Annotated in this window: 45 protein-coding genes and 1 tRNA gene (2 of these 46 cut by a window edge); 20 read left to right on the forward strand and 26 right to left on the reverse strand. The window is 63.5% G+C overall.

All coding sequences use genetic code 11. The features are described 5' to 3' along the window. Together ACJRPG_RS11095 and ACJRPG_RS11100 are read right to left on the reverse strand one after the other, a co-directional pair. On the reverse strand, nt 1-625 hold the 5' portion of the coding sequence (locus ACJRPG_RS11095; protein WP_408000142.1) for a pyridoxal-dependent decarboxylase, exosortase A system-associated. Its footprint begins 611 nt before the window's first position; the window shows 625 of its 1,236 coding nt (coding positions 1-625); it begins with the start codon at nt 623-625; the stop codon falls past the left edge of the window. Continuing rightward, nucleotides 622-2,202, reverse strand: coding sequence for an acyl-CoA ligase (AMP-forming), exosortase A system-associated (locus ACJRPG_RS11100; RefSeq protein ID WP_408000143.1), 1,581 nt, complete (start codon nt 2,200-2,202; stop codon nt 622-624). Before ACJRPG_RS11100 ends, ACJRPG_RS11095 begins: the two co-directional genes overlap by 4 nt. A 200-nt stretch (nt 2,203-2,402) precedes the next feature. On the opposite strand from ACJRPG_RS11100, the gene ACJRPG_RS11105 reads away from it, so the two are divergent. From ACJRPG_RS11105 to ACJRPG_RS11120, 4 genes are read left to right on the forward strand one after another with little or no spacing between them, the layout of a single operon-like run. Beyond that, nucleotides 2,403-2,651 (forward strand): acyl carrier protein, encoded by a 249-nt coding sequence (locus tag ACJRPG_RS11105; protein WP_408000144.1) that lies wholly within the window; start codon nt 2,403-2,405, stop codon nt 2,649-2,651. Further along, nucleotides 2,648-3,457 carry a hydrolase 2, exosortase A system-associated gene (locus ACJRPG_RS11110; protein ID WP_408000145.1) on the forward strand — a complete coding sequence of 270 codons (810 nt, stop codon included), beginning with the start codon at nt 2,648-2,650 and terminating at the stop codon, nt 3,455-3,457. Before ACJRPG_RS11105 ends, ACJRPG_RS11110 begins: the two co-directional genes overlap by 4 nt. Continuing rightward, nucleotides 3,447-4,253 (forward strand): hydrolase 1, exosortase A system-associated, encoded by an 807-nt coding sequence (locus ACJRPG_RS11115; RefSeq protein ID WP_408000146.1) that lies wholly within the window; start codon nt 3,447-3,449, stop codon nt 4,251-4,253. Before ACJRPG_RS11110 ends, ACJRPG_RS11115 begins: the two co-directional genes overlap by 11 nt. Beyond that, complete coding sequence (locus tag ACJRPG_RS11120) at nt 4,235-5,524, forward strand: glycosyltransferase (protein WP_408000147.1); 1,290 nt, start codon at nt 4,235-4,237, stop codon at nt 5,522-5,524. The genes ACJRPG_RS11115 and ACJRPG_RS11120 overlap by 19 nt, the downstream gene beginning before the upstream one ends. Here ACJRPG_RS11120 and ACJRPG_RS11125 read toward each other — a convergent pair. The 4 genes from ACJRPG_RS11125 to ACJRPG_RS11140 all read right to left on the reverse strand — a co-directional run bounded on the left by ACJRPG_RS11125 (nt 5,448) and on the right by ACJRPG_RS11140 (nt 11,138). Beyond that, nucleotides 5,448-6,647 (reverse strand): VanZ family protein, encoded by a 1,200-nt coding sequence (locus ACJRPG_RS11125; protein ID WP_408000148.1) that lies wholly within the window; start codon nt 6,645-6,647, stop codon nt 5,448-5,450. The genes ACJRPG_RS11120 and ACJRPG_RS11125 overlap by 77 nt on opposite strands. Beyond that, nucleotides 6,625-7,656 (reverse strand): SDR family oxidoreductase, encoded by a 1,032-nt coding sequence (locus ACJRPG_RS11130; RefSeq protein ID WP_408000149.1) that lies wholly within the window; start codon nt 7,654-7,656, stop codon nt 6,625-6,627. Before ACJRPG_RS11130 ends, ACJRPG_RS11125 begins: the two co-directional genes overlap by 23 nt. Before the next feature lies 1 nt (nt 7,657). After that, nucleotides 7,658-8,947, reverse strand: coding sequence for a nucleotide sugar dehydrogenase (locus ACJRPG_RS11135; protein ID WP_408000150.1), 1,290 nt, complete (start codon nt 8,945-8,947; stop codon nt 7,658-7,660). 70 nt (nt 8,948-9,017) lie between these two features. Next, nucleotides 9,018-11,138, reverse strand: coding sequence for a hypothetical protein (locus tag ACJRPG_RS11140; RefSeq protein WP_408000151.1), 2,121 nt, complete (start codon nt 11,136-11,138; stop codon nt 9,018-9,020). A 459-nt stretch (nt 11,139-11,597) separates the two neighbouring features. Between ACJRPG_RS11140 and ACJRPG_RS11145 the strand changes: the two genes are divergently transcribed. Further along, complete coding sequence (locus tag ACJRPG_RS11145; RefSeq protein WP_408000152.1) at nt 11,598-14,630, forward strand: TonB-dependent receptor domain-containing protein; 3,033 nt, start codon at nt 11,598-11,600, stop codon at nt 14,628-14,630. A gap of 65 nt (nt 14,631-14,695) precedes the next feature. On the opposite strand, the gene ACJRPG_RS11150 is transcribed toward ACJRPG_RS11145, so the two are convergent. From ACJRPG_RS11150 to ACJRPG_RS11165, 4 genes are read right to left on the reverse strand one after another with little or no spacing between them, the layout of a single operon-like run. Beyond that, complete coding sequence (locus ACJRPG_RS11150) at nt 14,696-16,195, reverse strand: glycoside hydrolase family 28 protein (RefSeq protein ID WP_408000153.1); 1,500 nt, start codon at nt 16,193-16,195, stop codon at nt 14,696-14,698. Between the two features lie 17 nt (nt 16,196-16,212). Beyond that, nucleotides 16,213-17,832 carry a glycoside hydrolase family 43 protein gene (locus ACJRPG_RS11155; RefSeq protein ID WP_408000154.1) on the reverse strand — a complete coding sequence of 540 codons (1,620 nt, stop codon included), beginning with the start codon at nt 17,830-17,832 and terminating at the stop codon, nt 16,213-16,215. Nucleotides 17,833-17,844: 12 nt separating this feature from the next. Continuing rightward, complete coding sequence (rhaI, locus tag ACJRPG_RS11160; RefSeq protein WP_408000155.1) at nt 17,845-19,137, reverse strand: L-rhamnose catabolism isomerase; 1,293 nt, start codon at nt 19,135-19,137, stop codon at nt 17,845-17,847. A 31-nt stretch (nt 19,138-19,168) separates the two neighbouring features. Continuing rightward, nucleotides 19,169-21,268: a bifunctional rhamnulose-1-phosphate aldolase/short-chain dehydrogenase gene (locus ACJRPG_RS11165; protein WP_408000156.1), complete on the reverse strand. Its 2,100-nt coding sequence runs from the start codon at nt 21,266-21,268 to the stop codon at nt 19,169-19,171. Nucleotides 21,269-21,512: 244 nt separating this feature from the next. On the opposite strand from ACJRPG_RS11165, the gene ACJRPG_RS11170 reads away from it, so the two are divergent. From ACJRPG_RS11170 to ACJRPG_RS11195, 6 genes are read left to right on the forward strand one after another with little or no spacing between them, the layout of a single operon-like run. Then, complete coding sequence (locus ACJRPG_RS11170; protein ID WP_408000157.1) at nt 21,513-22,382, forward strand: DeoR/GlpR family DNA-binding transcription regulator; 870 nt, start codon at nt 21,513-21,515, stop codon at nt 22,380-22,382. After that, nucleotides 22,379-23,401, forward strand: a complete 1,023-nt coding sequence (gene rhaS, locus ACJRPG_RS11175) for a rhamnose ABC transporter substrate-binding protein (protein WP_408000158.1) — start codon at nt 22,379-22,381, stop codon at nt 23,399-23,401. Before ACJRPG_RS11170 ends, rhaS begins: the two co-directional genes overlap by 4 nt. A 14-nt stretch (nt 23,402-23,415) precedes the next feature. Then, the gene (locus tag ACJRPG_RS11180) at nt 23,416-24,951 is read left to right on the forward strand and encodes a sugar ABC transporter ATP-binding protein (protein WP_408000159.1); all 1,536 of its coding nucleotides are present in this window, start codon (nt 23,416-23,418) and stop codon (nt 24,949-24,951) included. Beyond that, nucleotides 24,951-25,946: an ABC transporter permease gene (locus tag ACJRPG_RS11185; protein ID WP_408000160.1), complete on the forward strand. Its 996-nt coding sequence runs from the start codon at nt 24,951-24,953 to the stop codon at nt 25,944-25,946. Before ACJRPG_RS11180 ends, ACJRPG_RS11185 begins: the two co-directional genes overlap by 1 nt. Continuing rightward, nucleotides 25,943-26,953 (forward strand): ABC transporter permease, encoded by a 1,011-nt coding sequence (locus ACJRPG_RS11190; protein ID WP_408000161.1) that lies wholly within the window; start codon nt 25,943-25,945, stop codon nt 26,951-26,953. The genes ACJRPG_RS11185 and ACJRPG_RS11190 overlap by 4 nt, the downstream gene beginning before the upstream one ends. After that, on the forward strand, nt 26,950-28,305 hold the full coding sequence (locus tag ACJRPG_RS11195) for an FGGY-family carbohydrate kinase (protein WP_408000162.1): 1,356 nt from the start codon (nt 26,950-26,952) through the stop codon (nt 28,303-28,305). Before ACJRPG_RS11190 ends, ACJRPG_RS11195 begins: the two co-directional genes overlap by 4 nt. On the opposite strand, the gene ACJRPG_RS11200 is transcribed toward ACJRPG_RS11195, so the two are convergent. Continuing rightward, nucleotides 28,302-29,327 carry a collagen-binding domain-containing protein gene (locus ACJRPG_RS11200; protein WP_408000163.1) on the reverse strand — a complete coding sequence of 342 codons (1,026 nt, stop codon included), beginning with the start codon at nt 29,325-29,327 and terminating at the stop codon, nt 28,302-28,304. The genes ACJRPG_RS11195 and ACJRPG_RS11200 overlap by 4 nt on opposite strands. 192 nt (nt 29,328-29,519) lie before the next feature. Here ACJRPG_RS11200 and ACJRPG_RS11205 point away from each other — a divergent pair, with 192 nt between their 5' ends. Together ACJRPG_RS11205 and ACJRPG_RS11210 are read left to right on the forward strand one after the other, a co-directional pair. After that, complete coding sequence (locus tag ACJRPG_RS11205; protein WP_408000164.1) at nt 29,520-30,548, forward strand: helix-turn-helix domain-containing protein; 1,029 nt, start codon at nt 29,520-29,522, stop codon at nt 30,546-30,548. 127 nt (nt 30,549-30,675) lie between these two features. Then, a complete protein-coding gene (locus ACJRPG_RS11210; protein WP_408000165.1) occupies nt 30,676-31,797 on the forward strand; it encodes a nuclear transport factor 2 family protein in 1,122 nt (373 codons plus the stop codon). A gap of 10 nt (nt 31,798-31,807) precedes the next feature. Here ACJRPG_RS11210 and ACJRPG_RS11215 read toward each other — a convergent pair whose 3' ends face one another. Next, nucleotides 31,808-32,329 carry a DUF3455 domain-containing protein gene (locus ACJRPG_RS11215; protein ID WP_408000166.1) on the reverse strand — a complete coding sequence of 174 codons (522 nt, stop codon included), beginning with the start codon at nt 32,327-32,329 and terminating at the stop codon, nt 31,808-31,810. A 196-nt stretch (nt 32,330-32,525) separates the two neighbouring features. Then, nucleotides 32,526-32,601 (reverse strand) — tRNA-Arg (locus ACJRPG_RS11220). Nucleotides 32,602-32,802: 201 nt separating this feature from the next. Between ACJRPG_RS11220 and ACJRPG_RS11225 the strand changes: the two genes are divergently transcribed. Then, nucleotides 32,803-33,366 (forward strand): c-type cytochrome, encoded by a 564-nt coding sequence (locus ACJRPG_RS11225; RefSeq protein ID WP_408000167.1) that lies wholly within the window; start codon nt 32,803-32,805, stop codon nt 33,364-33,366. A 180-nt stretch (nt 33,367-33,546) separates the two neighbouring features. On the opposite strand, the gene ACJRPG_RS11230 is transcribed toward ACJRPG_RS11225, so the two are convergent. From ACJRPG_RS11230 to ACJRPG_RS11240, 3 genes are all read right to left on the reverse strand, one after another. After that, entirely contained in the window at nt 33,547-35,571 is a 2,025-nt protein-coding gene (locus ACJRPG_RS11230; protein WP_408000498.1) for a M13 family metallopeptidase, read from the reverse strand. A gap of 111 nt (nt 35,572-35,682) precedes the next feature. Next, nucleotides 35,683-37,701: a M13 family metallopeptidase gene (locus tag ACJRPG_RS11235; protein ID WP_408000168.1), complete on the reverse strand. Its 2,019-nt coding sequence runs from the start codon at nt 37,699-37,701 to the stop codon at nt 35,683-35,685. 136 nt (nt 37,702-37,837) lie between these two features. Continuing rightward, entirely contained in the window at nt 37,838-38,404 is a 567-nt protein-coding gene (locus ACJRPG_RS11240; protein WP_408000169.1) for a hypothetical protein, read from the reverse strand. 296 nt (nt 38,405-38,700) lie between these two features. Between ACJRPG_RS11240 and ACJRPG_RS11245 the strand changes: the two genes are divergently transcribed. The 3 genes from ACJRPG_RS11245 (at nt 38,701) to ACJRPG_RS11255 (ending at nt 43,142) form a co-directional block, all read left to right on the forward strand. After that, complete coding sequence (locus tag ACJRPG_RS11245; protein WP_408000170.1) at nt 38,701-40,125, forward strand: S41 family peptidase; 1,425 nt, start codon at nt 38,701-38,703, stop codon at nt 40,123-40,125. A 108-nt stretch (nt 40,126-40,233) separates the two neighbouring features. Next, complete coding sequence (locus ACJRPG_RS11250) at nt 40,234-41,355, forward strand: beta-ketoacyl-ACP synthase III (protein ID WP_408000171.1); 1,122 nt, start codon at nt 40,234-40,236, stop codon at nt 41,353-41,355. An 80-nt stretch (nt 41,356-41,435) separates the two neighbouring features. Further along, nucleotides 41,436-43,142 (forward strand): cation:proton antiporter domain-containing protein, encoded by a 1,707-nt coding sequence (locus ACJRPG_RS11255; RefSeq protein ID WP_408000172.1) that lies wholly within the window; start codon nt 41,436-41,438, stop codon nt 43,140-43,142. A gap of 105 nt (nt 43,143-43,247) precedes the next feature. Here ACJRPG_RS11255 and ACJRPG_RS11260 read toward each other — a convergent pair whose 3' ends face one another. Then, nucleotides 43,248-45,275, reverse strand: coding sequence for an oxidoreductase (locus ACJRPG_RS11260; RefSeq protein WP_408000173.1), 2,028 nt, complete (start codon nt 45,273-45,275; stop codon nt 43,248-43,250). A gap of 90 nt (nt 45,276-45,365) precedes the next feature. Between ACJRPG_RS11260 and ACJRPG_RS11265 the strand changes: the two genes are divergently transcribed. Continuing rightward, entirely contained in the window at nt 45,366-45,965 is a 600-nt protein-coding gene (locus ACJRPG_RS11265) for an SRPBCC family protein (RefSeq protein ID WP_408000174.1), read from the forward strand. Here ACJRPG_RS11265 and ACJRPG_RS11270 read toward each other — a convergent pair whose 3' ends face one another. From ACJRPG_RS11270 to ACJRPG_RS11305, 8 genes are all read right to left on the reverse strand, one after another. Continuing rightward, nucleotides 45,966-46,418, reverse strand: a complete 453-nt coding sequence (locus tag ACJRPG_RS11270) for a hypothetical protein (protein ID WP_408000175.1) — start codon at nt 46,416-46,418, stop codon at nt 45,966-45,968. It abuts the gene before it with no gap. A gap of 5 nt (nt 46,419-46,423) precedes the next feature. Then, nucleotides 46,424-46,873: a DUF2721 domain-containing protein gene (locus ACJRPG_RS11275; RefSeq protein WP_408000176.1), complete on the reverse strand. Its 450-nt coding sequence runs from the start codon at nt 46,871-46,873 to the stop codon at nt 46,424-46,426. A gap of 56 nt (nt 46,874-46,929) precedes the next feature. Continuing rightward, nucleotides 46,930-47,886 (reverse strand): prolyl aminopeptidase, encoded by a 957-nt coding sequence (pip, locus tag ACJRPG_RS11280; protein WP_408000177.1) that lies wholly within the window; start codon nt 47,884-47,886, stop codon nt 46,930-46,932. 38 nt (nt 47,887-47,924) lie between these two features. Further along, nucleotides 47,925-49,235, reverse strand: coding sequence for an amino acid deaminase (locus ACJRPG_RS11285; RefSeq protein ID WP_408000178.1), 1,311 nt, complete (start codon nt 49,233-49,235; stop codon nt 47,925-47,927). Continuing rightward, nucleotides 49,232-50,425 carry a hypothetical protein gene (locus tag ACJRPG_RS11290; protein WP_408000179.1) on the reverse strand — a complete coding sequence of 398 codons (1,194 nt, stop codon included), beginning with the start codon at nt 50,423-50,425 and terminating at the stop codon, nt 49,232-49,234. The genes ACJRPG_RS11285 and ACJRPG_RS11290 overlap by 4 nt, the downstream gene beginning before the upstream one ends. A gap of 94 nt (nt 50,426-50,519) precedes the next feature. Next, nucleotides 50,520-51,260: an acetoacetyl-CoA reductase gene (phbB, locus tag ACJRPG_RS11295; protein ID WP_408000180.1), complete on the reverse strand. Its 741-nt coding sequence runs from the start codon at nt 51,258-51,260 to the stop codon at nt 50,520-50,522. Nucleotides 51,261-51,310: 50 nt separating this feature from the next. Then, nucleotides 51,311-52,489, reverse strand: a complete 1,179-nt coding sequence (locus tag ACJRPG_RS11300; protein WP_408000181.1) for an acetyl-CoA C-acetyltransferase — start codon at nt 52,487-52,489, stop codon at nt 51,311-51,313. A 180-nt stretch (nt 52,490-52,669) separates the two neighbouring features. Beyond that, nucleotides 52,670-53,578 (reverse strand): LysR family transcriptional regulator, encoded by a 909-nt coding sequence (locus ACJRPG_RS11305; RefSeq protein WP_408000182.1) that lies wholly within the window; start codon nt 53,576-53,578, stop codon nt 52,670-52,672. 116 nt (nt 53,579-53,694) lie between these two features. Here ACJRPG_RS11305 and metE point away from each other — a divergent pair, with 116 nt between their 5' ends. Beyond that, the gene (metE, locus tag ACJRPG_RS11310; protein WP_408000183.1) at nt 53,695-56,007 is read left to right on the forward strand and encodes a 5-methyltetrahydropteroyltriglutamate--homocysteine S-methyltransferase; all 2,313 of its coding nucleotides are present in this window, start codon (nt 53,695-53,697) and stop codon (nt 56,005-56,007) included. Between the two features lie 62 nt (nt 56,008-56,069). Further along, complete coding sequence (locus tag ACJRPG_RS11315) at nt 56,070-57,251, forward strand: MFS transporter (RefSeq protein WP_408000184.1); 1,182 nt, start codon at nt 56,070-56,072, stop codon at nt 57,249-57,251. Here ACJRPG_RS11315 and ACJRPG_RS11320 read toward each other — a convergent pair. Beyond that, nucleotides 57,202-57,671: the 3' portion of a helix-turn-helix domain-containing protein gene (locus ACJRPG_RS11320; protein WP_408000185.1), read on the reverse strand. The gene runs 460 nt beyond the window's last position; the window shows 470 of its 930 coding nt (coding positions 461-930); its start codon lies beyond the right edge, outside the window; it ends in the stop codon at nt 57,202-57,204. The two genes, ACJRPG_RS11315 and ACJRPG_RS11320, sit on opposite strands and share 50 nt — an antisense overlap.

The raw sequence follows: 57,671 nt of genomic DNA on the forward strand, positions 1-57,671 counted from the left end.
AACCGCTGAAGATGTGGAAGCCATGGAAGTCCAGCTCCAGCGCAGCGATGCGGCGCAGCATGGCAGGCACACGCTCGGCGTCCACCCCGAACTGTTTCGGGCCGCCGCCCATCTTCATGCCGGAAGACTTCAGTTCGAAGTCCGGGTTAACGCGCACCGCCACCTGGGGCTGGATGCCCAGCTGCCGGCCGATGACGGCGGCGCGCTCCATTTCGCCCTCGGACTCCAGGTTGAGCACAATGCCCGCAGCGATTGCCACGGACAGTTCGGCATCGCGCTTGCCAGGCCCGGCAAAGCTGATGCGCGAGGGTGGCATGGTGGTATCCAGCGCGGTTTTCAGTTCGCCAGCGGAGGCAACGTCCAGCCCATCCACCAGGGTAGCCATGTGCTGCACCACCGCGGGCATGGGATTGGCCTTCATCGCGTAGTGCAGGTGGACCGATGGCGGCAGGTGCTTGCGCAGTTCGGCCACGCGCTGCGTCATGGCGGCGCGGTCGTAAGCGAAAAACGGGGTCTGGCCCACGCGCTGCGCGAGGCGTGGCAGCGGAATGCCGCCGATCAGCAGCGCATCGTCCTGCACCGGGAACTGGTTGAGCGGTGCATGCTGGGGACGGGCCGCACTCATGGCTTCTCCTGGAATACGCAGGCATATTGAGTGCCGAGCAGTTTGCGGTCGATCTTGCCGTTCGGGTTGCGCGGCAGCGTGCCGTCAACCATCACGATTTTCTGGGGCAGCATATAGGCGGGCAAGCGGGGCTTGCAGGCGGCCAGCAGATCGGCGGCTGTCATCGTTTTTCCTTCACGCGTGGCGGCAACGACCACAATAGCCTGGCCCAGCGCGGGATGCGGCACACCGATGGCCGCCGCTTCCGCAACCGCTTCCTGCGCATAGATGACCTCTTCCACTTCGCTGGGGCTGACCCGGTAGCCGGAAGTCTTGATCATCTCGTCGCTGCGGCTGACAAAGTATAGGAAGCCCTCTTCATCGCGCCGCACTGTGTCGCCGGACCACACAGCCACCTCCTGCAGCGGCAGGCCTGCATGGCGTACGGGCAGCGGGCGGAAACGTTCGGCAGTACGGGCCGGGTCGTTCCAGTAACCCAGCGATACCAGGGCGCCACGATGCACCAGTTCTCCCGGTTCGCCCGCCGCGCACTCGCTGCCGTCCGGCCGCAGCACCATCACTTCCGCATTCGGAATGGCCTTGCCCATCGAATCAGGCCGGCGGTCCAGCTCCTCCGGCGGCAGATAGGTGGAGCGGAATGCCTCGGTCAGGCCGTACATCAGGTAGGGCTTCGCCTTCGGCAGCGCCTTGCGCAGTGCGTCGAGGGTGGGCCGCTGCATGGCGCCGCCCGAGTTGGTGATATAGCGCAGCGTACAGTCCGTAGGCCAGTCCAGCGGCGCAAGCTGAATCCACAGCGGAGGCACGGCCGCCAGGCCCGTGATGCGTTCCGCAACGACGGCGTTCAGCACATCGCGCGGAAACAGGTGATTGATAAGCACGGCGCACGCGCCAACGCTGAAGGCAGTCGTCAACTGGCTGAGGCCATAGTCGAAGCTGAGCGGCAGCACGGCCAGCAGGCGGTCCTGCTGCGTGTTGCCAAGGTAGGATGCAACGCTGCGCGCACCCGCCATCATGTTCCGGTGTGACAGCACAACGCCTTTCGGCTTGCCGGTGCTGCCGGAGGTGTAAAGGATTGCCGCCATGTCCGCATCGATGGCGCGCGTCGGGGTGTTCGCCGGAGGCACGTCAAGCGCAGCATCCCAGGAAAGCGCCTCTACCTTGGCCACAGCGGCAAGCTGGCCGCTTCCGGTTGCGATCACGGTGCGCAGGTCCGGGCATTGCGCCAGCGCGGGGGCCAGCACCCGCAGGCGGTCGGCAGATGTCACCAGCACACGCACGTTGCAATCGGCCAGGATATAGGCGACCTGCTCGGCCTTCAGCAAGGGATTGACCGGCACGAACACGCCTCCTGCGAGCGAGGCGCCAAACATGGCCGCCACGTTCTCGACGTTCTTCTCCATGTAGACGGCCACGCGCTCGCCGCGCTGCAATCCGCCGCGCAGGAAGCCGTTCGCCGCAGCGCGCACCAGCGCCGCCAGGCCGCGATAGGACAGGCGCTGCGCGCCGTATACCAGCGCTTCCGCTTCAGGCGAGGCTTGCTCGCTCTGGAAAATGAGATCGTGAATCAGATCGTTCATGGGAGGTCGGGCCAAAGGCCGCAAGGGCAAGACGAAGCGCGAAAACTCTTCGACAATCCTATCATTCTACAATTGGGCGCAATTTGCGCCAAGCCAAACTCTCCCGCGCAGGCTGCTTCTACACTGGCAGAACGCCGTCAGGGTATACTCCGCCGCGCAAAACAACCCGCGCGGGTTGCGAATATGACCATGGAGTTGCTATGTATCTGGAAGAAGTCAAAAAAATCGTGATCGACGTGCTGGCCCTTGGCGCCGCAGGCGAATCGCTGAATGAGCATTCGGCATTGCTGGGCAGCCTGCCGGAGCTGGATTCGATGGCTGTAGTGCAGCTGATCGGCGCCCTGGAAGATCATTTCGGCTTCAGCGTCGACGACGACGAAATCAGCGCTGCCAATTTCGCAACGCTCGGCAGTCTGGCTGCATTTGTCAGGTTCAAGTTGACGGCATGATTCCCTCAAGCGCGCCGCCTCCCCGGCCGTTCTTCCTGAACGCCGGCGAGGCGGCGCGCTTTTGCCTCTATCACGCTGCCGCGCAGCCCTGCCGCGGCAGCTGGCTGTATGTCCATCCCTTTGCTGAAGAACTGAACAAATCGCGCCGCATGGCGGCACTGCAGGCGCGGGCGCTGTCGCAAAGCGGCTTCGCGGTGCTGCAGATCGATTTATACGGTTGCGGCGACAGCGCCGGCGACTTCGGCGACGCGAGCTGGCAGGCCTGGCTCGATGACCTGCAACTCGCATCGGCGTGGCTGACGTCGGAAACAGGTTCGCGTCCCGGCCTGTGGGGCCTGCGCCTCGGCGCTTCGCTGGCCGTGGCCTACGCCAGTTCTGCCTCGTGCCCACCCGAGCGCCTGCTGCTCTGGCAGCCCGTCTGCCAGGGAACGCAGCACCTGCGCCAGTTCCTGCGCCTGAAGGTCGCCGGCGACGCCCTGGAGCGGAACGCGGGCGCCGGCGTCGCCGCCATGCGCCAGTCGCTGCTGGACGGGGTTGCGCTGGAAATCGCCGGTTACCAGCTGTCGCCGGTGCTGGCGCAGGTAATCGATGCGCTCGACCTGTGCAGCCTGGCCCCACGCATGCCAACGCACTGGATGGAGATCGGCGCCCAGTATTCGCCCGGCGCACAGCGGATCGCCGATGCCTGGCGCGCCGCAGGAACGCCGCTGGAATTCGATCTGGCCGCCGGCCCTCCTTTCTGGGCCACGCAGGAAGTCGCCGAATGTCCCGCCTTGCTCAGCCTCACCGCACGCCATGTATGCTGAAACGGCCCATTGCTTCGAGTGCGAAGGCGACTGGCTGACCGCCATCGCGACGGCGCCCCGGCAGCCCCTGCGGCGCGGAGTGCTGATTCTCGTCGGCGGGCCGCAGTACCGCGCCGGCAGCCACCGCCAGTTCGTCCTGCTGGCTCGCACGCTGGCGCAGCACGGTATACCTTCCTTCCGTTTCGATGTGCGTGGCATGGGCGACAGCACCGGTGATCCGCGCGGCTTTGAAGCGACAGCCGCCGACATCCGGGCCGCAATCGACCACTTCTTCATCATCCAGCCCTGCCTCGCTGAAGTGGTGCTGTGGGGACTTTGCGATGCCGCTTCGGCAGCCCTGCTCCATTCCGTGCGGGATGCGCGCGTGCATGGCCTGGTGCTGCTGAATCCCTGGGTACGCAGCACTCAGACCGCCGCCCAGGCCACGCTGAAGCACTACTATCGCTCACGCCTGCTCGATGCAGGTTTCTGGAACAAGCTGATTGCGGGACGGTTCCGGCCCGCTGCGGCGTTGCGCTCCTTTGCCGGCCTGGCAGCGGCGGCACGCCAGCCTGCCGACAGCGCCCTCGCCTCGCGCATGCTGCAAGGGCTGCGGCTTTTTCCCGGCCGCGTGCTCGTGATCCTGAGTGGACGGGATCTGACTGCGCGCGAATTCAGCGACGTGTGCTTGCGCTCCCCCGAATGGACAAACCGGATCGAGCTGCGCGAGCTCGCGGAAGCCAACCACACCTTCGCGCGTGCCGAGTGGCGCGAGCAAGTGGCGGCGTGGACTGCGCAATGGGTGAAATCATGCTGAAGCGCGTGCTGATGATTGCCTTTCACTTCCCGCCACTGCATGGCAGCAGCGGTATCCAGCGCACCCTGAAATTTGCGAAGTACCTGCCGGAGCATGGCTGGGAACCACTGGTGCTGACGGCCCATCCGCGTGCCTATGCGCATACCGGCGCCGACCAGTTGGGCGAGCTGCCGCATGATACGGTTGTGCGGCGTGCCTTTGCTTGCGACGCCGCGCGCCAGCTGGCCGTGTTCGGGCGCTATCCCGGCTGGCTCGCCCAGCCGGACCGCTGGATCAGCTGGGCGGTAGGCGCCATCCCCGCGGGCCTGCTGATGATCCGGCGCTACAGGCCGCAGCTTATCTGGTCGACCTATCCCATCGCCACCGCGCACGTGATTGGCCATGCGCTGCACCGCCTGTCAGGACTGCCGTGGATCGCGGATTTCCGTGACCCGATGCTGGACGAGTACTACCCGCCGGACCCGCTGACGCGCCGCGTGCGCCGCCGCGTCGAAACACGCACCTTGCAGCACTGCGCTGCGGCGGTCGTCACCACTCCCGGCGTGTTGCGGCGCTATCGCGGGCAGTACCCGGCGGCGAAGTGCACGCTGATAGAGAACGGCTACGACGAAGCAGATTTCGCACAGCTTCCCGCGCAGCGTGCACCCGCACAGCGCTTCACACTGCTGCACAGCGGCCTTATCTACCCTTCGGAACGCGACCCGAGCGCCTTCCTGCAGGCGGCCGGCGAACTGGCGCGCGACGGCCTCCTTCGTGCCACGCGCTTTCGCACCGTACTGCGCGCGCCCGGCCATGAGGAATGGCTCAAAGCCCGCATCGCCCACTATGGCGCTGCGGATATCGTGGAAGTGGCGCCGCACCTCGGCTACCGTGATGCGCTGGCGGACATGGCGCACGCCGATGGCCTCCTGGTGCTGCAAGCCGCCAATTGCAACGAGCAGATTCCTGCCAAGCTGTACGAGTATCTGCGCTTGCGGCGGCCTGTGCTCGGGCTGACGGATGCCGCCGGCGACACGGCAGCCACCCTGCATGCCGCGGGAATCGATACCATCGCGCCGCTCGACTCCGTGAACGACATCAAGCGCGCACTGCTGCGCTTCATCGATGATGCCCAGGCAGGCCTGGCGCCGCTGCCGAGCGAATCCTTCGTTGCCACATGTTCGCGCAGTATGCGCACCGCACAGCTGGCGCAGCTTATGGAGGAGATCTGCTACGCAAGCGAACAGTCCAGGGAAGAACCCAGCCTGCGCACACCATGGCGGCCTGGGTGACATCGCCGTGGCGGCCGGGAATACGCTGCTGCAGCCATTCCAGCGCCAGCATGGTGGCCATCAGCAGCAGGCATCCAACCAGTGCACACACGCGCCGGTGCTGCGGCGGCGCTGCCAGCCGTATGCAATAGGCCAGCGCCATGCCGGGCCAGATGCAGGCCACGAGATTTTCGAAACCGTCCTGGCGGGCGATCTGCGCCTGGAAAGGCACCCAGTTGAACGCCGCAGGAGCTCCCGGCCATGGCCCGGGGGCCAGTTCGGCAATCGCCAACCCCGCCGCAGTCAGCATGGCGCCGCACGCGGCCAGCCGTGCAGCCGCACATCGGCTCCACAGCGCCAGCGCCGCCAGCGAACATGCGGAGGCCAGCAACAGTTCCAGCGTCAGCATGCGTTCCGGTACCAGCAGGCGAAGCAGGCATACCGCCGCCAGCAGCCATGCATAAGTGCGGACCGCCTGCTCCGGCCGCCGCAGCAGCGTGCACAGCAGGAAGGCCAGCCCGGTCTGGTAGCACAGCAGCATCAGCAATCTCACGAGGTCCGCGCCTTCGGGCGCCAGCACCGCGCGGACAAGCTGGCCGAGATCGCTGCGTAGCGGGGCAACATCGAACGAAGGAAGCAGCGGAGCCGTCTGCGCAATGGCCCATAGCGCAATCACGCAAAGGCCCGCAGCGGGCAGCGGGCCCGGTGCGACCGACTCGCTCCAGTAGCGGCGCAGGCGGTCGCCAATATGTGTTTCGCCATACCACAGCATGGCGCAGATGCCGCCGCAGGCCGCGCCTGCCACATCCGCCATCACGTCCAGCATGGAGGGAACGCGGGCGGGCAGCCAGTGCTGCATCATCTCCACCGCGAGGCTGAGCGCTCCTCCGGTACCGGCAGCGAGAAACACCGCACACATGCTGCGCTGTCCCATCGCGACCAGCACCCCCAAGGGGAAGTAGACAAACAGGTTCTGAATAACATCGCTTTTATCCACGTGCGACGGCCACGCTGGAAGCCGCAATCCCTGTCCATGCGGCGCCCGCCATTCGAAGGGGAAGAAGCTGCCGTACGCGATAAGCGCGACATACGCCGCAAGCAGCAGCGCCAGCGCCGGATCCCTACGCAGGGTGCTTGCCGGCATACCAGTCCACCGACGCCTTCAGGCCGTCGGAAACGCTGTGTGTGGGCTCATAGCCCAGCAGCCGCCTGGCTTTGCCGATATCCGCGAGGGAATGGCGGACGTCGGCGGCGCGAAAGCCGCGGTATTGTGCTGAATGCGAGACAACGTGAGGATAGCGCTCCGCGAGAAGCTCGCGCAGCTGCCGGTAAAGCTGGTTCAGCGTGGTCCGGCCACCGAAGGCCACGTTGTAAACCTGGCCCAGCGCCGAAGCGTCCTCCGACAGCGCGGCAAGCAGGTTGGCCTGCACCACATTGCCGACATAGCAGAAATCGCGGCTGGATTCGCCATCGCCGTTGATGAAGACGGGCGCATTGGCGATCAAGGCCGTCAACCATTGCGGTATTACGGCGGCATAGGCGCCGGCCGGATCCTGGCGCGGCCCGAACACATTGAAGTAGCGCAGGCCGATCAGCGGTACCTGGTAGCAGCGGCTGAAGGTTCCGGCATAGAGCTCGTCGGCCAGCTTGGTAACGGCATATGGTGACAGGGGCTTGCCGATCTGGTCTTCGACCTTGGGCAGCGCCGGATGGTCGCCATACACGGAGCTGGAGGAGGCATACACGAGGCGCCGTACGCCCGCGCCACGCGCCGCCAGCAGGATATTCAGGAAGCCCGTCAGGTTGCTGCCGTGCGTGGCCAGGGGATCGTCAATCGATCGCGGCACGGAACCAAGCGCCGCCTGGTGCAGGATAAACTGCACGCCTTCGGCCGCACGCGCGCAGACTTGCGGATCGCAGATATCGCCCTCCACGAAGCGGAAACGCGACCAGGCGTCGGCGCCCACGCTGCGTCGTACTTCGGCAAGATTTGCCGGATGGCCGGTCGAGAAGTTATCGATGCCAGCCACCTGCTGGCCGAGCTTCAATAGCGCTTCCGTCAGGTGCGAGCCGATGAAACCGGCGGCGCCGGTCACCAGCCAATGGTGGCGGCGGCCGGCGAGCTGGGAGTGCAGCAGGTCGATACGCCCCATCTCACAGCCGCCATACGTTGTAGCCCGCCTCGCGCAGGGCGTTGCGGTCGAACTGCGACTTCACGTCGATGAAGCAGCCGCCGGGACGGAGCTTGCTGCACAGCCGTGCCAGCGGCAGCTCGCGCAGCACCTGGTGCGGCACGGTGGCCACGACGGCATCCGCCGCCGGCAGCGTTTCCCAGCTGTCCAGCTGGATGCCGTATTCATGCCGAGCGTCCTTCGCGTCCGCCACGGGATCAAAAACGTGCACGTCCAGCCCGTAGGAGCGCAGTTCACCGACCACGTCGGCCGCCTTGGAATTGCGCAGGTCCGGGCAATCTTCCTTGAAGGTGAGCCCCAGCACGTTCACGGTGGCGCCCTTGATATGGCAGCCCGCGCCGATCATCTCCTTCACCGTTTTCTCGGCCACGAATTTGGCCATGCCGTCGTTGATGCGGCGGCCCGCCAGTATCACGTGGGGGTGGTAGCCGATCATATCGGCCTTGTGTGTCAGGTAATAGGGGTCGACGCCGATGCAGTGGCCGCCAACGAGACCGGGGCGGAAAGGCAGGAAGTTCCATTTGGTGCCTGCCGCCTGCAGCACTTCCAGCGTGTCGATGCTCAGTTTGTCGAAAATGATGGCCAGCTCGTTCATCAGCGCGATATTCAGGTCGCGCTGGGTGTTTTCGATGACCTTCGCCGCTTCGGCTACCTTGATCGAGGACGCGCGGTACACGCCCGCAGCCACCACGCTCTCATACAGCCGCGCCACCGCCTCCAGGGTTTCCGCATCATCGCCCGACACGACTTTGCGGATGGTGGTCAGCGTATGCGTCTTGTCGCCGGGGTTGATACGCTCGGGCGAAAAACCCACGTGGAAGCCATCCTTCCAGCGCAAGCCGGAGTGCTTTTCCAGGATGGGAATGCAGATTTCCTCCGTGGCGCCGGGGTACACCGTGGATTCATACACGACGATGGCACCGCGTTTCATATGCTTGCCCACGCTGACGCTGGCCAAACGCAAGGGTTCGAAATCCGGATTGCGCGCGGCGTCCACCGGCGTGGGGACGGCAACGAGGATGAAATCCGCCTGCGCGAGCACTGCGGGGTCGCAACTCAGCACCAGGTGCTCGGAGGCGCGCAATTCGCTTTCGCTTACCTCGCCGGTGGGATCATTGAAGCGGCGATAGTTCTCCACCTTCTGTTCGGAGAGGTCGAAGCCGATCGTCGTGCGTTTTTTGCCGAATTCCACGGCCAGCGGCAGGCCCACATAGCCCAGGCCCACCACCGCCACAACATATTGCTTGTCCATGGCCGCTCCCATGATGATGACATTTCATCATAAGAAAGCCGGCCGCAAGCGGCTCTGATCTATATCACGCTCAGGGCATTGGCTTGAAGCCTTCGGCGCGCACAGTCCAGCGCCCGTCCTGCGGAAAACCGGGGGTTGGGCGGGACGGGGCGCCATCCCAGCCGCCTGCCATCATGGCGACGGCGGCCAGCAGGGAGCCGTTGCCGGGCAGGTAGACGGGTAGCGACTGGTTCGGATTGTGGCCTGCGGCGGTATAGCTGTTTCCGGGGCCGTCGCTCTTGAGCAGCACGTCCACCGCCTGCTGCGGCATGTCCAGGCGCGCGGCCGTCATGGCCACCATCGGGTAGTCCCAGCCCCAGATCTTGGTATCCCAGTCCCATCCCGCGAGTACGGCTTCCAGCGTGCGCTTCATCACGGCGCGGTCCACCCCTGCTCCCGGCAGCTGGCCGAAGGCCATCAGGAAGGATGGATGGTCGTGGCGGCTGGCGATGTTGTCCCAGGTGTCCGGCGTGGATTCGAGCGCCACATATTTGCCGTCTTTCTGCGGCAAGGCGGATAGGTTCAGGCGCGTGTTCTCCCAATCCGCATCCTGCGGCAGGCCGAGGCGCGCACGCCATTGCTGCGCGATCTGCAGCCCCGTGGCCCAGTAGCTCAGCTCATAGGCCGGGTTCATGCTGGTGGACTGGTCGTAGATTTCCTGCGCAATCCACAGCGGCGGCCCCAGTACATAGCGCTTGCCTTCGGCGTCCCAATGCAGCATGGAGGCCATGGCATCGGCGGTGGCGAATACCAGCTCGCTGTATTTCTCCAGCGTTTTGCGGTCAGGCGCATCGCGGTACAGCAGTTCGGCCAGATGGATGATATGCGGCTGGTTCCAAACGATCATCGGGTTCCCGCCCGGGCTCTCCCTGCCGTCCGGCCCCACCATTTTCGGCCAGCGCGCGCCCTTGAGGCCACGCGAGGCCGCCACCTGGCGTGCCACGGGCAGCGTTTTCTGGAACCAGCGCAGCATGTTTTCCAGGTATTGAGGACGGTTCCACAGCGCGTAATGCGCACCGTGCCACCACATCATCTCGGTATGATGCTTGCCGTACCAGGTGGACATGGTCAGGCCGCTCTCCTGCGGCGGAACATCGCCGCCAGCCTGGATCGCGGTGAGGTATTGCGACAGCACCACGCGCCGTTCCAGCTCCTTCGCACGCGGATCGGTGCTGCCGCTGAAATCGATCGCCGCGCCGCTTTGCCAGAAACTGCGCCAATGCTGCGCGCTTTGCGTGATCACGGCGGCCGGCGTGTCAGCAGCCTTCGCATCCGGCAGCGGCGAATAGCTCAGCGTGAATTCGAGCGTCTGCCCCGCAGCCGGCACGATCCGGAAGGTATGCGGCGCGGGGCGACTGATGGTCACTGGCGCTGCAGTATCCAGCACCGCCGAATAGCGTGCCGCATCGCGCACATGCTCCAGCACCAGCGAGCGGCTGCTTTGCGATTTCACCTCGCTGCGGTGCGACTCCGGCTGCGACCAGTCGAGCCCGGGATTCATCTTCACCATCTGGTAGCCGCGCGGCAGCGCCAGGCCCACCGCAAGCTTGCCGCCGGCGAGCAGCGGAGAGCTGATGCGCACGGCCAGCGTATCCTGGCGCGGGCTCACCGCCGTGGTCACGCTCACCGGCTGGCCGTCGATGGTATAGCGGCTGGTCAGGGTGCCGGTCCACAGGTCCAGCTTCTGGTCGATATCCCTGATATCGGCCATCGCCAGCGGCTGGCCGTTGGGGCGCTGCAAACCCAGTTGGCCGAGCGGCATGGTGTGCGGATTCTCGCGCAGCCACATGCCGGCCGGCGTATCCATCAGCGTGGGGTAGCCCACAGTCTTGCCGTGCGCCGTGTAATCGCGGTTCGCATCGGACAGCTTGTAGCCCTTCGGGTTCGGGTTTTCGTGCCACGACCAGCGCGCCTGCGTTTCGAGCGCGATGCCCTTGCCTGCGTAATGCTCGGGGAAGGTCTGCAGGCCTGTGACATCGGCGGTGAAGCAGAACTGGCCGTTGCCCACACTGAGTGGCGCCCAGGGGTCGATTGCGTTCAGGCGGGGATTGTGCCGTTCCACCAGCGCCTTGCGGTCGATCGGCTGGGCCGAGGCCAGCCCGAAAACAGAAATGAGCAGAACGAACTGCAAGGGGCGCCGGAATGGCGTCATCAATATCTCCAGATGCAAAAAGGGTAGGCAGAACGCATTCTGCCTACGTGAACGGCGCCTGCCAGCACGAAAATGCAGGCGCCCGGAGTGAAACGATCAATGAGGTGCTCAAAACGGTAAAACCCGATCAAAGCGGCTATCGCTGGATTGATCTGAATAGATCATATCCAACAAACGCAACAGAAAAACGGCCGAATTGATCAACTTTGTGACTATAGCGGCTTTAGTCAATTGCTTGAGCGGTCGATGATTGACGCCCTTAATCAAAGGTTCATACCATCAGTAACGTTCACGGTCGCAAAAGGGCTAAGGGTTTGGCTACCGCAGGAACAATTCGGATGGATGGAGACGTATAAATATTCTTAAGCTGTACCTATTTAGATTGGGGGAGTCACAATGCGACATCAAAAGCGCAGTAGTAAAAAGAGAACCCGGCAGCAGCAGTCAATTTCGGCGATTTTGGTCGCAGCAAGCATCACCAGCATCGCCAGCGCGCAAGAGGCAGAAAACAGCACCACCAAGCCCGAGGACAACAAGGTCGTTATCACCGGCACCAGGCTGGTGAACCGCGGCTTCCTCGCCCCAACGCCCGTTACCGTGCTCGATGCGCAGGAACTGAAGGTGACGGGTACACAGAACCTGGAAACGCTGCTGACGGATACGCCGCAATTCACGGCTAACCAGTTGAGCAGCCCTACCGCGAATACCATGCAGGCCGGCCAGCCTTCCGGCACCGCGACGCTGAACTTGCGCAACCTGGGCCCGACCCGCAACCTGGTGCTGGTGAACGGCCGCCGCTTCGCGATCACCGGTCCTGATTTCACCACCGACATCAACGCCATTCCGGCGGCACTGGTCAAGCGCATCGAAACCGTCACCGGCGGTTCTTCGGCCGTTTACGGCTCGGACGCGATTTCCGGCGTGGTCAACTTCATCATGCGCGACAATTTCCAAGGCATTGAACTCAATGCCCAGCGCAGCTGGGATCAGCCGACCAAAACGCCCACGAAAAGCGTGGACCTGACGGTCGGCGGCAACTTCGACAACAACAAGGGCAATGCGGTAATGTCCTTCAACTTCATGGACCGCGAAGGCCAGACGCGCGGCGACCTTGGCGGCTACTCCCTGCCATCGCTGGGCGACGGCTGCGTGACCGCAGCCTCATGGTCGGCCACTCGTCCGGGCACGCCGATGGCCATCCCCGCCGGCCAGACCTGCCTTTCGGCGGGCGGCCGCCCGGGCCTGATCTTCAGCGGCTCGTCCAACGTGCCGAACGGCCGCATCGGAAACTTCCCTGTGGTCGGCTCCGCAGCCTCCAATCCTGCACTGGATGCGGCGCTGCGCGCGGCCGGCCTGGGCAGCATGGGCACCCTGGGCGCCATTTTCGACGCGAGCGGCAAGTCTGTACGGCCTTACGTGGCGCCGGACGACGCCTACGACCTGGGCCCACTGTCCTATATCGTCACGCCGCAGAAACGCTGGATGGGCAATGCCTTCGCACGCTATGAGCTGAGCGACAATGCCACCGCCTACATGGAAATGCACTACAGCAGCAACAGCGCCAAAGTGCAGATCGGCCCAAGCGGCGCGGGCGGCAACTTCCTCATCAACACCAACAATCCGTATCTGAGCCCTCAGATGCAGGAAGTGATGCGCCAGATGGACCTGCGCGAAACCGGCACCGTGCGCGCTACCAACGGCTCGCAGACCTTGACGACGGTCGCAGGCGACGGCCTGGCGCTGATCAACCTGAACCGCCGCCTGTCCGATATGGGCACCCGCATGGGTGAGACCGAGCACTCGGTCTACCGCATTGCGGTCGGCGTGCGCGGCGACCTGCCGAGCGTTTCGGAGAACTACCTGAGTGACCTGAAGTACGACGTGTACTACACCAACGCCCGTACCACCGAGTCGCAGTTCCAGGGCGGTTCCGTCTCGCTGAGCCGCTTCCAGAACGCCATCCTGTCGCAGAACGGCGCGGCGCCGGTGTTCAATCCCTTCGGCCAGAACATGACCGATGCGGCGCGCAACGCGATCCAGATCTCGTCCAACTCGAACATCGTGGCCGAGCAGCAGGTATTGGCCGGTAACGTCACGGGTAAGCTGGCGGATCTGCCAAGCGGCCCGGTGGACTTCTCGGCCGGTTTCGAACGCCGCCACTCATTCGCCAAGTACACGCCTGATGCCTTCCTGGCGTCCGGTGACGTCTCCGGCTGGAATGCAGCGTTGCCGACCGCAGGCGAAGCCACCGTGAAAGAGTTCTTCGGCGAAGCCCGCGTGCCGCTGCTGAAGGACAAACCGTTCGCGAAGAGCCTGAGCGTCAGCGGCGCCTTCCGCCATTCGGACTACGATGTTGAATCGGTCGGCAAGGTATGGACCAGCTCCATCGGCACCGAATGGGCGCCTGCGGAAAGCCTGACCTTCCGCGTCCAGAAGCAGAAATCGATCCGTGCGCCGAACGTGGGTGAACTGTTCGGCGGCCAGGGCCGCAACGGCCCTACCGCAATCGACCCTTGCTCCAGCCGCGCGCCGGCCGGCCAGCAGACCGCGGCCGTGCGTGCACTGTGCGTTGCCACCGGCGTGCCGTCCAACCTGGTGTTCGACCAGTCGGTGCAGCCAACGCCGTTCCTGACCCAGATCATCGGCGGCAACCCGAACCTGTCGGCAGAAACCTCCCACACCACGACCGTTGGTGCGGTGTTCGCGCCACGTTCGGTGCGCGGCCTGCAAATGAGCCTGGACTACTACAAGATCACGCTGGACAACGCCATCTCCACCCTGGGCGGCGGCGGCATCCAGTCCGTGCTTGACCTGTGCTACAACACCATCCAGAACGCAGACAGCGTGTACTGCAAGGCCATCAACCGTGATCCGGTCACTGGCCAGATCGCTGCGCCAAGCTATGTGATGACGACCGCAGCCAACATCGGCGGCATCAAAACGCAAGGTGTGGACATGGCAGTGAACTACGCCTTCCCGAGCGCCTGGGGCCTGTTCGGCAACAGCAGCCGCTGGAACCTGGACACCAACTGGACCTATGTGGACGAGCTGACCTTCACCCCGATCCAGGACATCCCGGACGTGAAGAACGAGTGCGTGGGCACCTGGGGCGGCACCTGCGGCCAGCCTGTAGCGAAGTGGAAGGGCACTGCACGCGTGACCTGGAACAGCGGCAAAGTGATGCTGTCGGCACGCGCGCGCTACACCGGCAGCGTCACCACCGATGCCTACATTGTGCCGCTGCGTAAAGGCCTGACTCCACCGCTGTATGAATCGCTGACCAATCCGAAGATCAAGGCTTACACCTACCTTGACCTGACGGCGGGCTACGAATTCAGCAAGATGGTGAGCCTGACCGCCGGCGTGCGCAACGTGACGGACAAGGATCCTCCTGTTGTCGGTTCCACCCAGCTGCCGACGAACAACTCGATCTCGGCCAGCTACGATCCTCTGGGACGTACCTTCTTTGCTACGCTGAACGTCAAGATGTAGGAAGCGGCAGGCAAACAAAAACCCCCGGCAGCGCAAACTGCCGGGGGTTTTTTACGCCTTGCGGATCAGGCCAGGCTGCAGGCGCCGGGCGCGATCAGTGCGGGGCGCGCATCCTTGCCGGCCACGGTGAAGCGCACGCGCTGCAGCGTAAGGTGGCGCACATTGCGCGCCCACAGGCCGTAGGCAGGCATCACAGTGGCGAACATATGCGGGTCCGGGTACAGGTCACGTCCATCGGGCACTTTGGCCGCTTCCAGCACCGGTTCGGTGGCAGGCATCATGGCCAGGTTCACGTCGCGCAGCAGGATATGCTCGATCGGCTTCCCGGGAATGGCGGTGAAGAAGGAACCGCGCATGCCGTTGTTCTCGCCGCTGATGCGGTCATAGACGATATGGCGAAGCGTGCCCGGGCCGGGACGCTTCTGCTCCGGCCTCACACGGCCACGATCGCTGAGGATCAGGAACAGCGGACTCTCGGCACGCACGATTTTCGCATCATGCACGAGAATGCGTTCCACGGTGCCGCCATCCACGGTTTCCCAGGAAATGCCGCCATCGGCCTTGCGCCGCTTGATGGAGCGCATCTGCTCCGACGGGCCGCCCAGCACCACATTCCGCACCAGCACGTTGCGCAGGTCTCCCTGCGAATCGGTGCCGAACTTGAGCGCATTGCAGCTGCTGTAAAACTCGCAGTTCTCGATCAGGATATTCTCGCCGTTTCGCTGGCTTGCACCCTTGAAGCACAGGCCATCATCCTCCGCATTGATGAACACATTGCGCACGATAACGCGGCGGCAGCCGTCGATATCGAGGCCGTCGTTGTTGTGGTTGGACTGGTTCTCAACGTGGATGCCGTCCACGATCAGGTCTTCGCAGTTCAGGTAGTTCTGCATCCAGCATGGCGAGTCCTGCATGCGCAGGTCGCGGATCACGACGTTCTTGCAGTCGAGCATGCGGATCAGGAAAGGCCGGCCCGGCGTAGCGCCGATGGTCTGCTCGCCCGGGAAGTTGGTTTTGGTGCCGCGGCCGTCGATCAGGCCTTTGCCGCACAGGCCCACGCGCTCGCAGCCCTGGGCGAAGATCAGCGACTGGTTCATGCCCATATTGCTGTCCTGGACCGTAAGCCTGTTCGCCTTGCGCTCAGGGTAGTCGTCCAGGTTGGTGCTGGCCACCAGGCGGCTGCCTTCCGCAATTTCGAGCATCACACCGGAACGCAGGTCGATGGTGCCGCTGATGTATTCGCCTTTCGCGAGGCGCACCGTACCGCCACCGGCGGCCGCACAGGCATCCACCGCGCGCTGGATGGCGGGTGTTGCGAGCGCGCCTTTTTCGAGGCCGTAGGATTCCGGTTCGAATACGCGTTCGGGCACCGGCCACGGACGCAGCGTCTGCGTGAGCTGCAGCGCCATCTTGTCCAGGTCGCGCCGCAATTGGTCGGCCCATTCCGGCGCCTTGCCGCACGGCGCAGCCATGGCTGCTGCCGGCAGCATGGCGCCGAGCACTCCACCTCCCAGGGCCAGGGCCAGCTTTCGGCGTTGAGGATTATGGGAAATCGTTGACACCATCAGCTGTCTCCTTACTGTTATCGGACTATATTTACCCTGAACCAGTCTACGTCGATGTAGTTGTGATGGATTTGGTTCAGGGGCTTGCTTGATTTGACTTCATCAATATCGGAACGGATGTAGGTGAATACCGCCGGGCGGCTTCCCTTCCACCACGAGAATTTCGCCAGCGGCGTGACAGGCCCGAAATCCCGGAAGGCGTCTTTCTCGCTCAGGGAATAGGAAAACTGCACGGTCTGGTCATTGCGCACATGCGCGCGCAGGATGATGGAAGCGCCGGCGATCCTCTCGCCGCGCGTTTCCTCACCCGCATTCGAATAGGTCAGGTAGTTCGCACCGCCCTCGCGCGCCACGCCGATCCATGGCACCTTCACGCCGAACAGGCTAAGACCCGCGCGCTGGCCATCCGCCATGCCGGCCAATTCGATGCGAGTGCTGATTTCGGCTGCAGGCCCTTCCAGAATCTGCGTCAGCGTATTCCTTGCGCCAACGAGATAGCGGGCCTTGTTCGCTTCGATGCGCATAAAGCCCGGACGCTGCGTGAGGCTCCAGCGGCCTGCATCCGGATTGTGGTTCCAGGACCATTGCAGGCCAAGCGCGCTGCCGGAAAACTCGTCCGAGTTCTGCAGCCGGTAATCCGGCGACCGCGCCGCTGTCTGCGGCACGGGGTGGTTCAGCACCGGCAGGCCCTGCTCGCCCATCACCGGCCAATCTTCCTTCCACGCCACCGGCTGCAGGTGGGTAATGCGGCCGAAGGCGCCCGTGCTGTTGAAATGGATGAACCAGCCCTGCCCCGACGGCGTTTCAACCCAGCCGCCCTGGTGCGGGCCATCGAGCCCGTTGCCCGGCATCAGCACGGAGCGGTATTCATACGGTCCCTGGATGGAACGCGAACGCATCACGGCTTGCGGGCCGGTGCTCACGCCGCCAATCGGGGCAAAGATGTAGTAGTAGCCATTGCGCTTATAGACTTTCGGTCCTTCCAGGATCGGCAGGTTGACCTTGTCTTCGATGATGGTCTTGCCTTCATCGAGCAGCGTCTTGCCGTCGGGGCTCATGGCGTGCAGGATGATCGGACCGGCGCCCACTTTCGAGTGCACCAGCCAGGCCTTGCCGTCGTCATCCCAGAACGGGCACGGATCCTCGTAGCCTGCGCCAGCCAGCACTGTCACCGGCTCCGTCCATGGGCCGGCCGGATTTTCGGCGGAGCTCATGAAGATGCCTTCGCCCGGCGTCGCCCAGTACACGTAGAAGCGCTTGTTGTGATACCGGATCGACGGCGCCCACACGCCGCCCGCATAGCGCATGCCCTCGCCCACCGGCTTCGACAGCGCATCCGTCAGCGTGTACGGCGGCACCATATTGTAGGAAGGATGGAAAGGCAGCCGGTTCAGCACATGGCCGATGATTTTCCAGTTCACCAGGTCTTTCGACTGCAGCACCGGCAATCCGGGCGAGAAGTGGAAGCTGGAAGCGACGAGGAAATAGTCTTCACCGACGCGGATGACGTCAGGATCGGAATAGTCGGCGTGGATAACCGGATTCGCGTAGTGCTGCACCGGCGCGGCTGCCGCGCCGGCCATGCAGAACATCGCCACGCAGAAGCCGCCGATCAGGGCAGGTACGGTGCGCGCCATGTGCCGGGCCGCTCAGACGATGCCGCTGCTGCTGGCGCCGGCCTTCGCAGGCCGCTTCTCCGCCGCTTGCGCGCGGTAGCCGCTGGCGCGGTAGCAGGCCACCGGATCGATGGCGCCTCCGGAACGCAGCCGCGCCATTGCCAGGATCGGGCTCACATCGGTGCGGTAGGCATGCTTCAGCGTCTGCGCCGACTGCAGCGCATCGTTATTCTGCTGGTGCTCACGCAATGCCGCGCGGTCTACGAGGTTCGCCTGCACGAAGGCGCGCTGCACTTCCGCTGCGCTGCTCATCAGGCTTTCGATGGGATCAGTGACGTTGTGCGACTGGTCCAGCATATAGGCAGGATTGAAGGCCGCGCCATCGCGTTCGGCGGCATCGGCCAGCTCATTGAACACGAGGAAGAGCTGGAAAGGATTGATGCTGCCCGAATCCAGGTCATCGTCCCCGTACTTGCTGTCGTTGAAGTGGAAGCCGCCCAGCTTGCCGAACTGCGCCAGCCGCGCCACGATCATCTCGATATTCGTGTTCGGCGCATGATGGCCGAGGTCGACCAGGCAGCGCGCCTTTTCGCCCAGCGCCTGCGCGCAGGCGAAGCTGGTGCCCCAGTCGGCAATGGTGGTGGCGTAGAACGCGGGTTCGAACAGCTTGTGTTCAATGAACATATGCCAGTCCGCAGGCAGCGCGGCGTAGATGGCACGCGCGCTGTCCAGGTAGCGCTCCAGCGCGCCGCGCAGGTTGTGCTGGCCGGGGAAGTTGGCGCCATCGCCCACCCACACCGTCAGCGCCTTCGAGCCCAGGGCGCGGCCGAGTTCGATGCAGGCGATATTGTGTTCCACCGCCTGCGCCCGCACCGCAGCATCGTTGGCGGTCAGGCTGCCGTATTTGTAGCTGTGCTGCTGGTTCGCCTGGTCTTGGAAGGTGTTCGAGTTCACGGCGTCGAAGTACAGGCCGTGGCTTTCGGCCTGCTGGCGCAGTGCCGCAGGATCGTTGGTGGCGTCCCAAGGGAAGTGCAGCGATACGCCCGGCGTGGCGCGCGTGAGCTGGTGAATGAGCGCGCAGTCCTCCAGCTTTTCAAACACGTTGCGCGGCTCGCCCTTGCCGGGGAAGCGCGCGAAACGGGTGCCGCCGGTGCCCACGCCCCAGCTGGGCAGTGCCACGGCAAAAGTCTGCGCCAGTGCGGTCAGGCGCTCGATGTCCTGTCCGCGGCGGCCCAGCATGCCGCCCAGCGCCTCGTAATCGGCCTCCAGGCCGGCGCGCAGCGCGGCGTTGTGCTCGGCCACGCGGCCGCTATCGATAATGCTCATCCTTGTCTCCGTTTTTTTGATCTGGACGTGCTCAGCGCGTAAATGCAGCGGCGTTGCCGGCATCCACGTTCAGGATATTGCCCGTGCTCTTGGCCGCCTTGTCGCTCGCCAGGAAGTACACCGCCTCCGCGATATCTTCCGGCAGCACGCTCAGTTTCAGCATGCTGCGCTCACGGTAGAAATCTTCCACGTCGTCCAGGTCAATTTTATTCGACTGCGCGCGCTCCTGTTTCCATTTGCCGTCCCAGATGCGCGAGCCACGGATCACGGCGTCCGGATTGACGACATTGACACGGATGCGGTGCGGCGCGCCTTCCAGCGCAATGCAGCGCGCCAGGTGGATTTCCGCCGCTTTGGCGGTGCAGTAGGCAGCCGCGCCGGCCGATGCCACCAGGCCGTTCTTGGAGGCGACGAATACCATGCTGCCGCCCAGTTCCTGCTGCTTCATCAGGCGGAAGGCCGCGCGGCTGGCCAGGAAGTAGCCGGTGGAGAGGATGTTCTGGTTGCGTTCCCACATGGCCAGCGAGGTCTGGTCCAGCGGCGCGGAGGATGCGATGCCCGCATTCGATACCAGCAGGTCGATGCCGCCGAACTGCAGCGCGGTCGCCTGCAGCACCTTTTCCACGTCGTCTTCGCTGGTAATGTCGGCAACCACGCTGCCCACACTGTCCTTGCCGGAGCGCTTCACCAGGTCGTTGTGCGCCTGCGCCAGCACTTCGCCGTCGATATCGGTCAGCATCACGCAAGCGCCTTCCTGCAGCAGCTGGCGCGCTACCGCCTGGCCGATGGCGCCTGCGCCGCCAGTCACCAGTGCAATGCGGCCCGCCAGGCTTTTGGGCTTGGGCATGCGCTGCAGCTTCGCTTCTTCCAGCAGCCAGTATTCGATGTCGAAGGCTTCCTGTTCCGGCAGGCCCACGTAGGTGCCGACGCCGTTCGCGCCGCGCATCACGTTGATGGCGTTTACGTAGAACTCGCCCGCGATGCGCGCAGTAGCCTTATCCTTCGCGAAGGACAGCATGCCCACGCCGGGAATCAGGTAAATGATCGGATTCGCGTCGCGCACGGCAGGGCTGTTGTCATGCTTGCAGCGCTCGTAGTAGGCAATGTAGTCGGCGCGGTAGTCGGCCAGGCCCTGGTCGAGGCCAGCCACGATCTTGTCGAAATCCGGATTCAGCGGATCGAAATCGATGACGAAGGGACGGATTTTCGTGCGCAGGAAGTGATCGGGGCAGGAAGTGCCCAGCGCCGCCAGCGGCTTCAGGTCGCGGCTGCAGACGAATTCCAGCACGGCGGCGCTGTCATCGAAGTGGCCCAGTTTGTATTCGTCCTGGCTGATCTTGCCGCGCAGGAGGGGCATCAGGCGAGTGGCCAGCGCGCGGCGCTGTTCGGCAGGCAGGGCCTGCACCGCCGCGCCGCCAAAGGAAGGCTGCTTCACATTCGCGGCCAGCCACTCCTCCGCGCGGCGAATCACCGCCAGCGTGGTTTCGTAGCAGGATTTGGAGGTATCGCCCCAGGTGAACAGGCCGTGGCCTTCCAGGATCAGCCCTTTCAGGTGCGGCTGCGCTTTCGACAGCGCTTCGAGCTTCAGGCCCAGGTCATAGCCGGGACGCTGCCATGGCAGCCAACCCAGTTCGCCTTCGAAGATTTTCTGGGTCAGCGCTTCACTGCCCGCGCAGGCTGCAATCGCAATCACCGCGTCCGGATGCATGTGATCGACATGCTTGCGGTCGATATAAGCGTGTAACGGTGTGTCGATACTGGCTGCGCGCGGGTTCAGGTTGAAGGTGCAGTGTGGCAGGTAAGCCACCATTTCGTCTTCATGCGCCAGGCCGCGATAGCGTCCCTTCAGGGCCTGCAGCTTGTCCATGTACAGGGTGGAGAACCCATCCAGCTTGATGCTGCCCAGGTCCCCGCCGGAGCCCTTCACCCAAAGCACTTCCACATCCGCGCCGCTCAGGGGATCGGCCATCGTCACCTTGGCCGAGGTATTCCCGCCGCCGAAGTTCGTAATGCGCAGGTCGGACCCGAGCAGGTTTGAGCGGTACAAGAGCAGCTCCGGCTCGCTCATGGTTGCGGCGAGCTTATCGTCCCAGAGGGAAGTGATCGGCGCCTGCTGCTCGGCTTCATTCATTTTTGGGTCTCCGTCATTGTTGAAAAATGCTGGCACCCAGTAGAAATCAGGGGCCATGCAGTGTCAATGCAGAAGCAATCAACCTATTGAGCAAGACGTAAATAATCAAGACGATGATTGAACTGATCGCGCGGCCGGGACAAAACAATCAAATCTTTGATCGAAGACTGATTGACGGCGGATTTTTATGTGCGTAGTCTCTACCGTTAATAAAGTGACACAGTCACGATAAAAAGGAGACAACATGGTGAACCACAAGCGCCGTAAACGTTTGTTGAAGCTGTTGGCTGAGCACAGTGCCGCTACCGTGCCCCAGCTGGTTGAATGGCTCAGCGTCTCGCCCGCCACTGTGCGGCGCGATATCAGCTGGCTGGCCGCCCGCGGCCTGCTGTCCCGCACCCGCGGCGGCGCCAGTAATGTTGAGCAGAAGCGGCGCGAATTCACGCTCACCAGCGAAACATTCCAGAACAATATCCAGTGCCATGCGGAGCGCAAACGCGCCATCGCCCGCTATGCGGCGGGCATGTGCAGCGAGGGTGAAACCATCATCATCAACGGGGGCACCACCACCTACATGATGGCCGAATTCCTCATGGATCGGCACCTGAAAATCCTCACCAACTCCTTCCTGATGGCGGAACGGCTGCTGGTATCGAGCGAAAACGAGATCATTCTGCCGGGTGGTAAGGTCTACCGCGAGCAGAACGTGATCCTGAGCCCCTTCGACAACGACATCACCCAGCACCATTACGCCGGCAAGATGTTCATGAGCGTGTACGGTTTGTCGCTGCTGGGCCTGATGGAAGCCGATCCGCTGCTGATCCAGGCCGAGAAACGCCTGATCAGCCAGGCCGAGGAACTGATTGTGCTGGCCGACAGCTCCAAGTTCGCCAAGCGTGCAGGCCTGATCCTGTGTGGCCTGAACCGCGTTTCGACCGTCATCACCGACACCGATGCTTCGGATTCGGCCGTGCAGCTGCTGGAGCAGTCCGGCGTGCGCGTGGTGACGGTGGCGCCGGAAGCCCTGCCGCAGCCGGTCCTCACGCCCGCTGCATTCAATCCGGCCTTCGATTATCCGGCCGCCGGCCTGTTCCAGGCGGAGGTTGCACATTGAAGCTCAAGCAAATTCTGTCGGCGGCATTGGCCGCCACGGTGCTGGTGACGATGGCGGGCTGCGGCGAGAAGAAAGCCGCAGCGCCGGAAGCGCAGAAGATCCGCATTGCGATGGTGGTGAAGAACCTGGGCAACGGCTTCTTCGACGCCGCGCACCGCGGCGCTCAGGAAGCAGCGAAGGAACTGAAGAACGTTGAGATCATCTATACCGGTCCCACCACGCCAAGTGCCGAAGGCCAGATTGAAATCATCAATTCCCTGATCAGCCAGAAGGTGGACGCAATCGTTATCTCCGCCAACGATCCGAACGCGCTGGTGCCGATCACCAAACGCGCCATGGCGCGCGGCATCAAGGTGCTGTCCTTCGACAGCGGCATTGCGCAGGAAGGACGGCTGATGCAGCTGCATCCGTCGAATGCGCAGCTCATCGGCCTGAAGCAGATCCGCATGGCGTCGGACGCGATTGGCGGCGAGGGAGAAATCGCCATCCTGTCGGCTTCCGCGCAGGCCACCAACCAGAATATCTGGATCGGCGTGATGAAGGACGTGCTCAAGCAGCCGGAATTCAGCAAGATGAAACTCGTGGCTACCGTGTACGGCGACGACCAGGCCGACAAGAGCTACCGCGAAGCGATCGGCCTCCTGCGCAGCAACCCGAAACTGAAGGCCATCATTGCCCCAACCATCGTCGGCATCAATGCTGCAAGCCGCGCGGTGCAGGATGAGGGCCTGGTGGGCAAGGTGTTCGTCACCGGCCTTGGCCTGCCATCCGAAATGGCGGGGCATGTGCACAGCGGCACCGTGCTCGAATTCGCAATCTGGAATCCTATCGACCTTGGCTATGCAGCCACATACGCGGCCTACGGCTTCGTCACAGGCCAGCCAACGGCGAAGGCAGGCGGTAGCGTGTCGGCAGGCCGCATGGGCAGCATTGCCATCGATGAGAAAGGCGAAGCCGCAATGGCGCCGCCCTTCACCTACAACAAGGGGAACGTGGACCAGTTCTCCAAAATCTTCTGAAGCCTTAGCCTTTTATGCATCAGTTGGATCAGGAATCGGGCACGGCACCGCTGCTGGCGCTCTCCGGTGTCAGCAAGCGCTTTGCCGGCATTGCGGCGCTGAACAAGGTGAGCTTGTCGGTACGCGGCGGCGAAGTCATGGCGCTGATCGGCGAGAACGGCGCGGGCAAGTCCACGCTGGTGAAAATCCTCACCGGCATCTATCAGCCCGATGAAGGGAGCATTACGCTCGGCGGTGTAAAGCAAGGCTTTGGCAGCGCGCAGGATGCGATGCGCGCCGGGATCACCGCCGTGCATCAGGAAACGGTGATGTTCGATGAGCTCACCGTGGCCGAAAACATCTACATCGGCCGCCAGCCCTGCACCGGCCGCACTGGCCGCATCGACTGGGCGCGCATGGAAACCGAAGCCGAGCAGTTGTTCGCGCGGCTGGATGTAGCAATGCCGGTGCGCACACGCGTAAAAGACCTGAGCGTGGCGCAGCGCCACTTCGTGGAGATCGCGCGCGCCCTGTCGCAGGATGCGCGGGTGGTGATCCTGGATGAACCCACGGCCTCGCTGTCGCAGCGCGAAATCCAGGAGCTGTACCGCATCATCGGCCAGTTACGCGCAGCCGGCACGGCGGTTATCTTCATTTCGCACAAGTTCGATGAGATCTTTACGGTCGCCGATCGCTATACGGTGCTGCGCGACGGCCAGTTCGTTGCGGACGGCGCACTGGCCGATATCACGGAACCGGAACTGGTCGCGCTGATGGTGGGCCGCACCGTGCAGCAGGCCTACCCGAAGGCCGACGTCACGCCCGGCGCCGTGGTGATGGACGTGCGCGGCCTAAGCCACCCGACGGAATTTGAAGACGTGAGCTTCACGTTGCGGCGCGGCGAAATCCTCGGCTTCTACGGTCTGGTTGGCGCTGGCCGCTCGGAAGTCATGCAGGCGCTGTTCGGCCTGAGCGCAGGCGTGCGCGGCGCCGTCACGCTCGACGGAGAGGCATTTGCCATCGGCGATACGGCGGAAGCCATCGCACGCGGGCTCGCCTACGTTCCGGAAGACCGCCAGCACCAGGGCGCTCACCTCACGCTGCCCATCCTGCACAACATCACGCTGCCCATCCTCTCCAAAGTCGGCTTTTTCCTGCGCGGACGCCGCACGCAGGAGAATTCGGTCGCACGGCACTATGCGGAACAACTGGAACTGAAGGCTGCGCATCTTACGCAGCATGTGTCCGCGCTCTCCGGCGGCAACCAGCAGAAGGTAGTGCTGGGTAAATGGCTGGCCACCCAGCCCAAGGTACTGATTCTTGACGAGCCCACCAAGGGTATCGATATTGGCTCCAAGGCCGCGGTGCACCGCTTCGTCGGCGGGCTGGTGGCGCAAGGCCTTTCGGTCATCCTCGTATCCTCGGAACTGCCGGAGGTGATGGGGCTTGCCGACCGTATCGTCGTGATGCACCAGGGCAGGATCGAACAGATCTTCGATCGCGATGGCGCCACGCCCGAGCAGCTGGTTGCCGCAGCTTCCGGCTGCGTGCTGGCGCCGGAGGAATGCTGATGCGCTCCCTGCTCAAACAACGCGAGCCACAACTGGCGCTGTGCATCGTTGCGCTGATCCTGCTGGTCGGGCTGCGCGCACCGGTCTTCCTGACTGGCGCGAGCCTGTCCAACCTGCTCACGGACAGCACACTGCTGATCATGCTGGCACTGGCGCAGATGATCGTGATCCTCACGCGCGGCATCGACCTCTCGATGGCATCCAATCTTGCGCTATCCGGCATGGTGTCGGCGCTGCTGGCATCGCGCTTTCCCGAGTTGCCGCTGCCGCTGGTGATGCTCGCGGCGCTGGCCGTGGGCCTGCTGCTTGGCCTGCTCAACGGCTATCTGATCGGCTACCTCGAACTGCCGCCGATTGTGGTCACACTCGGCACCATGAGCGTTTATCGCGGCATGGTGTTCGTTCTCTCCAACGGCGCCTGGGTGTCTTCGCACCAGTTCCCGCCGGACTACCTCGCCTTTCCGCTCACACGGCTGCTGGGCGTTACGCACCTGGTATGGATTACCGCCGCCGTCGTGCTGGCGGCGTGGTTCCTCACGCGCCACAGCCGCTTTGGCCGCGATCTCTACGCCATCGGCAACGAGCCCGCGTCCGCCCGCTACGTCGGCATCCCGATTGCCAAACGCCTGCTGTGGACCTACGGCCTGGCCGGTGCAATGGCGGGCTTCTGCGGCTACCTGTGGGTGGCGCGCTACGCAGTCGCCTACACGGAGCTGGCCTATGGCTTCGAATTCACAGTGATTGCAGCCTGCGTTATCGGCGGCATCAGTATTGCAGGCGGCTGCGGCAGCGTGGCGGGCGCCGTGCTGGGCGGCCTGTTCCTCGCAGTGATTGGCAACGCGCTGCCGGTGGTCAAAGTATCGCCCTTCTGGCAAAGCGCACTGACCGGCTGCGTAATCCTGACCGCGGTACTGATCAACGCACGCCACGGCAAACAAGGCGGCCGGCAGATTTTGCCGCGCAAGCTCACTACAGAATCGCAAGGCGCAGCATGAATTCGAGTACCCCCCTGCCACCAGGCTCCCGCTACCTGATCTCCGACCGTCCGGGCTTCCGCCTGCGCGGCGTAGTCGAGAAATGGGAAAGTCTGCTGGTACTGCTGCTTGCCGCGATGTTCATTGCGGGCGGCATGCTGCTGCCCAACTTCCTGGACCTGCACAATCTCAGCGACAGCACCTTCAACTTCAGCGAGAAGGCGCTGATCGCGCTGCCCATGGCCTTGCTGATCATCTGCCGCGAGATCGACATCTCGGTGTCCGGCATCCTGGCCCTGTCGTCGGTGGCAATGGGACTGGCGAAGAGCTATGGGGTGCCGGCTGAAGCGCTGCTGTTCGTCGCACTGGCCACCGGCACCGCCTGCGGCTGGCTCAATGGCTTCATGGTCACGCGCTTCGGCCTGCCCTCCATCGTTGTCACCATCGGCACAGTGTCCCTGTTCCGCGGCCTTGCCAGCGTGGTGCTGGGCGACCAGGCATTCACCGGCTATCCGTCGCTGATGACGGAATGGGGACAAGGCTATGTTTTCGGCATTGTTCCGCGCTCCTTCGTGCTGCTGCTCGCCTTCGCCGCCCTCTTTTCCATCGTGCTGCACGCCACGAGCTGGGGCCGGCGCATCTACGCCATCGGCAACAACCCGGTGGCGGCGCGTTTTTCCGGCATCCGTGTGGACCGCTACCGCTTGGCGCTGTTCATGCTCACCGGCGCCATGGCTGGCCTGGCGGGCTACCTGCTCACCGGCCGTATCGACAGCACCCGTCCGAATATCGCAATGGGCTGGGAGCTCGAAATCATCACCATGGTGATTCTGGGCGGCGTGAGCATCGCGGGCGGCGCGGGCACAATCGGCGGTGTGATGCTGGCGGTGCTGGTACTCGGCATGGTGACGTATGGGCTCTCGCTTGCCAACGTGCCGGGCATCTACATGACCATCGTGATCGGTGTTCTGCTGCTCGCAACCATTGCCATTCCACGCCTTTTGCGCGGTAAAAAGACGGCCAAATGAGCGCGACCATCGTTCTCGATATCGGCAAGACCAACGTCAAACTGGTGCTGCTGAACGAAGAAGGCTCCACGCTCGCCGAGCGCCGCAGTCCGAACACAATCGTCAACGACGGCCCTTATCCGCACCACGACACGGAACGCATCTGGCAATGGCTGCTTGCCGGGCTGCGCGAGTTCGCACAACTTGCACAGGTAGGCGCCATTGTGCCGGTAACGCACGGCGCAACCGCTGCGCTGGTCGATGATGAAGGCCTGGTGCTACCCGTGCAGGACTACGAATTCGAGTTTGCACTGCCCGGCTACGAGGCCACGCGGCCTGCATACGAAACGACCCGTTCGCCCCGGCTCCCTGCTGGCCTGAACCTCGGCAGGCAGCTGGCGTGGCAGGCGCAAACCTTTCCCGAACAGTTCCGCAAGGTGCGCCACATCCTCATGTATCCGCAGTACTGGGCGTGGCGGCTATGCGGCATGGCTGCCAGTGAAGTCACTTCGCTCGGCTGCCACACGGATCTCTGGCAACCGGCGAGCCAACGCTTTTCCTCGCTGGTAGATGTGATGGAATGGCGCAGCGCTTTCCCGCCGCTGCAGCCGGCATGGACACCGCTCGGCGCGCTGCGCCCCGCCCTCGCAGCCGAAACCGGCCTGCCTGCGGACTGCCAGGTACTGTGCGGCATCCACGATAGCAATGCATCGCTGCTGCGCCATCTTGACGGTGAGATGCCCCCGGCAGTGCTCTCCACCGGCACCTGGGTCATCGCGGCGGCGCCAGGTGTGGCGCTGGACCGCCTACGCGAGAATGCCGACATGCTCGCCAACAGCAGCGCCACCGGCCAGCCGGTCGCCTGCATGCGTTTCATGGGCGGGCGCGAGTTCGCCGCACTGGCCGGATCCGGTGCCGAAACCTGCAGCATCGACGACCTTGAGGCGCTGATAGCGCAGCAAACACTCGCCCTGCCCAGCTTCGCCGCGAGCGGCGGCCCCTTTGCCGGCCGGGCTGGCGCCGTTCGTGGCCCCGCCCCCAGTACCAGCGCGCAGCGCTATGCGCTCGCCACCTTGTATTGCGCCCTGGTGAGCGACTATTGCCTGAACGCTCTCGGGGTAAGGGATGATGGCGCATCTGTCGTGGTTGAGGGCAGCTTCACCGGCAATCCCCTGTTCGCGCCTTTACTGGCAGCGCTGCGCCCACACCAGCAGATCAGCATCAGCGCGGATGACAGCAGCGGCACAACCTGCGGAGGCTGGATGCTGCACCACTGGGGCAGCGCCCCAAATAAAAGCGGCGCCATTGCGGCGCCGCTGGATATTCGCGGTTTACGAGCCTACCGCGATGACTGGCTGAAAGCCGTCGCTTAAGCCGGGCGGCGGCGTGCGAACACGCCAACCAGCGCCAGCCCTGCCAGCAGCATGCCGTAGGTCTCAGGTTCCGGCACGGGAATCACACCATCGAATGGCTGCAGGTGAATTTCGCCACGCTGCACCAGATCCTCGACGAATACGCCGCCTTCGATGTTGTTCCAGTTGGTCAGCGTGGCGCCCAGCGCAAGAATGGAGCCGCCGAACTGGTTGTTGATATTCAGCGTGCTCGCATTGTAGAAGTTCCAGATCGTCTTGCCGCCGATGGCCTGCGCCGAGCCGCCGAGGAAGTTGGCTGCAATCGACGCGCTGCTCACGTCCGTATTGAACACCATGGTGTTCGCGCCGTTCAGGTTGAACTCGAACTCGCCTTTCGCGAACACCGTTTCATCGATGGCGCTGAGGTCGAACACTGCGACACCATCCACACCCGCCACGGCATTGAAGGTAACTTTGTTGCCGTTGATGCTCACGCTGCCGCCGGTATCGCCCACCGTCTTCAGCGACTGCGACAGGCCACCCAGCACGTTCGCAAAGTTGGTGGACGACGCGGCGTCCGCCATGGCCTGCATGTCGCCCGTCAGGCTGTAGACACGGCCGCCGCCATTGAAATTGTTGAACGCTTCCGACCCCGCCACGTAGGCTGCGGGACCATTGAAGTTATTGGAAGACGCGCTCCCCATTACCACCGTGCTGCCCGAATTGACGATGGAATTGGACAGGGAACCGGACAGGTAGGCGCCCATTCCGTTCACGTGCACATTGGACGCCGTAGCCGCCGTGAGCCCCGCATAGGCGGAAGCCGGCGCATCTGCCGGATGCTGGCCATAATCGCCGCCGAACACGGCGCCGCCCGCCCAGGTGCGGCCATCGACATGCGAATTCGAATTGATGGTGTTCAGAGCAACCACATTCAGCTGATTGAGCGCTTGCGCTGCGGTCAGCGAATCGGCCGCAAAACCAGGTAAGGCGACGGCGGTACCCAGCGCAAGCGTGAGCAGCCGTAGAGTGCGTAGCGACATGTATTTCCCCTGCAAGAAGTGTGTTATCCGGCGCTGCCTTGAGGCAGCGGGGCCAATGCCCTTGCAGACATCCCGATATTGTCTTATTTTTAATTGAATTATGATTATTGCACGAATTATACTTGCACCAGATATATTTTTTCTATCGAATCGATGAGCTGGAAATGGCCGGAATATGTCTATACTTCAGCAATGATCGCCCGCCAAATCCTGTTCCTGTTCAGCGCCCTTGGCGCCATCAACGGCATCTTCCTGGCTGTCTATTTTTTCAGCAGGCGGCCGCGCCGCGTGGCGGACTGCGTGCTGGGTGCATTGCTGCTGGCGGTCGGTATCCGCACCGCCAAATCCACCTTCCTGTTTTTCAACCCGGGGATTGCACTGGAATTCCGCCAGCTTGGCCTGTCGGCCTGCCTCTTGATCGGCCCGCTTACCTGGCTCTACGTTCGCTACTATCTGGATGAGCTCAGCCACCGGCCTCCGGGCCCGCAATGGCGCTGGCACCTGGGCCTGTCGTTCCTGATCATTGCTGCCGGCATCGCTTTCCCCTATGCGGCCTACCGCCATATCTGGGACTATTCAAGCTATGGCATTCACGCATTCTGGCTGTGCTACCTGCTCGCGGGCGGAGCGGCGCTCTGGCAGGCGCGCGCAACCCTGTTTGGACCTGGGCGCCGCCTGTCGGCCAGTACGCTGCTCCTGCTGAGCGTGTACTTCGGCAGTTGCCTCATCCTGCTGGCCTACGCAACCACGCCGTTCACCTCTTATATAGTCGGCGCGCTGTCGCTTACCTTCTCGATTCACGTGACCGTGCTCGTTTTCCTGCTGCGGCGTGAGCCATCCGAAGCGAAGGAAAAATACCGGAACAACAAGCTCAGTCAGGAAGAAGCGCAGGCCGTACTGGCCACCCTCGAACAGCTCATGAGCTCGCAGAAACTGCACCTGAACCCGAACCTGACGTTAGCCCAGCTCGCCAAACGGGCCGGATGCACGCAGGCTGCCGTGTCGCAAGTCCTGAACGACAAGCTGGACAAGAGCTTCAATGCCTACGTAAACGAATACCGCATCGCCGAAGCCAAGAAGCTGCTGGCCGACGAGCCGCAGCTGAACCTGGAAGCCGTGGCCGAGCGCTGCGGTTTCAACTCCAACTCCACCTTCTTTGCCGCCTTCAAAAAGGTCGCCGGGCAGACGCCCGCCAGCTTCCGCGCCGGTTTCGCGGCCTGAACCCCCTCCGGAATCGCGATTCCGGAGCCTGAGGCGGCTCTCCAGCCGCCGTCCCCGATAGATCATTGAGCACCTGCGGTCTCGAACGGCCGCGGCTTCGATCAACGTATTTATTCAGGGTGAACTCATGATTCAGTTTTTAGCGCGCGCGACCTTCTGCGCATTGATGGCCATCGCCGGCATGGCGAACGCCGCAGTCAAGGACGAGGATGCCGTCAGGGAAACCGTCGGCCTCTACCTGCACGGCACCAGCTTCAACGACCAGGCCGAGATCAGCCAGGCGTTCTATACCAACTCGCGCCTGTATCTGGACGGACAGGGCGATGGGGTGCGGGAAATGAGCGGCCCGGAATACGCCAAACTCTTCCCCACGGAACGGAAGGCGCAATTCAACGGCCGGGTGGGCCGCCTCATCAGCGTGGACGTGACCGGCACCGTAGCCACCGCGAAGGCCGAAATCCTGATGCCGAAGCAGGGCGTGCGCTATGTGGACGTGTTCCTGCTCAAAAAAGTAGCAGGCAACTGGAAAATCGTCAGCAAGTCAGCCTACCGCGAGGACGCGCCCAAACACGCGCGCAAGGTGCTGATGGTCGTCTCAAACGCCCACCAGTATCCCGGCACGAAGGTCAACACCGGCAACAACTTCCCCGAACTCGCCTACACCTACGACGTGTTCCGCAAGGCGGGCTACGCGGTGGACTTCGTGAGCCCGGACGGTGGCGCCGTGCCGCTGGAAATGATCAACACTTCCGACGACATGATCAAGCGGCACCTGTATGACAGGGACTTTATGTGGGCGCTCGCGCACACTTTGCCGGTATCCGCCGTCAACGCCGAGGAATATGCAGGCATCCTGTTCGCCGGCGGCGGCGCAGCCATCGTCGGTGTACCGGAGCACAAGGCGCTGCAGGATCTTGCGCTGCGCATCTACGAACAGCAAGGCGGCGTGCTCGCCGCCATCTGCCAGGGCACCGAAGGCTTAACCAACCTGAAGTTGCAGGACGGCAGCTTCCTCATCCAGGGCAAAACCCTCACTTCCTTCCCGGATGCATTCCTGAACAAGGAATCGCCGATCTTCAAGGCCTACCCCTTCTCGGTGGAAGGCAGCATCAAGCGCCGCGGCGGCAAGTTCGTGCATGGCGAGAACGGGAAGGGCCATGTCGAGGTCGATGGCCGGCTGATCACCGGCATGAACTGGGAATCCTCTGTTGGCGTTGCGGAAGCGATGATCAAGCTGCTCGGACAGTGAAGCAGGCCGTTTAACGCCTACCGTAAAGGAGGTAATCGGCGGTATAGGCAACGCGCGCGGACTCCCCGGCATTGGCGGCCGTGCAGCCCTCTGCCGGCGCCTTGCCCCCAACCGTATTCATGCGCTGGATGGAGTTGATGCGGCTGAAAGCACCGTCCGGGCCTACCGACTTTGCGCCCAGCAGCAGCCAGGGAATCGCATTGGCATCGGGCGCATCGGCTTTCTGCAGCACTGTTCCTACGACCTTGCTGCCATCCAGCGCCTCCCAGTGCGGGCCAGCGTAGTGCTTCCCGACGCGCTTGCCTTGCGCGTCGGCCAGTTCCGCTTCGGGACCGGTAAACGCCCATTCGAACTTGCCCTGCGCATCTTTCGGCGCACGGCATTCATAAATCTGCACGCCCTTCGCGTGCACGGTCGCGATGAGCGCTTCCCCCGCAGGTGCCTGCAAGGACGGCGGGATCGAAGTTTGGGCGAAGACGTTACCGCCCATTCCGGCGCTGATCGCCAGGGCGAGGATCAAAGTTTTTTTCATATGCAATCAATCGAAAAGTGGATATTCGACCAGCCGTGCACCGTCTGTGCGGAAGTCATCGGCTGGGAGATTGCCAGGCAGCGGGAAGCGAACTAGGTCGAAGGAATGCAGTGTAGTGCGTTACGAAGTTGAAAACCGCGCCCGGAATCCGCCAAATTGTGCAGATCGTCGCTTTGAATACTGAGGAGGAACTGGGTGGTGCGGCTGGCTGGGATCGAACCAGCGACCCTTGGCTTCGGAGGCCAATACTCTATCCACTGAGCTACAGCCGCACGGGGGGTACATCGGAAGAGACACGAAGGATACCGGGTTTCCCGAAAACCGTCCATGGAAAGTGTCTCTTTGCCAGCATATTGCATTCCCCATAGGGGGTTTTCCGTCTATAATCGCCGGTTTGGCGAGGGTTTGCTTGCTATGGTGCAAAAACGCTAACGCCAGGACCACCCAGCTTCGGAAACTGTACTAAGGAAATCATGAGCGACGCACATAACGAACACGAATCCGCCATCAGAACCCCAAAGCAACTCGTTGCTGCTGTTGTGGGCTTCTTCGCCATCACCATTATCGGCATCGCGCTGCTGGTCATCTACGTGACCCAGAACAAACTGACCGGCGCCGGTTCGAATGCGCAGTCCGCTGAAGCTGTTGCCGCCCGCCTGAAGCCGGTGGCTGATGAAGGTTTCACCCTGAAGGACGCTAATGCACCGAAAGTGCTGCAGTCCGGCGAAGCGATCTATACCTCGACCTGCCAGGCTTGCCACGGTACCGGCGCTGCCGGTGCTCCGAAAGTTGGCGATAACGCCGGCTGGGGTGCGCGTCTGGCCCAGGGCTATGACACCGTTGTGAAGCACGCTATCGAAGGTATCCGTGCAATGCCGGCCAAGGGCGGCAACCCGGATCTGGATGATGTGGAAGTGGCGCGTGCCGTGGTGTATATGGCGAATAAGTCGGGTGGCAAGTTCAAGGAGCCTGAGGTGCCTGCGGCGCCGGCAGCGGCTCCTGCAGCTGAAGCTGCTGCACCTGCGCCTAAGGGCTGATGCTTCAAGCTCCGAATTGAAAAGGCCGCGGTTGCGGCCTTTTTCTTTTGCGGACTGGAGTTCGGTGGCGGACTGGGCTTTCGGGGACAGACTCCAATTAGGCGAGCTAATTGGGGTCTGTCCCCATCTGCCCCGGGCTGCATAAGCGATAAAAAAGGCCGCGTGAGCGGCCTTTTCGTTTTACCAGATGATGACTCGGTCTTTTGGTTCGAGGTACATCTTGTCGCCGGGCTTCACGCCGAAGGCGTCGTAGAAGCCGGGCTGGTTGCGCATGGTGCCGTTGGCGCGGTATTGGCCCGGAGAGTGCGGGTCGGTCTTGATCTGCTGGATCAGGGCCGGTTCACGCATCTTCATGCGCCATACCTGCGACCATCCCATGAAGAAGCGCTGGTCGCCGGTCAGGCCGTCGATCACCGGTGCTTTCTTGCCCTTCAGGGACAGCTTGTACGCCTTGTACGCCACCGCAAGGCCGGAGTTGTCGCCGATGTTCTCGCCCAGCGTCAGTTCGCCATTCACGTTGTAGCCCGGCAGCGGGCTGAAGGCGCTGTATTGCGATACCAGCTGGCCGGTCTTGACCTTGAAGTTCTTGTGGTCTGCTTCGCTCCACCAGTCGCGCAGGTTGCCGTCGCCGTCATACTGCGCGCCCTGGTCGTCGAAGCCGTGGCTGATTTCATGGCCGATCACACCGCCGATGGCGCCGTAGTTGACCGCGTCATCCGCTTTCGGATCGAAGAATGGCGGCTGCAGGATCGAGGCCGGGAACACGATCTCGTTCATCTCCGGGTTGTAATAGGCGTTGACGGTTTGCGGCGTCATCAGCCATTCGTCACGGTCGATCGGTTTGCCCAGCTTGTTGGTTTCGTAGGCATAGCGGTACTCCGACGCGCGGCGCACATTACCCAGCAGGTCGTCACGCTTCACGGTCATCGTGGAGTAGTCCTTCCACTTGCTCGGATAGCCGATCTTGGTGGTGAACTTGGCCAGCTTGGCTTGCGCTTCCTTCTTCGTTGCAGGCGTCATCCACTCCAGCGTGTTGATGCTTTGCTTGAAGGCGGCCAGCAGGTTTTTCACCAGCACGTCCATGCGCGCCTTGTACTCAGGCGGGAAGTACTGCTGCACATAGACCTTGCCGATGCTCTCACCCAGTGCGGATTCGGTGGAGGCCACGGCGCGCTTCCAGCGTGGACGCTGTTCGGTCACGCCGCTCAGCACCTTGCCGTAGAAGTCGAAGTTCGCGTCCACGAACTGCTTGGACAGGTATGGCGCGGCGGAGCGCACCACCTGCCACTGGAAGTAGGCTTTCAGCGTGTCCAGCGGGGTATCGGCCAGCACCTTGTCCAGCGCCTGGAAGTAGGTCGGCTGGCTGACGATCACGTAGTCCACCTTGCCGGCGATGCCGGTGGCGGCCAGGTAGCCGTTCCAGTCGTAGCCCGGCATCATGCCTGGCAGCTTGCTGATCTCGTATTTGTTGTAGGCCTTGACCGGGTCGCGCAGTTCCACTTTCGACCACTGGATCCTGGCGATCTCGGTTTCGAACGCGACGACGGCTTTGGCACTGGCGGCGGCATTCGCGTCGCCGGCCAGCGTCAGCAGGCGCGCAACGGCCACTTCATACTTGGCCAGCGCGTCGGCCAGCTTGGCGTCGTCCTTCTTCAGGTAGTAGTCGCGGTCAGGCAGACCGAGGCCGCTCTGGCTGAAGTCCACCACGTATTTGGTGGAATCCTTGTTGTCCTGGTGGATGCCGAAGTCGATGGGCGCGCCGACCGAAATGCGGTTCAGGTAAGCGATCATCGCCGGCAGTTCTTTCTTGTCCTTCAGTGCGGCGATCTTTGCCAGGTCGGCCTGGATCGGCGCCGCGCCCAGCTGCTCAAGGCGCGCTTCGTCCATGAAGGCGGCGTAGTAGTCGCCGATGCGCTGCTTGTCCGCGTCGCCCTTGGCGTTGGTGGCGGCGTTCTCGATGATGGAACGCAGCTGCGGCTGGATGTCGTCATGCAGCTTGGCGAAGGAGCCCCAGCTTGCCTTGTCGGCCGGGATCTCGGTGGTGGACAGCCACTTGCCGTTGGTGTGAACGAAGAAGTCGTCCTGTGCGCGGACGGCAGGGTCGATGTATTCGACCGCGATGCCGGAGGTGGGCTTCGACGGCTTGGCAGCTTTATCGGCTGCACCGGCCGTACCGTAAACGGCGGCCAGTACGGCCATCGTCATTGCACTGAGCAGATGTCGTTTCAAGGGTGTTCCTCTCAAGGATATTGTTTTGACTGCTTTTAAATGCCGAATGCCCGGCCTGTGGCCGGGCAAACTACTCTAGCACATCGATTACCAGATGATGACGCGCTCTTCAGGCTTCAGATACAGCTTGTCGCCTTCCTTCACACCGAAAGCTTCGTAGAAGCCCGGCTGGTTTACCACCGTGCCGTTGGCGCGGAACTGGCCCGGCGAATGGGAATCGGTCTTCAGCATCTGCAGTTGCGCTTCGTCGCGCGCCTTGATGCGCCACACCTGGCCGAAGCCCATGTAGAAGCGCTGCTCGCCGCTCATATTGTCGATCACCGGCGCAGGCTGGCCGTTCAGCGAAATCTTGTAGGCCTTGTAGGCGATGGCGAGGCCGGAGTTGTCCGCGATGTTCTCGCCCAGCGTGAGCTTGCCGTTCACGTAGTAGCCCGGCAGCGGGCTGTAGCCGTCGTACTGCTTCACCAGGGCGTCGGCCTTGGCCTTGAAGTTGGCGCGGTCGGCGTCGGTCCACCAGTTGCGCAGGTTGCCGTCGCCGTCGGACTGGCTGCCCGAGTCGTCGAAGCCATGGCTGATTTCGTGGCCGATCACGGCGCCGATGGCGCCGTAGTTCACCGCATCATCGGCCTTCGCGTCGAAGAACGGCGGCTGCAGGATGGCGGCCGGGAACACGATCTCGTTCGCGGTGGGACGGTAATAGGCGTTGACGGTTTGCGGCGTCATGCCCCACTCGGTGCGGTCGATCGGTTTGCCCAGCTTGTTGATGCCGCGGTTGTAGCTGAAGCTTGAGGCGCGGCGCACATTGCCCAGCAGGTCGCCGGCGTTGAACTTCAGCGCCGTGTAGTCGCGCCATTTGTCCGGATAGCCGATCTTCGGCGTGAACTTGGCCAGCTTGGCCTGGGCTTCACGCTTGGTCTCGGGGCTCATCCAGTCCAGGGTGTCGATGCTCTGCTTGTATGCCACGAGCAGGTTCTGCACCAGGTGCTGCATGCGTTCCTTGCGGTCGGCCGGGAAGTGCTGCGCCACATACAGCTTGCCCAGGCCTTCGCCGATGGCGCCTTCCACCAGCTGCACGCCGCGCTTCCAGCGCGCGGGCTGTTCTTTCAGGCCGCTCAGCGTCTGGTCGTAGAAGGCAAAGTGCGCGTCCGCGTAAGGTTTGGAGAGGTATGGCGAAGCGCTGCGCAGCGTTTGCCAGGTGAAGTAGGACTTCCACACCGCCAGGTCGGTGTCCTGCACGATCTTGTCGAAACCGGCCAGGTAGCTCGGCTGCATCACGATCACGTAATCGGTCTTGGTGGCCACGCCTGCATCGGACAAGGCCTGCTTCCAGTTGTAGCCCGGCGCAATTTCGCTCATCTTGTCGATCTGCGTTTTGTTGTAGCGCTTCACGGGGTCGCGGTTTTCCACGCGGGTCCACTGCACTTCGGCCAGGCGGGTTTCCAGCGCCACAATGGCTTTCGCTTCGGCTTCAGCGTCCTTGCTGCCCGCCATGCCGAGGATCTTTGCAACGTGCTTCTCATATTTGGCCAGCGCGTCAGCCATCTTCGCATCGTCTTTTTTCAGGTAATAGTCGCGGTCCGGCAGGCCAAGGCCGCTCTGGCTCATGTAGACGGCGTAGCGCGTCGACTCGCGCGCATCCTGCGACACGCCGACCGTATACGGAGTCGGCACGCCAATCCGGTTCAGGTGCGCTATCAGGCCTGGCAAGGCCTTTTTATCTTTCAGGGCGCGGATGCGGCTCAGCTCACCGGCCAGCGGCTTGATGCCCTGCTGTTCCAGCTTTGCTTCGTCCATGAAGCTTGCGTACAGTGCGGCGATTTTCTGCTCTTCGCCTTTCAGGTCCTTGCGCTTCTGCAGGTCTTCGATGATGGTGCGCAGCTGGGTCAGCGCGTCGTCGCGCAGCTGGTTGAAAGACCCCCAGCGCGACTGGTCGCCCGGAATCTCCGTGGTGTCCAGCCATTTGCCGTTCACGTGGCGGAAGAAATCGTCCTGCGCGCGCACTTGCGAATCGATGTATTTGGTGTCTACACCGGACATGACGGCCGAGGTATCGGCCGCCTGTGCAAATGCCGCGATCAGGCTGAGAGTGAGCAGCGAGTATTTCATGCCTTCGTATCCCGTTATAAGTTTTGGTTACAGGCGCAGGCTCGGTGCAATGGGCGCGCGCCGCCAGCCCGTTAGCGTATACGAGCCGGCGCCATAATGCATCTTCGGAAATGTTTCTGTTGGCAGAATGCAGCACTCAGTTTCGGGAACCCATACCCGGCATGCCGCCGGCACCACCTGGTCCGCCCACGCCGCCCCGATGGCCGCCGCGTCCTTCGCCACGGCCTTCGCCTTCGCCGCGGTGCGGCGCCGCAGGGCGCTGCGGGCCTTCGATGCGCGACAGCTGCTCGCCGAGGAACACCGCAACGGCGTGGCGCTGGTTCTCGTCCAGCGCATCGTTCATGGTCAGCCACAGCTCGCGCAACTGCTTTTCTTCCGCGCTGCTCGCGGCCTGCTCCGCATCGAGCGCGCCGGTGAGCTCGCGCAGCTCAACATCCTTCGCTTCCAGCGCCTGCTTGCTGGCGGCCTGCAGCCGTTCGCGGCGCGACTGGCGCTCCCTCAGCAGCGTGCGCGTGCGGTTCTCGGTCTGCGCCCACAGCGTTGACTGATTGGCATTCAGCTTGAGGGATTCCTTCAATGCGGGCGCCATCAGCAACAGCTCATCCGCGCGCATGTCCATCACGGGCGTGGCATGGGCGGAAACGGCAAAGGCCAGCGCCAGCGCAGCAGCGCCGGCGGATTTCTTCAGATAAGCGAGGGACATACGGGCTCCGGACAAAAAAAAGCCAGCGCGGGCGCGCTGGCGAAAACCACTTCAGGGTAGAGAGAAATACAAACCCAGTGTAGGACGCGCCTGTCACCCCTTCCCGGTTTCTTACAAATACTTACTCTCGTAAACAAGCACATACATACGGTGAAAAAAGGAAATATTGACAGCCTGTCCAGCTGCCCGTGGTAAAGCTGTGTTTTATTACGTAAAGCCCGCCACGCTTGCCGGGAATCAGGTTTATACTGAATTCACGGCTGTTGTGTAACCGCCGTACACAGGGAAGGTGACTCATGGGAAAGAAACTCAAAAATACCGGGCTGGTAAGCCTGGGAGTTGTAGCGGGGATTGCGATTTCCCTGCAGTTTTCCGCCATGGCGCAGCGTCCGGTAGAGCCGGGCCTGCCACTCGAAGAATTACGCCAGCTGGCAGACGTGTATGGGCTGATCAAATCAGACTATGTTGAGCGGGTAGAAGACCGCAAGCTGCTGACCGAAGCCATCTCCGGCATGGTGGCCTCGCTCGACCCGCATTCGGCCTACCTCGACAAGCAGGCCTACGCCGAGCTGCGCGAAGGCTCGCAAGGCAAGTTCGTTGGCCTTGGGGTGGAAATCGCCCAGGGCGAAGAAGGCTACATCAAGATCGTGGCGCCGATCGAAGACACCCCCGCATGGCGTGCCGGCATCAAGCCGGGCGACATGATCACGCGGCTGGATACCACTTCCCTCAAAGGCCTCACGCTGGACGAGTCCATCAAGCGCATGCGCGGTGAACCGAACAGCAAGGTCACGCTCACCGTACAGCGCAAGGACGAGCCGCAGCCGCTGGTATTCACGCTGGTGCGCGAGGAAATCCACCAGAAAAGCGTGAAGGCGCGCATGATCGAACCGGGTTATGCCTGGCTGCGCGTGTCGCAGTTCCAGGAGCCTACGGTGGACGACCTGGCCGCACGCATCCAGGACCTGTACAAACAGGACCCGAACCTGAAAGGCCTGGTGCTGGACCTGCGCAACGACCCGGGCGGCGTGCTGCAAGGCGCCATCGGCGTGGCGGCGGCCTTCCTGCCCAAAGACGCGCCCATCGTCTCGACCAACGGCCAGCTGCCGGATTCGAAGCAGATCTACTACGGCCGCGCCGAATACTACTCGCTGCGCGGCGATACCGACGTGCTGGCGCGGCTGCCGGAGGCTGTGAAGCGGGTGCCGATGGCGGTGCTGGTCAACACCGGCTCCGCTTCGGCCTCCGAGATCGTGGCCGGGGCGCTGCAGGACTATCGCCGCGCCACCATCATCGGCAGCCAGACCTTCGGCAAAGGCTCGGTGCAGACCATCCGCCAGCTGACGGCCGACACTGCGCTGAAGCTGACCACCGCGCGCTACTACACGCCGCACGGCCGCTCCATCCAGGCCAAGGGCATTACGCCGGATCTGCTGGTGGACGAGACGCCGGACGGCGACGGCGTCAATGCGCTGCGCATGCGTGAAGCGGACCTGGAGAAGCACCTGGCCAACGACCGCGAAGCGGAAGGCGCGAAGACGAAACGCGACGAGCTGGAAGAGAAAATCCGCATCCTGTCGATGGAAAAGAACCGCAAGCCGCTGGAATACGGCAGCACGGACGACTTCCAGCTGGCACAGGCGCTGAACCACCTGAAAGGACAGCCGGTGCAGCTCTCCAAGGGCGAATCGAAATTCGCCGCGGCGGCAGTCCCAAAATAGAGGATTTCCCCTACTCCTGACGGCGCCTGCGGGCGCCGTTTTACATGGCGGGATGCGGTAGAATCAGCCCACAATTCAAGCCATATTAGCAAAGACGAAAGCTTAACCATGAAACAAGCCGTTATCAGCGGTACCGGTCTCTTTACCCCGCCGAATGCCATCTCGAACGACGAGCTGGTGGCCTGCTTCAATACCTACGTGGAGCAGTTCAACGCCGAGCATGCGGACGCCATCGCGGCCGGCACGGTGACGGCGCTGGAACCATCCAGCTCCGCCTTTATCGAAAAAGCTTCCGGCATCAAGTCGCGCTATGTGATGGAAAAGGCCGGCATCCTCGATCCGAAGCGCATGGTGCCGGACATTGCCGAGCGCTCGGACGAAGAACTGTCGCTGCAGGCCGAAATCTGCGTGAAGGCCGCGCAGCAGGCGCTGGACCGCGCCGGCCGCACCCCGGCCGATATCGATATGGTGCTGGTGGCCTGCTCCAATATGCAGCGCCCTTACCCGGCCATGGCGGTGGAAGTGCAGCAGGCGCTGGGCATCGACGGCTATGGCTTCGACATGAACGTGGCCTGCTCGTCGGCCACCTTCGGCATCCAGACCGCCGTGGCGGCGGTGGAGAGCGGCCAGGCGCGCGCGGTGCTGATCCTGAATCCGGAGATCACCAGCGGCCACCTGAACTGGCGCGACCGCGACAGCCACTTCATCTTCGGCGATGCCTGCACCGCCATCGTGGTGGAGCTGGCGGAAAATGCCGTGTCGCAGCACCAGTTCCTGGTACTGGATACGAAGCTGAAGACCAGCTTCTCCAACAATATCCGCAACAACTTCGGCTTCATGAACCGCTTCGATGAAGACGGCATCGGCCAGCCGGACAAGCTGTTCCGCCAGCAGGGCCGCAAGGTGTTCAAGGACGTGTGCCCGATGGCGGCCGAGATGATCAAGAATTCCATCGCCAGCGCGGGGCTCGAAGTGCCGCAGGTCAGCCGCTACTGGCTGCACCAGGCCAACCTGAACATGAACCAGCTCATCGCGCGCATGATCCTGGGCCGCGATGCGGAACCCGCGGAAGCGCCGGTAATCCTGGACAGCTATGCCAATACTTCCTCGGCCGGCTCGGTCATCGCCTTCCACAAATACCAGGACGACCTGCCGCAGGGCGCCTACGGCGTGATCTGCTCCTTCGGCGCGGGCTACTCCATCGGCAGCGTCGTAGTACAAAAACGCTGAGCGGGCGGCGGGGGCGTTATACTCGTTGATGGACGTCCGGCCGGGCGTTCTTCAACGCTGCCATAAGGAGCCCCCCGCGCATGCCCCATGACGTCACGCTCATCACCACCATCGCCGCAGCCCTTGGCTTCGGCCTCGTCTTCGGCTTCATTGCCACCCGCATCAAACTGCCCGCCCTCGTAGGTTATCTCGCGGCAGGGATTCTGCTCGGCCCGGCCACACCCGGCTTCGTGGCGGATGCTGCACTGGCGGGTCAGCTGGCGGAGATCGGCGTGATGCTGATGATGTTCGGCGTGGGCCTGCACTTCTCGCTCGACGATTTATGGGAGGTGCGGAACATCGCACTGCCGGGCGCCGTGCTGCAGATTGCAGCGGCAACGGCGATGGGCATGGGCCTCGCGCACTGGTGGGGCTGGAGCATCGGCGGCGGCCTCGTATTCGGGCTCGCGCTGTCCGTGGCCAGCACCGTGGTGCTGCTGCGGGCGCTGGAAGAACGCGGCATCCTCGATTCCTTCAACGGCCGCATCGCCGTCGGCTGGCTGGTGGTGGAAGACCTGGTGACGGTGATCGTGCTGGTGCTGCTGCCGCCGCTGGCGGGCTCGCTGGGCGGCGAACCGGCGGCCGGTGCGGAGAATGCTTCCCTGCTCAAGACGCTGGCACTCACGCTGGGCCAGGTCGCCATCTTCGTCGGCTTCATGATGCTGGTGGGGCGCAAGCTGTTCCCGTGGATTCTGTGGCAGGTAGCGCGCACCGGGTCGCGCGAACTGTTTACGCTGTGCGTGATTGCGGCGGCGGTGGGCATTGCCTATGCGGCCACCAAACTGTTCGGCATCTCCTTTGCGCTGGGCGCTTTCTTCGCCGGTATGGTGCTGCGCGAATCGGAACTGAGCCACCGCGCGGCGCAGGAATCGCTGCCGCTGCGGGACGCGTTCGCGGTGCTGTTCTTTGTTTCAGTGGGCATGCTGTTCGAACCGGCGATTGTGCTGGAACAGCCGCTTCGGCTGCTGGCCGTGGTCGCGATCATCGTGTTCGGCAAATCGCTGGCGGCCTTCCTGCTGGTGGTGCTGCTGCGCTATCCGGCCAAGAGCGCGCTGATGGTATCGGCCAGCCTGGCGCAGATCGGCGAATTCTCCTTCATCCTTGCGGCGCTGGGCATTTCGCTGAAGCTGATGCCGCATGAAGGCCAAAGCCTGATCCTGGCGGGTGCCATCATCTCGATTGCACTGAATCCGCTGGTTTTCGCGATGACGAAACCGCTGGAACGCTGGCTTGGCAAGAACAAGCTCCTGGCCGCGAAATTCGAACGCCGCCCTGACCCGCTGGCCGAGCTGCCGATGAGCACCGAGCACCACAAGCTATCCGGCCAGGTGGTGCTGGTTGGCTACGGGCGAGTGGGCCGCCAGATCGCAAAACAGCTGACCGAGCAAGGCATCCACTATGTGGTGGCGGAACAGAACCGCGACATCGTCGACCAGCTACGGCGCGAAGGCACGGCGGCAGTGGTCGGCAATGCGGCGGAACCGGCGGTGCTGATCCAGGCGCACATTGCGCGCGCCCGCATGCTGGTGATCGCCACGCCGGACACCTTCCACGTGCGCGCCATGATCGAAACGGCGCGGGCGCTGAACCCGGAAATCAAAACGGTCGTCCGCACCCACAACGAAGAAGAAGCCAGCCTGCTGCGCGGCGAACGCGCCGGCAAGATCTTCATCGGCGAAGAAGAACTCGCCAACGGCATGGCCGCCCACATCGTCGCCGACTTCCATGCCCCCAGCTCACACAGCTGAGTCCGCGACACCGTGGGGCCAGGCCCCTTCTGTCGCAGGCTCAACGGCATCGCGTGGATGAGACCGCGACAAGAGGGGCCTGGCCCCATGGTGTCGCGGACTGGGCTATAGGGAGGCGGCGAGGGTGGCGCCTTCCTTGATGGCGCGCTTGGCGTCGAGCTCCGATGCGAGGGCGGCGCCGCCGATTTTGTGGTACTTCGCGGCACTCACTTCGCCTTCGGCGGGCATCAGCTCCGCCAGGCTGTCCTGGCCCGCGCAGATGATCACGTTGTCCACTGCCAGCAGCCGCTCTTCGCCATCCACCAGGATATGCAGGCCCTGGTCGTCGATGCGCCTGTACTGCACGCCCGCCATCATCACTACCCCGTTCCGTGCGAGGACGGCGCGGTGCACCCAGCCCGTCGTCTTGCCCAGCCCCGCACCGGGTTTGCTGGTCTTGCGCTGCAGGAGGTAGAGCTGCCGCACCGGATCGGACGGCACCGGCGGCACCAGGCCGCCGCCTGTCTTCGCGTGCAGGTCCACACCCCATTCCGCCGTCCAGTGGTCGATCGACAGCGGCAGCGCCAGCGAGGGGTCGTGCAGCAGGTATTCGGCAACGTCGAAGCCGATGCCGCCCGCGCCGATGATGGCTACGCGCTTGCCCACCGGTTTCTTGTGCTGCAGCACGTCGAGGTAGCTCAGCACCTTCGGGTGGTCCACACCCTCAATCACCGGCTTGCGCACGCGGATGCCGGTGGCCACGATGACGTGGTCGTAGCCGCCTGCGTTCAGCTCTTCGCGCGTGACGCGCTTGTTCAGCTGCTGCTTCACGCCCGTGAGTTCGAGCTGGCGGCCGAAGTAGCGGATGGTTTCCGCGAATTCTTCCTTGCCGGGGATCTGCATCGCAATGCGGAACTGGCCGCCCACGCTATCGCTGGAGTCGAACAGCGTAACGTCGTGGCCGCGCTGTGCCGCCACGGTGGCGGCGGACAGCCCTGCCGGGCCCGCGCCAACCACCGCGACGCGCAGCTTCGCAGCGGCCGGGGTATAGGCCAGTTCCGTTTCATGGCAGGCGCGCGGGTTGACCAGGCAGCTGGCGCGCTTGTTGGCAAAGGTGTGGTCCAGGCAGGCCTGGTTGCAGCCGATGCAGGTGTTGATTTCGTCCGTGCGCCCTTCGGCGGCCTTGCGCACGAAGTCGGCATCGGCAAGGAAGGGCCGCGCCATCGATACCATGTCGGCATCGCCGCGGCGCAGGATCGCTTCCGCCTCGCCCGGCATATTGATGCGGTTCGATGCCACGACCGGAATCGTGACCTCGCGGCGAAGGCGGCCCGCCACTTCGGCGAAGGTGGCGCGCGGCACCGAGGTGACGATGGTGGGCACGCGCGCCTCATGCCAGCCGATGCCGGTGTTGAGTATCGTTGCCCCGGCCTGCTGCAGGGCCTTCGCTACTGCCACCACTTCGTCCCAGGTATTGCCGCCTTCCACAAGGTCCAGCAGGGAGTGGCGGTACATGATGATGAACTCCGGCCCGACCGCTGCGCGGATGCGCGACACAATCTCCACCGGCAGCCGCATGCGGTTCTCGATGCTGCCGCCCCAGCGGTCCGTGCGCAGGTTGGTGCGGGCGCACAGGAACTGGTTCAGCAGGTAGCCTTCGCTGCCCATCACTTCCACGCCGTCGTAGCCCGCCTTCTTCGCCAGCTTCGCACAGCGTACGTAGGCGCCGATGGTGGACTGGATGCCGCGTTCCGTCAGCGCGCGTGGCTTGAAGGGAGAGATGGGTGACTTGCGTTCGGATGCCGATACCACCAGCGGCTGGTAGCCATAGCGCCCCGCATGAAGGATCTGCATGAGGATCTTGCCGCCCTCCTCGTGCACCGCCTGCGTTACCTTGCGATGGTTGAACACGTCCCCAAAAAAATTCATGGTGCCGCCGAAGGGCAGCAGCCACCCTTGCCGGTTGGGCGAGATACCGCCGGTCACAATCAGCCCTGCCCCGCCGCGCGCCCGTTCGCGGTAAAAGGCGGCCAGCTTGCCGTAGTTGTAGAAGCGATCCTCTAATCCCGTATGCATCGAGCCCATGATGACGCGGTTGCGCAGGGTGGTGAAGCCAAGATCAAGCGGGGCAAGGAGGTGTGGGTAGGTAGTCATATTCTTGTAATGGTTTCCGCTTTGTGCGTTGACTAACGGTGATCGCGTATTGCGCTTGTATTCTGCCACCAGTTACCTTACGCTGGAAGGATGAAGCGATTTCTGCTGTGTTTGATGTTCGGTCTTGTTGCGCCGGTGTCTGTGCTTGCGCAGGGATCGCGCGCCGACACGCCAAAGCTGCAGGTGGAAGTCAAGCGTGAGACCCAGGACTCGCTGACGCTCTATATCGTGGATGCCAGCGGCGTGGTACAGGCGCCCCTGCCCACCGTCTGGCGCACCCTCACCGGCTACGACCGGATGGAGGAATTCGTGCCGGACCTGATCTCCTGCCGTGTGCTGTCCCGCAATGGCAATGAGGTCATCATCGAGCAGTTCGGCAATGCGCGCCTGCTCTTCGTGTCGAAGTCCATCCACCTCATTGTGCGCGCGACGGAGCAGCCCATGTCCTCCATCGATATCTCGCTGATCTCGGGGGACATGAAGCATTATGAGTCACGCTGGGAGCTGATTCCGATGCCGGAAACCGGCGGCACGCGCATTATCTACAGCGGCAAGATGGCGCCCAACTTCTATGTGCCCGGCCTGTTGGGCACCAATATCATCCGCGGCGATATCGAACGCATGATGAATGCGGTGCTGGCGCGCATCGACAAACCTGCCGCCGCCGGCAACCGCCAGGCCATCAACTGATTACGAGGGGCGGTAGTCGCGCCCGCGCAGTTCCGCGAAGTTTTCCAGGCTGCCGATACGGATCACCACGGGGTTCATGGAAGCGGAACTCTGCATGGAACGCCAGGCGAACTGCCACTCCTTCTCCATCGCATCGCCAGAACCTTTGGTAAACGCCGCGCCCAGGGCGGCGCGCACGCCATATTCCACGGCGCCGTCAATGCCGGCCCAGTTGGGCAGGGTGCGCTGCACGGCACGGTGAATGCGCTCGCCGAATTCCTCGGTGTTGTGGATAACGAGACAGGAATCCGCACCGAAGTGGTCGAACAGTTCAGTATCCCAGGCACGCGAGAAGCTCAGCGTGAGGAAGGCGCCGGCGGGACGCAGCACGAACTGCCCCTGGCTCAGGGCCAGTTCAAGTTCGCTGCGCGGGCCGTAGCGGTGCAGGGTTGGGGGGCGTTTGTAGTCGTGCATGATGCTTAATTTTCCGGGCGGGGCTGGCGCACGTGGCGGTGGCTGCGCATCCAGGAGGACGCGATGAAGATCTCGCGCAGCAGGAAGCCGAAGCTGCCGATCAGGGCGAAGACGCCTGCCACGAACAGGCCAGCAATGTATTTGTCGAGGGTGACGTTGGTGGTGTCACCGATGAAGAGCAGCGCAATCACCAGGCAGATGAACAGGCCCGTGGCCGTGGACAGGGTGATCGAGTAGTTGATCAGGTGCGAGCGGCGATACAGCACGTCCAGCTCGTTCAGGTAGTTGTCGTTGTAGGCGACGTCGAGGCGGTCTTCCAGCGTGCGCGAACGGTCGATGATCCGCGCGAGCCGGTTGATCAGCACCATCAGGTTGGTGCAAACGCCAGTCAGCAGGAAGACTGGCGCAATCGCCAGTTGAATAATGTGGCCGATATCGCCAAGCTGAATGTTCATGAATCGTTTATATAATTATTTACCCCAGGCCATCAGTGTAGCAGGCCCGCCGCGCCTTACTCGAAACGATTGAGGCGCTTGAACTGCTCCGTTGCGTTGACCAGGGCGCGGCTGATTCCCACCTCCATTGCGCCATGCCCAGCGTCCGGAATCATCTTGATGACGGAGTCCGGCCAGCGCTTGTGCAGGCGCCATGCAGTGAAGGGCGGGCAGATCACGTCGTAGCGGCCCTGCACGATCACGCACGGCAGGTGGGCGATGCGGTCCAGGTCACGCAGCAGCTGGTCGTCTTCGAAGAAACCCAGATTGGCCATGTAGTGCGCTTCCAGCCGGCCGACGCCGAGGTCCAGCGTGTCCGAGGGCAGTTCTTCCGGCTGCGGCAGCAGGAACACGCGGCGGCCTTCGAAGCGGCTCCAAGCGCGCACCGCCGGCCAGTGCACGGCCGGATCGTCGTCCATGATGCGCTTGTAGTAGGCCTGCAGCAGGTCATTGCGCTCTTCCGGCGGAATCGGCGCCGCGAACTCTTCGTGAATCTCGGGGTGGAACCATTGGGCGCCATCCATGAACCAGTCGATTTCCAGCGCCGTGCAGAGGAAGATCCCGCGCAGCACGAAGCCAAGGCAGCGTTCTGGATGCGCTTCGCCGTAGGCCAGCGCCAGCGTGGAGCCCCAGGAGCCGCCGAAAACCAGCCATTTCTCGATGCCGAAGTGCTCACGCAGGCGTTCGATGTCCTGGATCAGCAGCTGGGTGGTGTTGTTGCGCGTATCGCCGAGCGGGGTCGATTTGCCCGCGCCGCGCTGGTCGAACAGGATCACGCGGTAGTGCTGCGGGTCGAAGAAGCGGCGGTGCTGCGGCGAGAGGCCTGCACCGGGGCCGCCATGCAGGAAGATGACAGGCTGGCCTTCCGGATTACCCACCTCTTCCCAGTAGATGGTGTGCACATCGTCCACCGGCATCATGCCGTGGCGCAGCGGGGTAATGGGCGGGAACATGTGGTTCAGCGGTTCTGGCATGGCAGTCCTCTCGGCGTGAAGCCCAGATTGTAACGGTTTCAGAAGAAGGTATTGACGGCGCCGGTAACGCGGTAGCTGTCGTCCACCACCAGCATCAGCGGCCATTTGTCGAAGGTGGTGCATGGATGGGAGATGCCGCAGCCCACCAGGTCGCCCACTTTTACGTCAAATCCTTCCGGCAGGCGCAGGTAGGCATGCTGGTCGTTCATCTTGAAGATTTCAGCCTGCCGCGGAATGGCCTCCGGTGCGGCGGCGCCTTCGCGCTGCACCAGCAGCGGGTGCGGCAGGCCGAGATCGTGCGACGCATCGCGTTTGCCCATCGAGAGAATGGCAAGGTTGGGTTCGGGGCGCGACAGCACCACGCTCCACACCTCCAGCGCCGGCAGCAGGCCCCCCGGCGGCGCTTCCCGTTCGCGCCGGCTCAGCTCCTGCGTGTGTTCGTAGTAGTGGCCGTGGTCATTGGTCAGGTAGCAGCCGCTGCGCAGGATCGGCAACACGGGGCGCGACAGGCCGCCAATACCCGCAAAGCCGCGCGCCACCAGGTCGAAGTGCGAAGAGCCGCCGGCGGAGATGATGATCTGGCTGCCGCCGAACAGGCCTTCACCGTCCGCCTGGCGCAGCAGCTCCGTCATCTGCCGGATGAAACCATTCACCAGTGTCACGCTGCCTTCGCGGTCATCGCTGGTCAGCACGCCTTCGTAGCCTTCGATGCCTGCCAGCTGCAGGCCGGGTGCGGCGGCGATGGCGCGCGCCACGTCCAGCACTTCCTCGCGCGTGCGGCACCCGGCGCGCTTGCCGGATGCGCCCTGCTCCACCAGCAGCGGCAAGGGCCGCTGCAAGCCGCTGGCCTGCACGGCACGCGACAGGCGCTGCACGCCTTCCACCGAATCGGCCAGTGCAAAGAACTCGAACTGCGGCTTGTCCTTCATGAGCTGCAGCACGGCGCGGATATCGGCCGGGCCGGCCAGCTCGTTCGCCAGCAGCACGCGCTGCACGCCGTAGCGCGCGGCGACCTGCACCTGCGGAATTGTCGCCAGCGTAATGCCCCAGGCGCCGTTCGCCAGCTGCGCGCCGAACAGCTGGGGGCTCATGGTGGTTTTGCCATGCGGCGAGAGGGCTACCTTGAAGTGCTCGCAGAAGCGGCGCATCCAGTCCAGGTTATGTTCGAGCGCGGACTGGCGCAGCAGCGCGACTGGATAGCTGGTGTCGCCGCGCAGCACATTCCAGCCCTGCAGTGCAATCGCCCCCTGCTTCAGCGGCGCGGTGATCGGCAAGCCCTTCACGCCGGGCAGCAAGGTCTGGTCATCGAGGCCGGCGAGCGGCAGGCCGCCGTTTGGCAAAATGTTCATGCGTGTTCCCTGGTGTGCGCCTTGAGCGCGTGGCCCATGGCGTCGAGATTGGCGCTGCGCAGCAGGCCGTAGTTATAGAAAGCGAAATCGCGAATACCCAGCGCGGCCAGTCCGGCCAGCGCCTGCGGCAGCTGTGCGCCATCACCAAGGTCCGGAGGGCCGGGACGAAGAATGGCGCGCACGCGGCTTGCAGCATCGCTGCCGCCCACGCGGCGCAGCGTATCGAAAGCATCGGCCAGCACGCGCGCGGCATCGGGCTCGTAGAACGGGACTTCAATGAAATCCGCCGCACGTGCCAGCGCGGCGAGATCGCTGCCTTCGATCCAGCTTTGCGCGGTCGGCCGCTGCGTGGTGGGAATGACGGACAGCGCCACCTCGCGCGGCAGCGCTGCGCGGATGGCGGCCACCAGCTCCGTCACGCGCGACTGGCGCATGCGCACATAGGCGGCCAGTTCGTCGTCTTCGAGCAGGTCTGCCGCCAGCCAGGCCTCGGCCTGCGTGCCCTGCGCGTCAACCGGCGCGTGCAGGTAAGCGCGCACACGGCCGCCGATCCGCGCCTGAAGGCCTGCACCGTCGATGCCCGCATCGCGGGCGCCCGCCTTGCAGGCATCGCAGAAACACAGGCCCAGCATGGTGTCCAGCCACACATTGCTGCGCAGCTGGGCGAATTCATGGTGATAGCCGTGCGCGTACGGCAGCCAGCCCGGCGTTTCGAGCACCAGCGACTGGACGCCCTGCGCACCCGCATCCAGCGCCAGCGTGAGCGCATAGCGGAATACCTCGGGATGCGAAGGGCAGAGCGAATAGACATAGCCGTCGCCGAAGGCATTGCGCACGGTGCATTCCGGGTGCAGGCTGCCAAGCCGGGTGTTATGCAGCAGCACAGTCCACGCGTGCACGGCCAGCCGGCCATCGCGCGCCAGCTCCGAAAACACACGGCGCAGGGCCGGATCGGAATGGGGCGCAGGCTTCAGCGTTCCGTATTCGCGCGAAGGTTCGAAGTAGCTGACGCCGTCTTCCGGGAACACCACGCGGGCGGCTTGCGGACGCAGGAATTTGCCTGCATGGTAGGCGGCAGCCAGCGTTACGCCATTCAGGCCGCGCTCCAGCGCCTCGCCGGCAAACGCGTCCACGCCGCGCTCGGCGACGTCCCAGGGATAAGCGTAGATGGAGCGGCTGCAGCCATTCACGCGCGCCTCCTTTGTGGTTGGAATGGGCACGACTATAAACGAAAAAGCCCGCGCCCCATAAGGGACGCGGGCTTTGCCTGTTGCGGGAAGGCTGTCAGGACATGTGCTGGCCGCCGTTGATGGCGATATTGGCGCCGGTAACGAAAGCTGCTTCGTCCGACGACAGGTAGGCCACCAGGCCCGCCACTTCGTCCGGCTTGCCGAGGCGGCCCATCGGAATCTGCGGCAGGATCTTCGAATCCAGCACTTCCTGCGGGATCTCCGTCACCATCTTGGTGCCGATATAGCCCGGCGAAATGGTGTTCACTGTCACGCCCTTGCGCGCCACTTCCAGCGCCAGCGCCTTGGTGAAACCATGCACGCCTGCTTTCGCAGCCGAGTAGTTGGTCTGGCCGAAGGCGCCCTTCTGGCCGTTCACCGACGAGATATTGATGATGCGGCCCCAGCCCCGCTCCACCATGCCATCCGCTACCGGCTTGGTCATGTTGAATACGGAATCCAGGTTGGTGCGCATCACCGCGTCCCAGTTCACCTTGTCCATCTTCTTGAAGGTCATGTCGCGGGTGATGCCGGCATTATTCACCAGCACATCCACCGGCCCCATGTCCTTCGTGATCGTTGCCACGCAGGCCTGCGCCGACTCATAGTCGGACACATCGCATGGGTAGGCGCGGAACTTGTAACCCTGTTCCTTCATTTGCGCCAGCCATGCCTCTGCCTTGGTATTCGATGGGGAGTACGTGGTAACTACATCGTAGCCCAGGGCATGCATCTTGATGCAGATCGCCTCGCCCAGACCACCCATACCGCCTGTTACTAGTGCTACTCGTGCCATTTTGTCTTCCCCTTATTATTGGTGCGTTCTACCGAAACAACTGAAAGCTCTTACTCCCTTTCTACTGCCAGCGCCACGCCCATGCCGCCGCCGATGCACAGCGAGGCCAGGCCTTTCTTCGCGTCGCGGCGCGCCATCTCGTGCAGCAGCGTCACCAGGATACGCGCGCCGGAAGCGCCGATCGGGTGGCCGATGGCGATGGCGCCACCGTTAACGTTGATCTTGCTGGTATCCCAGCCCATTTCGCGGTTGACGGCGCAAGCCTGCGCTGCAAACGCTTCGTTGATCTCCATGAGGTCCAGCTGCTCGGGCGTCCAGCCGGCCTTCTTCAGGCACAGGCGGCTGGCCGATACCGGGCCCATGCCCATGATGGCCGGGTCCAGGCCGGAGGAAGCGTAGGCCGCGATGCGCGCCATCGGCTTCAGGCCGAGCTGCTTGGCCATCGAGGCGGACATCATCATCACTGCCGCTGCGCCGTCATTGATGCCGGAGGCATTGCCGGCGGTGACGCTTCCGTCTTTCGAGAACGCAGGACGCAGGCCCGCCAGCGCATCCAGCGTGGAACCGGCCTTGATGTATTCGTCGCTGTCGAACACGATGCTGCCTTTTTTCTGCACGATTTCGAAAGGCAGGATCTCGTCCTTGAACTTGCCCGCCTTCTGCGCCGCTTCGGCCTTCTGCTGCGAGGCCAGGGCGAATTCGTCCTGCTGGCTGCGCGACACGTCGTACTGCTTGGCCACGTTCTCGGCGGTGATGCCCATGTGGTACTGGTTGTACACGTCCCACAGGCCGTCCACGATCATCGTGTCCGTCATCTTGATGTCGCCCATGCGGAAGCCGTCGCGCGAGCCGTTCAGCACGTGCGGCGCGGCGCTCATGTTTTCCTGGCCGCCGGCGATGATGATGTTGGCGTCGCCGCACTTGATGGCCTGCGCCGCCAGGTGGGTGGCTTTCAGGCCGCTACCGCACACCTTGTTGATGGTGTAAGCCGGGATGGTATTGGGCAGGCCTGCCTTGATGACGGCCTGGCGTGCCGGATTCTGGCCCACGCCGGCGGTCAGCACCTGGCCCAGGATGGCTTCATTGATCAGGTTTGGATCGATGCCGGTTTGCGCGATCAGACCTTTGATCACGTGCGCGCCCAGTTCGGACGCTGGAATTTTGGCCAGGCTGCCGCCAAATTTGCCGACCGCGGTACGGGCCGCGGCAACGATAACTACATCATCCATGTAACTCTCCGGTGGTTAAATCAAATGCGGTTCCGATCCATTCTAACGAAGTAAGCAGCCCGGAGCCAGCGCCGGTTCTACTGCGCTGGCGCAAAGGTTTTCCATAGTAAGGAGCTCAGACGCAATAGTATTTGAGCTGGATCAAGCCTGTCGCTATTTTGCAGAAATGGTAACTGCTTGTCACGACAATAACTTGATACCGTCCAGCGATGCCGCGCACTGCTCGCGTATCACTTTGACGAAGTCCGCCACATAGGCTTTCTGGCGCAGGGACTCGGGCACGGAGACGAAGAGATCGCTCCACAGGCCCTGTTCCCCGATGGGGCGTGCGATCACATAGTCGTAATCGACGTAGTTCTTGATGGCCCAGTTGGGCAGCGCGGCCACGCCGCGGCGGCTGGCCACCAGCTGCAGGATGGCTACCGTGAGCTCGGCCGTGCGGCGCTGGAACTGCACGCCTGCGGGCCGCAGCAGCTCGCGGATCAGGTCGATGCGCTCTTCCGGCACGGGATAGGTGATCAGGGTCTCGCCCTCGAAATCGGCGGCGCTGAGCCGGCGCTGCGACTGCAGGCGGTGCTTCTGCGCCATCACCGTCAGTATCTCGAAGCGGAACAGCGGGAAGGTGGCATAGCCGGCGCGGTAGTCGGAACCGATCACCAGGTCGGCGGCGCCGCTGCGCAGCAGTTCCAGCGGCTCGCTGTGGAAGCCGGAAACCAGGTCGATCTCCACATCCGGCCAGCGTTTGCGGAATTCATCCATCACCGGCATCAGCCAGTCGAAACAGGTATGGCATTCAAGCGCCACGCGCAGCTGGCCCTGGTCGCCCTGCGTCAGCCGCGCCACGTCGCGCTCGGCCTGCTCGATTTCCGGCAGCAGGGTATCGGCCAGCCGCAGCAGCCGGGCGCCGGTAGCCGTAAAGCCGATCGGCATCGATTTTCGCTCAAAAAGCGGCCCGCCGTAGCGATCTTCCAGCAATTTGATCTGGTGCGACAGGGCCGACTGGGTCAGGTTGAGCAATTGGGCGGCGCGGACCAGGCTGCCGGCGGAGCGCAAGGCAGCAAGCGTGCGCAGATGGCGGATTTCGAGCATATGGATGGGTTAAAGATGAATGATTTTCATATTGATCCGCAAAATCTTTCGTTTTTATTATAGACCGGATTGTTGCACACTCTACTTCACCAATATTTACTGAGCGTGACAACAACATGAATTCCATCCATACCCATATTCCCGGCTATCCGCGCGTCGGCGCCGCCCGCGAACTGAAGTTCGCCCTCGAAAAGCACTGGAAGGGCGAGTTGAGCGAAGTTGAGCTGGAAAACACCGGCCGCGCCCTGCGCGAACGCCACTGGGCGGAGCAGCGTGCCGCCGGGCTCGATTTCGTGACCGTCGGCGACTTCGCCTTCTACGACCATGTTGCGAACCACATGCAGCTGCTGGGCTGCGAACCGGCCCGTTTCGAATTCCACCCGGATGCCTCGCCGCTGGCGCGCTACTTCGATATGGCGCGCGGCGCCACCGCCTGCCGCTGTGGCCAGGCCCACGGCGACGGCCATGCGCTGGAAATGACCAAATGGTTCGACACCAACTACCACTACCTTGTGCCGGAGTTCACGGCAGCGACGCAGTTCGCCCTGTCCAGCGAGCACCTGTTCGATGAGGTGGCGGAGGCGCAGGCGCTGGGCCATCGCGTGAAAGCCGTGCTGCTTGGCCCGCTAAGCTTCCTCTGGCTGGGCAAGGAGCGCGACGATTCGGCGCGGCTCGCGCTGCTGGAGCGCCTGCTGCCGGTGTATGGCGCCATCCTCGCGCGGCTGAAGGAAGCGGGGGTGGAATGGGTGCAGATCGACGAGCCGATTCTCGGCCTGGACCTGCCGTCCGAATGGCGCAACGCCTTCGAAACCAGCTACTGGCAGCTGAACCAGGCCGGCGCACAGCTGCTGCTGGCCACCTACTTCTCGCCGCTGGAAGAAAACCTCGGCCTGGCCTGCCGCCTGCCGGTCGCGGGCCTGCACGTGGACGGCGTGCGCGCAGCGCATGAACTGGCGAGCGTGGCGGACTGGCTGCCTGCGCACAAGGTGCTGTCGGTAGGCGTGGTGGACGGCCGCAATATCTGGCGTACGGACCTCGATGCGGCGCTGGCGCGCATCCAGCCGCTGCTCGACAAGCGCCGCGGCGCGCTGTGGCTGTCGTCCTCCTGCTCGCTGCTGCACGTGCCCTACACGCTGGCGCCGGAAACGGCGCTGGATGCTGAGGTGCGCAACTGGCTGGCCTTCGCCGCCGAAAAGCTGGGCGAGCTGCAAACCCTGAAGCTCGCCCTCACCCAGCCGGAAGCGGCCGCCCCCGCGCTGCTGGCCTCCCGCAGCGCGATCGCCGGCCGCCGTGGCAGTCCGCGTGTGCACAAAGCCGCCGTCGCCGAACGCCTGGCCGCCACGGCGCAGGATGCCAACGCCGACCGCCGCGCCTCGCCCTTCGGGCAGCGCCAGCGCATCCAGCAGCAGCGCCTGCAGCTGCCGGCCTACCCGACCACCACTATCGGCTCCTTCCCGCAGACGCCGGCCATCCGCGGCGCCCGCGCGGCGTGGCGGCGCGGCGAACTGGCCGATGAGCGTTACGAGGCCGCGATGCGCGCCGAGATCGAAGACGCCATCCGCCGCCAGGAGGCGCTGGGCCTGGACGTGCTGGTGCACGGCGAAGCGGAGCGCAACGATATGGTGGAATACTTCGGCGAACAGCTGGAAGGCTTCGTGTTCACGGCGCAGGGCTGGGTGCAGTCCTATGGTTCGCGCTGCGTGAAACCGCCGATCATCTTCGGCGACGTGGAGCGCCCGCAGCCGATGACGGTGCAGTGGGCAGCCTATGCCCAAAGCCTCAGCAGCAAGCCGGTGAAAGGCATGCTGACCGGCCCCGTCACCATCCTGCAATGGTCCTTCGTGCGCGACGACCAGCCGCGCGCCGACACCACGCTGCAGATTGCGCTTGCCATCCGCGACGAAGTGCGCGACCTCGAAGCGGCGGGCATCGCCATCATCCAGATCGATGAACCGGCAGTACGCGAAGGCCTGCCGCTGCGCCGCAGCCGCTGGAACGAATACCTGGACTGGGCCACGCGCGCCTTCCGCGTCTCAGCCGGCGTGGCGCGCGACGGCACGCAGATCCACACCCATATGTGCTACGCGGAGTTCAACGACATCCTGCCGCAGATTGCGGCGATGGATGCGGACGTCATCACCATCGAAACCAGCCGTTCCGCGATGGAGCTGCTGAAAGGCTTCGGCGCCTTCCGCTATCCGAACGAGATCGGGCCGGGCGTCTACGACATCCATTCGCCACGGGTACCGGACACCGCCAGCATCGTCGCCTTGCTGCAGAAGGCCAGCGCCGTGATTCCCGCCGAAAGGCTGTGGGTCAACCCTGATTGCGGCCTGAAGACGCGCGGCTGGCCGGAAACCGAGGCGGCACTGCGCAATATGGTCAGCGCCGCGCATGTGTTGCGCAGCGAAACCACGGCGAGAGGGTGATGCAGCAAGCCGTGAACTTGCAAAAATGTTAAAATAAGGGATACACCCCTAACATTCCCAGCATGCCGCCACAGGACCGCCCCTCCCAAGCAGTCAAACTCAGCGGCCTGCTCTTCCTGTACTGGGGATATATCGGCGTGACATCGCCTTTTACCAGCCTGTTTTTTGCCGCGCGCGGCATGAGCCCGGGCCAGATCGCCATTCTCATGTCGCTGGCACAGCTGGCCCGCATCGCCGCCCCTTACGGCTGGGGTTACCTTGGGGACCGTTTGGCGGCGCGGGCACTGGTTTTGCGGTGCACGGCACTGGCGCTCTTCGTCGCCTACATCGGCATCTTGCTCGGCAATAGTTTTGCCGGTTTCTTTGTTGCCGCGGCGCTGGTGCATCTGTTCGCCAGTGCGCAGCGCCCGCTTTCGGAAGCGCTGCTGGTCAGCGGACTGCGGGGCGATATGGGCCGCTACGGGCGCCTGCGCCTGTGGGGGCCGCTGGGCTATGCGGCGCTCGCCCTGGCCAGCGGGGCGCTGCTCGATGCGGCCGGCATCCTGCTGATGCCCTGGATTACGCTGGCCTTGCTGGCCGCCCATGCGCTCACCAGCCTGGGCCTGCGCGAGCCGCAAGCGGCGATTGCACCGGCGGCGCCTGCCGCCATCGGCACACTGCTGCGCCTGCCGGCACTGCAGGCCTTTCTCGGATCGGCCTTCCTGATGCTGATGGCGCATGCGGCGCTGCAGGTCTTCTATTCGCTCTACCTGGCCAGCCTCGGCTACAGCAAAACGCAGATCGGCATGCTGTGGGCGATCGGCACCCTGAGCGAGGTTGGCATGTACTTCGTGGCAGGGCAGGCGCTGCGCAAGCTGGGGGCGCAGCGCCTGCTGCTGCTGGTGCATGCGGTGGCGGTGCTGCGCTTCCTGATGATCGCATTCGGGGCGCATTCGCTGGCCGCACTGGTGGCGGCGCAACTGCTGCAATCGGCCAGCGTGGCGGCGCACCAGACGTCCGTCATCACCATCCTGCAGCGCTGGTTCAGCGGTCCCTCGCAGGCGCGCGGGCAGGCTTTGCTGATCAGCGTGTCATATGGCCTGGGGGGCGCCACCGGCGCCCTTGGTCTGGGCTGGGTCTACGCCGCAAGCGGCCCGCGCACCATGTTCTGCGCCGCGGCGGCATGCGTGGCAGCGGGCGGCCTGGCGGCCCTGCTTAGCGCGCGCTTGACAGCACGGCCTGATGCCGGAACTCCTGCGGGCTGAGGCCGAAAGCGCGGCGGAAAGCGCGCGTGAAGTCGCTGGCCGAACCAAAACCAAGGCCGAGGGCAATATCCTTGATGGCCAGGTCGGGAAAGCGCACTATCTCATCCGCAGCGGCGCGCAGGCGCCGCTGCCGCGCATAAGCCTGCAAGCCGCCCTCCTGCTCGAACATGCGGTACAGGGTAGCGCGCGACACCGGCAGGCCGGCCGCCACCTGTTCCAGCTGCATGTCGGGCGCATGCACATTGCGCTCGATGCGGCGCCGCGCCTCACCGAAAGCGGCGGCGCGCACGGCGGCCCGCGCACTGCCGGCGAGCCGCGCTTCCTTGCCGAATGCCGCCGCCAGCAGCCCGCATGCGATTTTTATCCGCGGCAGCGCCTCAGCCTCGGTGAGCGCGGGCAGATCATGATTGAGTGCGAGCA

The organism is Pseudoduganella rhizocola (assembly GCF_045984285.3).
Taxonomy (GTDB): Bacteria; Pseudomonadota; Gammaproteobacteria; order Burkholderiales; family Burkholderiaceae_D; genus Rugamonas.

Coding starts and splice junctions, on each gene's coding strand:
- ACJRPG_RS11100 (WP_408000143.1), bottom strand. CDS start 2,202: ATGAACGATCTGATTCACGATCTCATTTTCCAGAGCGAGCAAGCCTCG.
- ACJRPG_RS11105 (WP_408000144.1), top strand. CDS start 2,403: ATGTATCTGGAAGAAGTCAAAAAAATCGTGATCGACGTGCTGGCCCTT.
- ACJRPG_RS11110 (WP_408000145.1), top strand. CDS start 2,648: ATGATTCCCTCAAGCGCGCCGCCTCCCCGGCCGTTCTTCCTGAACGCC.
- ACJRPG_RS11115 (WP_408000146.1), top strand. CDS start 3,447: ATGTATGCTGAAACGGCCCATTGCTTCGAGTGCGAAGGCGACTGGCTG.
- ACJRPG_RS11120 (WP_408000147.1), top strand. CDS start 4,235: ATGGGTGAAATCATGCTGAAGCGCGTGCTGATGATTGCCTTTCACTTC.
- ACJRPG_RS11125 (WP_408000148.1), bottom strand. CDS start 6,647: ATGCCGGCAAGCACCCTGCGTAGGGATCCGGCGCTGGCGCTGCTGCTT.
- ACJRPG_RS11130 (WP_408000149.1), bottom strand. CDS start 7,656: ATGGGGCGTATCGACCTGCTGCACTCCCAGCTCGCCGGCCGCCGCCAC.
- ACJRPG_RS11135 (WP_408000150.1), bottom strand. CDS start 8,947: ATGGACAAGCAATATGTTGTGGCGGTGGTGGGCCTGGGCTATGTGGGC.
- ACJRPG_RS11140 (WP_408000151.1), bottom strand. CDS start 11,138: ATGACGCCATTCCGGCGCCCCTTGCAGTTCGTTCTGCTCATTTCTGTT.
- ACJRPG_RS11150 (WP_408000153.1), bottom strand. CDS start 16,195: ATGGTGTCAACGATTTCCCATAATCCTCAACGCCGAAAGCTGGCCCTG.
- ACJRPG_RS11155 (WP_408000154.1), bottom strand. CDS start 17,832: ATGGCGCGCACCGTACCTGCCCTGATCGGCGGCTTCTGCGTGGCGATG.
- rhaI (WP_408000155.1), bottom strand. CDS start 19,137: ATGAGCATTATCGATAGCGGCCGCGTGGCCGAGCACAACGCCGCGCTG.
- ACJRPG_RS11165 (WP_408000156.1), bottom strand. CDS start 21,268: ATGAATGAAGCCGAGCAGCAGGCGCCGATCACTTCCCTCTGGGACGAT.
- ACJRPG_RS11170 (WP_408000157.1), top strand. CDS start 21,513: ATGGTGAACCACAAGCGCCGTAAACGTTTGTTGAAGCTGTTGGCTGAG.
- ACJRPG_RS11180 (WP_408000159.1), top strand. CDS start 23,416: ATGCATCAGTTGGATCAGGAATCGGGCACGGCACCGCTGCTGGCGCTC.
- ACJRPG_RS11185 (WP_408000160.1), top strand. CDS start 24,951: ATGCGCTCCCTGCTCAAACAACGCGAGCCACAACTGGCGCTGTGCATC.
- ACJRPG_RS11190 (WP_408000161.1), top strand. CDS start 25,943: ATGAATTCGAGTACCCCCCTGCCACCAGGCTCCCGCTACCTGATCTCC.
- ACJRPG_RS11195 (WP_408000162.1), top strand. CDS start 26,950: ATGAGCGCGACCATCGTTCTCGATATCGGCAAGACCAACGTCAAACTG.
- ACJRPG_RS11200 (WP_408000163.1), bottom strand. CDS start 29,327: ATGTCGCTACGCACTCTACGGCTGCTCACGCTTGCGCTGGGTACCGCC.
- ACJRPG_RS11205 (WP_408000164.1), top strand. CDS start 29,520: ATGATCGCCCGCCAAATCCTGTTCCTGTTCAGCGCCCTTGGCGCCATC.
- ACJRPG_RS11210 (WP_408000165.1), top strand. CDS start 30,676: ATGATTCAGTTTTTAGCGCGCGCGACCTTCTGCGCATTGATGGCCATC.
- ACJRPG_RS11215 (WP_408000166.1), bottom strand. CDS start 32,329: ATGAAAAAAACTTTGATCCTCGCCCTGGCGATCAGCGCCGGAATGGGC.
- ACJRPG_RS11225 (WP_408000167.1), top strand. CDS start 32,803: ATGAGCGACGCACATAACGAACACGAATCCGCCATCAGAACCCCAAAG.
- ACJRPG_RS11230 (WP_408000498.1), bottom strand. CDS start 35,571: ATGACGATGGCCGTACTGGCCGCCGTTTACGGTACGGCCGGTGCAGCC.
- ACJRPG_RS11235 (WP_408000168.1), bottom strand. CDS start 37,701: ATGAAATACTCGCTGCTCACTCTCAGCCTGATCGCGGCATTTGCACAG.
- ACJRPG_RS11240 (WP_408000169.1), bottom strand. CDS start 38,404: ATGTCCCTCGCTTATCTGAAGAAATCCGCCGGCGCTGCTGCGCTGGCG.
- ACJRPG_RS11245 (WP_408000170.1), top strand. CDS start 38,701: ATGGGAAAGAAACTCAAAAATACCGGGCTGGTAAGCCTGGGAGTTGTA.
- ACJRPG_RS11250 (WP_408000171.1), top strand. CDS start 40,234: ATGAAACAAGCCGTTATCAGCGGTACCGGTCTCTTTACCCCGCCGAAT.
- ACJRPG_RS11255 (WP_408000172.1), top strand. CDS start 41,436: ATGCCCCATGACGTCACGCTCATCACCACCATCGCCGCAGCCCTTGGC.
- ACJRPG_RS11260 (WP_408000173.1), bottom strand. CDS start 45,275: ATGACTACCTACCCACACCTCCTTGCCCCGCTTGATCTTGGCTTCACC.
- ACJRPG_RS11265 (WP_408000174.1), top strand. CDS start 45,366: ATGAAGCGATTTCTGCTGTGTTTGATGTTCGGTCTTGTTGCGCCGGTG.
- ACJRPG_RS11270 (WP_408000175.1), bottom strand. CDS start 46,418: ATGCACGACTACAAACGCCCCCCAACCCTGCACCGCTACGGCCCGCGC.
- ACJRPG_RS11275 (WP_408000176.1), bottom strand. CDS start 46,873: ATGAACATTCAGCTTGGCGATATCGGCCACATTATTCAACTGGCGATT.
- pip (WP_408000177.1), bottom strand. CDS start 47,886: ATGCCAGAACCGCTGAACCACATGTTCCCGCCCATTACCCCGCTGCGC.
- ACJRPG_RS11285 (WP_408000178.1), bottom strand. CDS start 49,235: ATGAACATTTTGCCAAACGGCGGCCTGCCGCTCGCCGGCCTCGATGAC.
- phbB (WP_408000180.1), bottom strand. CDS start 51,260: ATGGCACGAGTAGCACTAGTAACAGGCGGTATGGGTGGTCTGGGCGAG.
- ACJRPG_RS11300 (WP_408000181.1), bottom strand. CDS start 52,489: ATGGATGATGTAGTTATCGTTGCCGCGGCCCGTACCGCGGTCGGCAAA.
- ACJRPG_RS11305 (WP_408000182.1), bottom strand. CDS start 53,578: ATGCTCGAAATCCGCCATCTGCGCACGCTTGCTGCCTTGCGCTCCGCC.
- metE (WP_408000183.1), top strand. CDS start 53,695: ATGAATTCCATCCATACCCATATTCCCGGCTATCCGCGCGTCGGCGCC.
- ACJRPG_RS11315 (WP_408000184.1), top strand. CDS start 56,070: ATGCCGCCACAGGACCGCCCCTCCCAAGCAGTCAAACTCAGCGGCCTG.